The sequence below is a fragment of the Extibacter muris genome (assembly GCF_004345005.1).
Taxonomy (GTDB): domain Bacteria; phylum Bacillota; class Clostridia; order Lachnospirales; family Lachnospiraceae; genus Extibacter; species Extibacter muris.
The window spans coordinates 230,687-285,355 of sequence record NZ_SMMX01000004.1 but is presented as its reverse complement, the minus strand read 5'-3'; the positions used below and the strand labels follow the sequence as shown (position 1 = coordinate 285,355).

Sequence of the window (54,669 nt, the reverse complement as noted above, 5' to 3'; positions counted from 1 at the left end):
CCCCACCATATGACCGGTATGAGCCGGGAGGATAGATAGGATAAGGACAGGAGGTAAAAGGATGGATAAGACGGACGTAACCTTCCGGACTGCCGGGAGAGAAGATACGGGACTTATACTGGATTTCATAAAGAAGCTGGCAGATTATGAACATATGACGGAGGATGTAGTGGCCACGGAAGAGCTGCTCAGGGAATGGATATTTGACAAGAAGAAGGCAGAAGTCCTCTTTGCGGTGGCAGAAGGGCAGGAAGTCGGATTTGCCTTGTTTTTCCACAACTTCTCCACTTTTCTAGGCAGGGCGGGCATATATCTGGAGGACTTGTTCGTACTGGAAGACAAGAGGGGCAGGGGGTACGGCAGGGCGCTGCTTGCACAGCTGGCAAGAATTGCCACGATGCGGGGCTGCGGAAGGCTTGAATGGTCATGCCTGGACTGGAATGAGCCAAGCATAGAGTTCTACCTGTCGCTTGGAGCCGAACAGATGAAGGAATGGAGCGGCTACCGGCTCGCCGGAGATACGCTCCGGCGGGCGGCAGAGCTTTAATCCTCTCTGCATTTCCCGCCTTTCCAGATGATCAGCGTATCTAGCAGGCTTTCGTGGTGCACTGCGGTCACATCAAAGCGCAGGAGCTTGAACGTATACTAATGCCGCTGGCGTAATGTTCCATCTTGGGAACAAGATGGCCTCACTGGATCAGGTCCATAAATTTTCCTATAAGAAGGGCATTCAGTATGGTTCCGAAGCCAAGCTGCTCGTGCATCGCATAATCGACGATGAGGATGCCGGTGACGATTACGATATCGCCGAATGACAGGCCTGTGGCATGGGAAAGTCCCATGCTGAAAGCATCCCATGGCGCCAGGCCGATTTCTGCCTGGACGATGAAGCAGGTTCCAGGTGCGAAGAGAAATAATCCCGCCAGGAGGCGGATGAAACGTTTGACATATGAAAGTGCCATAGCATTCTCCTTTGTATGATATATATTCATTATAGAAAGAAATGTGCTTTGGCGCAACTAAAGAAATAGAAAGGGAGAAGGATGGAGTACAGGAAGGCGACGCCAGAGGACATTGATCTGATAATTGAGCTCAGGCGCATACAGCTCATCCATGAGCAGGCGCAGGAAGAGGTCGAGATCAAGCATTATATGAAAGCATTTTTTGAAAAGGTCTTTGCAGAAAACAGAATCATACAGATATTGGCAGAAGAGGACGGCGTAGCGGCTGCGACCGGAGCAGTCCTCTTCTATGAATATCCGCCCGGCTTTTCCAATCCCTCTGGCAAAGTGGCTTATATTGCGAATATGTTTACGAGCCCGGACTACCGCAGGCGGGGACTGGCATTTGAGATCATGGACATGCTTGTTGAGGAGGCCGGGAAAGCCGGGGCAGGAGAAGTGCGGCTCCTGGCCTCGGAGCCCGGCAGGCCGGTATATGAAAAGTACGGTTTTATTAAGGAAGAAGGATGGTACATCTTAAAGTAGGGACATCTGGCAGACGTACGATCAGGGATAGATGAGCTGCCGGTCCGTTATGCCATCCAGCACTTCTTCCACATATCTGGCGGCGAGATATTTTGCCATCGGAAGATTCATATCCAGATAATTTCCGCAGTCATCTGCGGAAGCACCCGGGACAGCGCCTTCAAAACCGGCGATGAAAGAGAACAGCTCCTTCATGAGTGGTACAATGTCACGGGATTCATAGTCTCCCGATAGAAGGAGATAGAAACCGGTGCGGCAGCCCATCGGCCCAAAGTAGACCGTACGGCTTCCGTATTCTGCATGGTTGCGCAGGAAAGTAGCCGCAAGGTGTTCGATCGTATGCATTTCTGCCGTGTTCATGACGGGTTCATAGTTCGGCCTTGTCAAACGAAGGTCAAAGGTCGTAATCGTCTGTCCGCCCGGCCGGTCCTTCCTTGATACATATACTCCGGGAACCAATCTCGTATGGTCAATGGTAAAGCTAGTAATCTTATCCATGGCAATGCTCCTTTTTGCGTGTACTTGCGCCGTCTTGCAGATGCGTCTGGCTGCAGAATCCGGCACTACGCGTATTATAGCACTTTTCTTCGTAATTTTCTATGAAAAACGGCAGGAGATGTGCTATACTATCAAAGTAGCCCCGGCGGACCGTATAAGCGGGTTCCGGAAGCCCGGGGGAAGGCAGGAGGCAGCAGAGATGAAGATATATTTTGTAAGACATGGGGAGACAGACTGGAATAAGGCAAGGCGCATCCAGGGGCAGGTAGATATTCCCCTGAACGGATTCGGCAGGCATCTGGCGGAAGAGACCGCTAAAGGCCTCGCGGATGTCCCCTTTGACATATGTTATACAAGCCCGCTCGGGAGGGCGGCAGAGACGGCACGGATCATACTTGGGGACAGAAAGGTTCCGGTCATTGAAGAGGAGCGTATCGAAGAGATGGCTTTCGGAGCGTATGAAGGCAAGTGCTGTTCTAAAAAGGGGTGGGAGCTTCCGGAAGAGTTCCAGCGTTTCTTTGATGATCCGGAGCATTATATAGTCCCGGCAGGGGGAGAAGGATTTGCGGATGTGAAGAGACGGACCGGCGAATTCCTGGCAGAGCTTTTCCAGAAGGATGAGCTTGAGGACAGCGTCGTTCTGGTGACGACACACGGCGCAGCGCTTGCTGGAATCCTGAACAATATAAAAGGCAGGCCCTTAGGAGACTACTGGGGCGTAGGGGTCCATAAGAACTGTGCGGTCACGGAAGTGGAAGTGTCCCGCGGCAGGGCACATATCATATCGGAGAATGTGGTGTATTATGAGGATGAAGTGGCACCATGGGAAGAATAGACAGGGAGGATTAGAGAGATGATCAATGACAAGAAAGTGTTATTCAGCGGCATGCAGGCGACGGGGAACCTGACGCTCGGCAATTACCTGGGGGCGCTGAAGAACTGGGTGGCTCTGAGTGATGAATATGAGTGCTTCTACAGCGTGGTAGACATGCATTCCATCACCGTGCGGCAGGAGCCGGCCACGCTCAGGAAGCGGGCGAGGGCACTGCTTACGCTTTATATCGCTGCGGGACTTGACCCGGAGAAGAACTGTATCTATTACCAGTCGCATGTATCCGGACATGCGGAGCTGACGTGGATATTGAACTGCTTTACGTATATGGGAGAGCTGAACCGTATGACGCAGTTCAAGGACAAGTCGGCGAAGCACGCAGACAATATCAATGCGGGGCTGTTTACCTACCCGGTACTGATGGCAGCGGATATCCTGCTCTATCAGGCGGATGTCGTACCTGTCGGCATTGACCAGATGCAGCATCTGGAACTCACAAGGGACATCGCGGAGCGGTTCAATAATATATACGGCGATGTGTTCACCGTGCCGGAGCCATATATCGGGAAGGTAGGGGCCAAGATCATGAGCCTGCAGGATCCGGCTAAAAAGATGTCCAAATCCGATGAGAATCCAAACGCCAGCATCTACCTGATGGACGACCCGGATACGGTAATGAGAAAGTGCAAACGGGCGGTGACAGATTCGGAAGCCCAGATCTTGTACCGGGATGAACAGCCCGGAGTCAAGAACCTTATCGACATATACAGTGCCTGTACCGGGAAATCACCGGAAGAAGTCGTTGCCGAATTTGACGGCAAAGGATACGGAGTCTTCAAGATGGCAGTCGGAGAAGCAGCGGTATCTGTCCTGAAGCCGCTGCAGGATGAAGTGGCCAGACTGGAAAAAGACAAATCCTATATCGACGGCGTGATAAAAGCAAATGCAGAAAAAGCACAGTATTTTGCCAATAAGACGTTAAGAAAAGTACAGAAAAAAGTCGGATTTCCAGACAAAATACGATAATTTTGAAAGGGATCGGCCCTCTGCCGCGGCAGGGGGCTGACCCCTTTGCAAATTCAAAGACTATTCAGATAACTTACAAGCGGCTGTAAATATTCTTTAGAAGTATTGTCATAAGAATGTGATATCCTTTTGTACATGTCGCTGTCTTCGCCGTTTGCTTTTTTGATGATCTTACGGAAGCCAGCCATCATTATCTTATCACCGATTCCCATTTTTTCATAACTTAGGCCTCCGGGCAGATAGAATACTTTGTATTTTTCGCCGTCGTTTTTAAAATTATTCTGAATGGCTGTATCAGTCTCAGCGAGACCGGGCGGATTGCTTCCTGTTACCATGACAATCCTGTTCTTGCCGTTCAGATTCATTTTTTTGAATGAACCTAGCTTTTGTATCATCCCTGCATGGAACCAGGAGGCGAAGATGACGGTGCCATACGGCGTGAGGTCCAAGGATACGGCCTTCTCAAATGGCATTACGGTACAGCCGGTCATTTCCCCGAGCCATTCGGCATATCTCTTGGTAAATCCTGTCTTTGAATTAAAAAGTACGATTGTTTTCATTAGGTTCCTCCTGTTTGCTGTCAGCTATTATGGAATGGGTAAATATATCCTTTGCCTGGGTGAGCAGATCCTGAACGTGTCCGATATCGGTATCGCTGCCAAGGACAGTAAGGATAAAAGATATGCCGGTATTGTAAATGAGCATATTCAGGTGAAGCTGCCGGGCCTTCTCTATAGATATGCCAAGCTGCCGGGCGATAAATTCTGCAATCTGAGGATTGGTTTCCTTCTTATATATATCTTCAAAAGAGTGGATATCATCCCTTTTGCGCAAAAAATACAGCCGGTACAGGTGGGGTTCCGCCTTGGCAAACTGTGCGTGGGCCATCCCCATGCTCTGGAACATGTCATTTACATCCAGCCGTTCGGTGATGAAGCTCCGGAGATAGCTGCCTGTATAATCGATGACATCCTGCTTCAGGCCGCTCATATTGCGGCAATAGCAATAGACAGGCTGCACAGAACAATCAAGCTTCTGGGAAATCCCTTTTACCGTCACGTTCTCAAGACCGCCTTCCCGAGCCAGGTCAAAAGCTGCTTTGACAACCATGTCTTTCGTAAGTCTTTGTCTTGGCATATGTATTATACCGCCTTTCGCAGATAAATGAGTTATATAAATTATTTATATAAACTAATTATATAATGCGCATATAAAATTTGCAAGCATATTTTTACGTAAAGGATATAAAAGAATAAATAGAAAAGTAAAGATTATTGTCAGATAATTCGATGAATTTGCAAAGGGGTCAGACCCCTGCCGCAGCAGGGGGCTGACCCCTTTCAAAATTTAGTCATCTTCTTCGCTCTGTATGGAATAGGTCTGTCTCTTTCTCGCCATCTCATCGCTCTCCAGGTATTCATCGTATGTCGTAATCTTATCGATGAGTTTTCCGCCCGGTACGATTTCCATGATACGGTTTGCCGTCGTCTGGACGATCTGGTGGTCGCGTGAACTGAACAACAGGACGCCTGGAAATTTGACAAGCCCGTTGTTGAGTGCCGTGATGGACTCCATATCCAGATGGTTGGTCGGCTCGTCCAGAAGGAGGACGTTGGCGCCGGATATCATCATCTTGGACAGCAGGCAGCGTACCTTTTCACCTCCCGAGAGGACCTTCACCTTCTTGACGCCGTCCTCGCCGGAGAAGAGCATACGTCCAAGGAATCCGCGCACGTAGGTGACGTCTTTTTCATCGGAATACTGGGTCAGCCATTCGACGATAGTATAGTCGTTGTCAAACTCGCTTCCGCTGTCCAGAGGGAAATAGGCCTGGGATGTAGTCACGCCCCATTTATACGTTCCCTCATCCGGCTCCATCTCGCCGGAGAGTATCTGGAACAGTGTCGTCTTGGCCAGTTCGTTTCCGCCGACGAAAGCTACCTTGTCATCGTGGTTCAGGGTAAATGATATGTCATCCAGTATCTTTTCTCCGTCGATCGTCTTGCTCAGGCCTTCGACAGTCAGCACCTCGTTGCCGATGTCACGGTTCGGGCGGAAGTCGATGTACGGGTACTTGCGGCTGGACGGCTGGATATCGTCCAGCTGTATCTTCTCCAGCGCCCGTTTTCTTGAGGTAGCCTGCTTGGATTTGGATGCATTGGCGCTGAACCGGGAGATGAATTCCTGCAGCTCTTTGATCTTCTCCTCCTTCTTCTTGTTCGCTTCTTTCATCTGCCGGATGAGCAGCTGGCTGGACTCGTACCAGAAGTCGTAGTTGCCGGCGTATAGCTTGATCTTGCCATAATCTATGTCTGCTATCTGTGTACATACCTTATTCAGGAAATAACGGTCATGGGACACGACGATAACCGTGTTGTCAAAATTGATGAGAAACTCCTCCAGCCATGCGATAGCATCCAGATCCAGATGGTTGGTGGGCTCGTCGAGCAGAAGGATGTCCGGGTTGCCGAATAATGCCTGGGCCAGGAGGACTTTTACCTTCTCCGGTCCATTCAGGTCCTTCATCATCTTGCCATGCATCTCTGCGTCGATGCCGAGGCCATTCAGCAAGGTTGCGGCGTCGGATTCCGCCTCCCAGCCGTTCATGGCCGCAAATTCACCTTCCAGTTCGCTGGCCTTGATCCCGTCCTCGTCTGTAAAGTCCTCCTTGGCGTAGATGGCTTCCTTTTCCTTCATGATTTCATACAGCCTGGCGTTCCCCATCATGACCGTATCCAGGACCATGTATTCATCGTATTGGAAATGGTCCTGCTGCAGGAAAGAAAGACGCTCCCCGGGAGTGATGATGACCTCCCCCTTGGAAGGCTCCAGCTGCCCGGAAAGGATTCTCAGGAAAGTGGATTTTCCGGCTCCGTTGGCGCCGATGAGGCCGTAGCAGTTGCCCTCTGTAAACTTGATGTTGACGTCTTCAAACAAAGCCTTCTTTCCAACCCGGAGTGTTATGTTGCTTGTGCTTATCATACTATCTATCTCCTTATATTTTATCTGATTTCAATGTGCACCTTCCGCGCCCGCAGGAAATTCAACACATAGACAACGCATATCATTTCTTCCGGGGAAGGCCAGGTGCTGTTGATTAAGCTGCACGTCGCCAGTATACACGGACGTTCCATTGCTTATATTATCAAATATGTAAGGAAATAGCAAGGCTTAAGCTATGGGTTGACATTTTAGGCAAAAACCTTGAAAATACAGATAGGAGGTGGAAGCCATCATGGACGGAACAAAAGCGACAGGGTATGGCAAGGCTGAAAATGTAGGGCTGAGCAGCGACGGGAAAAAAGTCGTCATCATAGACCAGACCGAACTTCCGGCAAGGAAGGTCCTGCTGGAGCTTGGAACACCCGGGGAGATGTATGATGCCATACGGAATCTGAAGGTGCGCGGCGCGCCGGCCATAGGAATATGCGCGGCCTGCTGCATGTACTGCCTGGCCCGGCAGATAGAGGCGGAGGATATGGATACCTTTATGAGAGAGCTTACGGCTTACGGGGACTACCTCGATTCCTCCAGGCCGACAGCAGTAAACCTAAGCTGGGCCATCCGAAGGATGCTTAAGACGGCCAGGGCACATATGCAGGAGGGCCGCGGCGGAGTTCTTGACGTGCTTGGCCGGGAGTGCCGGAACATACAGGAAGAAGACATCGCCATGTGCAGGGCCATCTCTGAATATGGCCTGAGCCTTATCCGGGAAGGCGACGGCATCCTTACCCACTGCAATGCGGGACCGCTTGCGACTTCCCGCTATGGAACGGCGCTCGGCCCGCTCATGCTCGGGGCGGAGCGCGGCATGAAGTTCAAAGTATATGCAGATGAGACGAGGCCGCTGCTCCAGGGGGCCAGGCTTACGTCCTATGAGCTGCTGCAGGCAGGGATCGATGTGACGCTCATCTGCGACAATATGGCTGCTACCGTCATGAAAAACGGATGGGTACAGGCCTGCTTCGTAGGCTGCGACCGTGTGGCTGCCAACGGAGATACGGCGAACAAGATCGGAACGAGCGGCGTCGCGGTCCTGGCGAAGTATTACGGCATCCCATTTTATGTGCTCGGACCTTCCTCCACGATAGATATGGACTGTACTACAGGTGACGGGATAGAAATCGAGCTGAGAGAGGAAGAAGAGATAAAGAAGAAGTATTATAAGCATCCGATGGCGCCGGACGGCGTAAAGTGCTATAATCCGGCATTTGATGTTACAGACCACAGCCTCATAACCGGTATCGTGACAGAAGAAGGCATACTGGAGGCACCGTATGAGGAAAGTATAAGAAGATTGTTTGATCAGAAGGAGATAAGAAGATGAAGAAAAGACCGGACTATGAATGCTACAGGAAAATCGCGGATCATATAAGAGAACGGATCGGGACGCCGCCAACCGTCGGTGTCGTCCTCGGTACCTGCCTCGGTGAGATTGAAAATGAGATTATGGATAAGACAGAGATATTCTATAAAGATATCCCGGGTTTTCTCGTCTCCACAGCACCGGGACATGCCGGCAAGCTTGTGTGCGGCACGCTCGGGAACAGGCGGGTACTTTGCATGGCAGGGAGGTTCCACCATTATGAAGGGTACAGCTTTGAAGAGCTCAGGATGCCGGTCTACGTATTCAAGCTTCTCGGCATCCGCACCTTGATTCTTACGAATGCGGCAGGTGCCGTCAATCTCAACTTTGAGACCGGCGATATCTGTGTCATCAAGGATCACATCAACCTGTGCGGGGTATCCCCGCAGCGTGGGGAAAACATCCCGGAATTCGGTGAGCGGTTCTTCAGCATGAACGACGTATATACGCCTTCGCTGCGCAAGCTGGCGAAAGAAACGGCGGTAGAGCTTGGATTCTCTCTTCAGGAGGGAACCTACTTTTTCGCACCCGGACCACAGTTTGAGACGCCGGCAGAAATCCGGGCCATGCGCCTTCTCGGTGCGGATATGGTAGGCATGTCCACCGTCCCGGAGGCGATTACGGCAGCCCACTGCAGGATGGACGTCCTCTGCCTGTCCCTGGCGACGAATCTGAGTGCGGACAGGGTACTTGACCACGATGTGACGGAAGACGTCAACCAGGTGGAAGATGTCGTGAGCGGACGGTTCCGCTCTCTGCTGACAGCCATAGTCAACAGGCTGGACGAGGGGGACATATCATGAATATAAGGCTTTACAATGCCAGAATCCTTTCTATGCAGGCGGGGTCCGGCATAGAGGAAGGGGAAGTATGGGTAAAGGGCAGCCATATCACCTATACAGGTCCCCGGAAAGATACAGAGACCGTGTGGGACAGGGAAATCGATGTAAAAGGCAATGTGGTGATGCCTGGCTTTAAGAATGCCCATACACATTCCGCCATGACGTTCCTCAGGTCGTACGCAGATGACCTGCCCCTTCTGGACTGGCTGGACAAACAGGTATTCCCGATGGAGGCAAAGCTTACACCGGACGATATGTACCATCTGTCCAGGCTGGCGGTCATGGAATATGTGACGAGCGGCATCACAGCCAATTTTGACATGTATATGGATCCCGCCAGCGTCGCGAAAGCATCTGCAGACTGCGGATTCAGGACCGTGCTCTGCGGCGCCATGAACAATTTCAGCCAGTCGCTGAAGGAGGAAGAACAGTGGTATAAGGAGCTGAATTCCTATCATGAGCTTATCAGCTTCTGCTTCGGGGCCCATGCGGAGTATACGACGTCGATGGAACTGCTTCAAGGGCTTGCGGGGCTGGCCCGCAAGTATAAGGCGCCGGTGTATCTGCACAATTCAGAGACCAGGGAGGAAGTGGAGCAGTGTATCGGCAGATACGGCAAGACGCCGACCGCGCTGCTTGACAGCCTTGGCATCTATGATTACGGCGGAGGCGGCTACCACTGCGTGCATATGACAGAGGAAGATCTGGATATCTTCACGGAAAAGGGCCTGTATGTGGTGACGAATCCCGGATCCAACACAAAGCTTGCCAGCGGCATCGCACCGATAAGGAAGATGATGGATAAAGGGATTCCGATTGCCATCGGGACAGACGGGCCGGCAAGCAATAACTGCCTTGACATGTTCCGGGAGATGTTCCTCGTAACAGGGCTTGCCAAGCTCAGGGAGCACGATGCGTCTGCCGTTGACGCGGCGGAGGTGCTCAGGATGGCGACGGTAAACGGGGCGCATGCCATGGGCCTTAAGGACTGTGATGTGCTGGCAGAAGGCAAATGCGCAGACCTGATCATAATCGATCTGCACCAGCCTAACATGCAGCCATTGAACAACATTACGAAAAATATCGTATACAGCGGCAGCAAGCAGAATATAGTGCTTACGATGGTTAATGGGAACGTGCTGTATGAGAACGGGACCTTCCATATAGGAGCAGAACCGGAGGAAGTGTATGCAAAGGCAAATGAAATCATCGGGCGTATGCGGTAACAGAAAGCGAGGAGTATAGATGAAGAAAGCGACGATCGTACTGGAAGGCGGTGCCACAAGGGGCGTATTCACGTCAGGCGCACTGGATTATCTCATGGAGAGGGACGTGTATCTGTCACATGTCATAGGAGTCTCAGCGGGAGCGTGCAACGGCGTGGATTACGTATCAAGGCAGCCCGGAAGGACGAGGGACTGTATGATACACAAAGAGAAGGAATATGACTACTACCATGGATTTGCAAAGTTCATAAAAGAAAAGAGCCTGCTCGATATGGACATGGTGTTTGACAAATATCCGAATGAGATTTTTCCATTTGACTTCGACACATACTTTGCCTCCGATATGGAGTGCGAGATCGTGACGACCAACTGTGTCACCGGACAGGCAGAATATATGAAAGAGGACAGAGACAGAGTGAGGCTCATGAAGCTGTGCCGGGCATCCAGCAGCATGCCCCTCGTCTCGCCTATCGTGAATATCGACGGCATTCCGTACCTGGACGGCGGACTGGCCGATTCCATACCTGTGAAGAGGGCGTCAGAACTCGGCAATGAGAAGATTGTCCTCATGCTGACAAGGAATCCGGGGTACCGCAAGAAGATGACTTCAAAGGCGCTGGCCAATGTATACCGCCGGGCCTACCGGAAGTATCCGAACCTCGTCAGGACGACGATACGGCGGAATTTTGAATACAACAAAGCGATGCGCCTCGTCGAACAGATGGAAGAGGAAGGGAGGATCTTCGTACTCCGCCCGCTTATTCCGACCGTATCGCGGCTGGAAAAGAACTACGACACGCTTATGGAATTCTATCAGCACGGCTATCATCTCATGAAAAGGGAATTTGGAAACCTGATGGAGTATCTCGACAGATAACAAGGAGGGAAAAAGATGTATCTATATGAACACAGCATTTCAACAAAAGGGGCACAGCAGATGTCCAAAGTGACGGACATGGTACGTGAAGATATCAGAAAAAGCGGGCTGGAACAGGGCATCGTGGTCGTGTACTCGCCACATACGACGGCAGGGTTCACGATCAATGAAAATGCCGACCCGGACGTCGTCCATGACATGCTCTGCGGCATGGAACGCGCGGTGCCGACGGATGCAGACTATTATAAGCATGTGGAAGGCAATTCCCATGCACATATCAAGACGAGCTTCATTGGCCCTTCCCAGACTCTGATTCTCCACGACGCAGATCTGCTGCTTGGCATCTGGCAGGACTTGTACTTCTGTGAATTTGACGGTCCAAGAAACCGGAGATTCTATGTAAAGATTATAGAGGGCTGATAGGATGGATAACAAGACGTTATTGGATTTCATGTCTGTGGCGGAGCGGCTTAAATGTACGGTCAGGCACTCCTTCACATCCGGCGGTCGGAGGGAGAGCGTGGCGGAACACGTGTACCGTCTCTGTGTCTTTGCATGGCTTGTGCAGGAGGAGTTTCCGGATCTGGATAAGGAGAAGGTGATGGAGATGTGCCTGTTCCATGACCTGGGAGAAGCTGTCACCGGAGATATCCCATGCTTCGAGAAGAAGGAAGAGGACCGCCAGACGGAGGAAAGCGCCGTACGGCGTGTAACGGAGATGCTTCCGGCGGACAGAAGAAAGAGGCTTGACGCCCTCTTTGATGAGCTGGAGGCGGGCAGGACAGGAGAGGCTAAGCTTGTCCATGCGCTTGACAAGATGGAAGCCCTCATACAGCATAATGAAGCTCCGATCGGCACATGGCTGCCACTGGAATATGACCTCCAGCTTACATACGGGCAGATGGAGGCAGAGGCATTCCCTTATACGAGGCAGCTCAGGAAGGCTGTAGAACAGGGCAGCATCGAGAAGATAGCGAAAGAGAGGGCGGAAAAGCACGGCGGAACAGAAACGTTCCATGTGAGCAGGGACAAGGAAAAGCTGGATTTTGGACGCATCGTACAGTTGATGCGCCAGTCGTACTGGGCCGGGACGCGTTCTGAAGAGATGATCAGGAAGGCGATGGAAGGTTCTGTCTGCTATGGCGTGTATGACAGAGAAGGATACATGGTCGGATATGCCCGTATTATTACCGACTTTGCCACTACCTTTTATCTGATGGATGTGATTATCGACGAGGACTACAGGGGGAAAGGACTTGGCACGCTCCTGATGGATGCTGTCATGGAGGATGTGGGCAGCCTGCACGGGGTGCTGCACACAGAAGACGCGGGAGCGTTCTACGAGAGATACGGCTTTACGCATGACGAAAGAAGGCAGGAAGTATTGATGGAAAAGGAGAGGAAAGACGGCTAGGAAGGGAGCAGGACGCTTCACTAGACAAGAAAACGTGCAGGATTGTGCTTACACATTATCCTGCACGTCTGAATATATCTACACAAAAAAGGAGATGACGTGTTTCAGCGTGCCGGCCTCGCCTACATTGCCCGGGAAGATGATATAGGGGATGCCCGGGTACCGGCTGTCGGGCCCCGTCTCCCAGGCGGGGATGCCGGGTGCCACCTGGCCGAGCACCACAGCATGCCTGATATGCAGCGCTTTCGTGGCAATGTCGCTGGAAGTGATGCCGCCTTTGGCGATGAGGAAGGAGGGTGCCGTATCTATCTGCACGGCAAAGGACTGCAGGGCATCTGATATGGATACAGAACGTTTTAAGACGGTTTCCTTCGTGTCACTGTCATATATCAGCTTCTTCCTCTTCGTATAGATGACCGCATGCCTGCCTTCACGGATGCAGGAGGAGGCCAGGGACAATATCCGTTGCCGTTCCGTTTCAAGGGCCTCCGGGTCGGTAATAAGGTCCGAGTTAAATTCCAGCAGCTCGATTCCGTCCAACCCTTCCAGCATGCCAAGCTGGGCTGTCGTCTTGCCGGTGTAGGATCCGATCAGGATGAGCGGTACAATGCCGTGCAGAACACCTTCAGATCGCAGTAGTCGGCTGCGTTCACGATAATCTTCCGGAAATCCGACGCTGAGAGCAGAAGTGATTCGACGCCGGTCGTATCCGCATTGCGGAGCAGGCGCAACGGAATGCATATGGCATCGCCGGCGGGGTACCGGCCCTCTGTCTTTTCCTCTACATACTGCCTCAGATCAGAAGAAGCATATCCGAAGGTGGTATCCCTGGCAAATTCTGTCTCGGCAGCAGGGATAAGCTCGTCCCCGGCCCTTACATAATGGATATTGTCTATGGTGAAGCGCCCCCCTTCTTTGAAGAACGGGCACAGCACCTCGCCGTCGATGGTATGGCCGGCATATGTCTCATATGTATCCTTCAGTACTTCCGTCTCAAGCGGATAGTGTCCGCGGAGCGTCGAGTCGCTCCTGCTTATGATGAGATAAGGGGTGCCTGCCTCCTCGGAGATCTGGTGGACCGTACGGGCAATCTCCTCATGTACCGCGGCACTTTCCGCAGAGGAGAGCGCTCTGGAGTTCGTCAGGACATAGAAGAGCTTTCCCTGTTCTTCAAAGCCTTCTCTTATGCTGCCGTAATCCCAGCGTGTGAACACGGAGACGCCGTGGACCGTCTGCGTCCCGGTCGGATCGTCGTCCAGCACGACGATCTTCCCCTGAAATGATGCTATCTCATCTGCCAGCAGCCTGTCGGCCGCTGATTCGTCGGGCCGTTGATATTCGTTCAGTACATCTGTATTCATGGCTGTTCATTCCTCTCTTCCTTTTCCCTTACAGTTCAGATATCCCGTTTCTGTACCTTGCAGTCGGCCAGATTTTCAAAATACTGTACAATCCCGCCGTGGTCTTCTCCCATATGCCCTTTTACCTTCATGACCTGCATGATTTCAAAGAGCTGGGAAGTGAGCGGTATCGGAGTGCCGATCAGGTGCGCTTCTTCTACTACATTCTTAATATCCTTGTGATTGATGTAGATGGGGCCGCCCGGTTTAAAATTGCGTTCCAGAATCATCGGCAGCTTGGCGATGCTTCCGCTACCCGTACCGCCGACAAGAAGAGCACTGGAGCCCATCATTTCCAGATAGGGGAGGACTTTGTGAAATGTCGCATCATCGCCGCCGACCATAAAGGACAGCGTACCGTCAACCGCTTTCGGCTCTCCTCCGCTTACAGGCGAATCCAGAAAAAAGCAGCCCTTTTCCTGAAGGAGACGGAAGCAGTAGTGGGAGTCCTCCGGCGCTACAGAGCTCATGTCGCAGACGACGGTTCCGGGGGCGATGGCCGTGCAGACACCACCTTCGGCAAATAAGGCCTCTTTTACGATGCCGCCGTTTGGGAGCATGAGAAATATGACATTACATGTACTTCCGATCCGCTCAGGAGTGGACTTGACAGCGCCCTCACAGACGAGACGGTCTGAGAGCGATTCCCTTACATCATATACATGTAGCTCTACGTGGTGCTTAAGTAAATTCAATGCCATTGGAGTCCCCATGATTCCAAGGCCGATAAAACCGATTTTGTCCATAGTTTATATTCCTTTCCGCTGCATATGCAACCTGCATCATAATAGCATGATAACAAATACCGGTATACCGATCAATGGAAAAATAGGAATTTCATAATATTTACTATATATCATCATCTATTATTGTGCATGTTTTAGGGAGAAGAAACTTGACCCGCTGACAGAAATTATTATATGCTTTACTATAGAACGAATATTGAGGGGGAAACCACGATGAAGCTACTGAAGCCACTGCAGATGCAGGCATATGAGTACATGAAAGAGAAGATCCTGAACAATGAATTTACACCTGGGGAAATCTATTCCGAGACAAAGATCGCTGCCGAGATAGGCATCAGCAGGACACCGTTCAGAGATGCTGTGCAGAGACTTGTGCAGGAGGGGTATATCGATATCATACCGAGCAAAGGGTTTATGCTGCATGAAATGGAAGTGAGGGATATCGTAGAGACGTTTCAAGTCCGCACCGCAATCGAAGGATACTGTGCGATGCTTGCGGCGAGAGAGGCAGATTCAGACAAAGCCGGAGAGCTGTTCACGGATCTGGAAGGGCTTATGGGGAAGCTCGTCAAATCGGCGGAGGATAATAATATGACCCGCTTTGTCGAGTGTGACAACCAGTTTCATCTGATGCTCGTGTCCTATGCAGGCAACTCTGCATTTGATGAGATGTTCGGCATGTATATCCATCGTATCAGGAACATGGCAATCTCATCATTGATGCATCCTGGCCGTGTAGCGGAGACGCTGAGGGAGCACGAAGATATCATAAGATCTATGAAATCAGGTGACATCGAAGCTGTCAACAATGCAATCGTGGCACATATGGAGAGGCCGAAAGAAATTATGCTCGGGGAACGCAGCTAAGAATATGTACATAATGCACAAAATGAGTCGTAGAAGATATAGATAATACACAAAAACGGTTGACAGAATGGCAATGATTTAATATGATTATCTCATGAATCAACCGGTATACCGGAATACAGATATAAAGAGGAACAGATTATGGAATATTTCAAGGCAGCCGTAGATGGGCTGGAGATTACAAGAGTAGGTCTCGGAACATGGGCAATGGGCGGCTCCGGCTGGGGCGGCATCGTCGACGAGCCTGCGGTAGAATGTGTAAGGGCAGCGATCGATATGGGGATTACGCTTGTAGATACAGCTCCTGCCTATGTAGCCGGACATTCAGAAGAGCGTGTACTTTATCGCAGACCCGGACGGATACTGGATAGAGATCGTTCCGGAAGAGGAGATGTAGAGCTTTATGTTAAAAGGAATACCTAAAATAATATCCCCTGAACTGCTGAAAGTATTAAGCGAGATGGGGCACGGAGACAGGCTGGTCATTGCCGACGGCAACTTTCCCGCACAGTCTGTCGGAAAGGACGGTATCGTCATAAGGTGCGACGGCCATACGGTCCCCGAGATTCTGGATGCCATACTGAAGCTGTTCCCGCTTGACCATTCCACGGACAAGCCGGTCATGCTTATGGAGGTACCGGATGGAGAAGATGTAAAGACGCCAATCTGGGACATCTTTAAGGTCATCATCGGAAAGCATGACGAGTGTGGAGGTGCTGTGGCAGGGACGATAGAAAAACCGGAATTTATAAAGATGGCGAAGGAATCATATGCCATCATCGCCACCGGCGAAGGGGCATTGTTTGCCAACATTATGCTGCAGAAAGGCGTCGTCTGAATGAGCCGGGCCTCAGCGAATGTGGCCGGACCGGGCCGCAGGCGGCTCCAGGCTTGACGGCCTGTATATAGCGGTATGCAAAAGGACGTGGATTACACGGGACAGAGACCGGGCAATAAGCCCTGCGTCTGATATGTCCGGATGTTCCACGTCCCTTTTGGTCTGTTTAATAGGAAACCTCCTGCAGGTACAGCCCCTTTGGATCGCAGGGGACGCTGACCGGCTTGGTTCCGGCAAAGATTTCCTCGATATCTTCTTTCTTACGTGTTCCAAAACCGATTTCCAGAAGCGTGCCGACGACGAGGCGGGCCATGTTGTGGAGGAAATCATCTGCATGTATGAGGATCTGCATCTCTTCCGTATCACCGTACACTTCGATCTCAAATATTTCCTTCACAGTAGTCTTGTTCTTCTTCACAGTGGAAAAGTTCTTGAAGTCATGCTTGCCGATGAACAGAAGGGCGGCCTGCTGCATGAGCTTCTTGTCCGGAATCTTAAAGCAGTGGTATGTATACTTGCGGTCAAATACGCTCGGCACATCGTCAATCGTCATTCGGTACACATAAGTCTTGGATGTGGCGTTAAGCTGCGCATGGAAACGGTCCGGCACATCTTCTACGTTGGTGATGGCAATGTCCATCGGAAGATACCGGTTCAGATAATGCTTGATTCCTAATATATCCATATCCGAACCTGTCTTGAAGTTGGCTACCTGTGCATATGCATGTACGCCTACCTCTGTCCGGCAGCCGCAGTTCAGCTCGATGATATACTCGTCCGTCATCTTGCGCAGCACTTCTATGATCTTATTCGACACCGTGTTGTTGGACTCCTCCTTGCCAAGGCGGCTCCAGCCCTGGTACCGGCTTCCGTCATATTCTATCGTCAGTCTGATGTTCCTCATATCTCTTCCGCTCCTTATCTTCTATATAAATGTGGCCTGGTAACCTATGCTGTTCATTCGTATGTAATCCAGTACATGAAAAATCAGTTTAAGTATACCAGATCTTATGATATAATGAAAGGGCTTGGCAAGAAATTGTAGAAAGTTGCAGAAGAAAGGGGAATGCATATGGTACGCTCCATGGCAAAAGAAGAACTCATGCGTCATGGCTGCCTCTGGGCAGGCAACGTACAAGAGGCATTTGAAACATTTGAGTCTGTCATCATATCTGCCGGCAGCAGAGAGAAGATGACGGCTTATTTTGACAGGATTCTGGCAGTAAATGAAGATGCCGCCTATGCGGACTTTTATTATCCGGTTCTGGAAGAGGACCAGAAACAGAAGTTCCTGTCAGGGCTTGACAGCCGCCAGATGGCTGTCCTGCGGAGGATGGAGACCGGCAGCAGGCAGGTATACTATCGTGCGGACAGGGAGATCATGGAGGTTCTTCTGGAAATTACGGTCACAGGCTGGCTGTTCTCCACTTTTTACTTTGCTCATAAAAAAGCCATAATCTGGGGAAATTATAATATGGAATTTCCGGTATTCTGTGAAAACAGGGAAACGCTTGCCTGTTACACAGGACTTGCCAAAGAATGCGGATTGGAGTGTCATGAATGAAAGCTGAGAGCAGAAAAGTATCAGAATCAGTGGTCGAGACCGTCCATATGGTCAGGCCGAACCATTTGAATGCAGCGGGCCGTCTGTTCGGCGGCATGCTCATGCAGTGGATAGATGAAGTGGCGGGGCTGGTAGGCAAACGCCATACAAGAATGAATGTTATCACCGCATCGGTCGATAACCTGCGCTTCCTTCGAGGTGCATACCAGAGGGACGTGATCATCATTATCGGCAAGGTGACCTACGTAGGCAAGACTTCCATGGAAGTAAAGGTAGACAGTTACGTGGAGTCGCTGAGCGGAGAACGCACGCCAATCAATCATGCGTTCTTTACCATGGTCGCGCTGGACGGCGAAGACCATCCGACGCCGGTTCCAAGGCTCATCCTGGAAAGCGGCGAGGAAAGGGAAGAGTGGGAGAAGGCCAAGAAAAGAAGAGAGATCAGGATGATGAGGAAGGAAGAAGGCTTCTGATGTAGACAGAAGCCTGGACATATACGCCGGAGGGGGAGGCGGATTTCTGCCATCCATCCCTTCCGGGCGTCAGTTTCATGTCATCCTATTTTTTGATATATCCCATGACCATCTTCAGCATCTGGTCAATCTGATCTTTTTCCTGTTTTGATTTTCCTTCTTTGAGTATTTCGAGTATCAGTGTAATCTCATCTGGAGAGAACTGGATTCCCTTCTTGTTCGCATTCGTAATGAGCGCCATAAGTACCGGGGCCAGGTTCTTGCCTGATTTTCCTTCCGTCTGTTTAGCTGCCGTCTTGATCAGTTCAAGCTTCAGCGGGTCAAGGTTCTTCATGGCCGGATTGTTCATCCATTCGTTCATATCTTTCTTCTCCTTCTTTCTTAGGGTTTTCGTTACTGTTATTATATGCCTGCGCCATGTCCGATTCGAACATATTGCTGTAGGTCTGGAACATTTCCTGCTGTTCCGGGTCCATCATGCCCATCATCATGTCCATGGGATTGAAGCCGCCGGACGCGCCGCTGCTGCCGTCCGCGGCCTGGGTACTCTGGACCATTTCCATCATATTCATCATCATTTCCATCTGATCCATCATTTCTTTTTCTTCCGGGGCCATGTAAGGCTTGAGGTCCTCGAACATTCCGAGAGGGGCGAAGCCTTTCCCGGAGCTCCTTGCGGCGCCCCGCTCCGGAAAGCCGTGGAAATAATCCATCGTATAGCGGAATTCCAGAAATTTGATATATATGGCGAGAAACCTCTGGTTAGAAGAAGGAGTGTATGGAAGCATCAGCTTTAGTGTATATAGATAAGGAGGAGTCACCATATTGTCAAACGGAGTCATGGGTTTTGGAGGTCTACGTTCCATAAGCACTCCTTTTTATAACGTTGTAAATATATATGTGGGTAAGAGTAGAAATATGAAAACGGGGAAAACTAATCTATATATTTTCCATATAATAACAATGAGCAGGAGAACAGGAGGGATATGGCATATGAACCGGAAACTGATCATTGACGGGAATGCAATCTATGAGATAGACGAGGACTGCATGTTGAAAAACAGGGTTAACGATGATAAGGATAAAAAAGAAGAGGAACACGCGGAAAACCGGGATGACAGCGGCAGCAGAAAGTAATCGGCCCGGATCCATTTGCACCTTCCGGCGATACGTGCTATATTTAGCCATATGACACGTAGCAAAAGCAGATGGGAGAATCTTATATGACACTCACACAATTGAAATATGCCATCACTGTGGCAAATGCAGGTTCCATCAACGAGGCGGCCAGAAGGCTGTTCATATCACAGCCGAGCCTGTCCTCGGCTGTCAGGGAACTGGAGGAGGAGATCGGCGTAGACATCTTCCGGAGGACGAACCGGGGGATATCCGTCACGCCGGAAGGCGAAGAATTTATAGGATACGCAAGGCAGGTCGTGGAACAATATGAGCTCGTAGAATCCAAATACATCGCGAAAGAAAAGACAAAAAAGAAATTCAGCGTATCGATGCAGCATTATACGTTCGCGGTGCATGCATTCGTAGAGATGGTAAAGCAGTTCGGGATGGACGAGTATGAATTTGCCGTCCATGAGACGAAGACGTACGAAGTCATAGAAGATGTGAAGAATTTCAGAAGCGAGATAGGCATCCTCTATGTCAATGACTTCAACCGCAATGTGCTGACGAAGCTGTTCCATGAATATAACCTGGAATTCCACGAGATACTCGTATGCGGCATCTATGTATTCATGTGGAAAGGGCATCCCCTGGCCGGCCGGAAGGAGATTGCACTGGAGGAGCTGGAAGAGTATCCGTGCCTTTCCTTTGAACAGGGGAATTATAATTCGTTTTACTTTGCAGAAGAAGTGCTGAGCACATATGAATATAAACGGCTCATCAAAGCCAATGACAGGGCTACGCTCCTGAACCTGATGGTGGGGCTGGACGGGTATACGCTCTGCTCCGGCATTATATGCGAGGAACTGTATGGCTCCGATTACTGCACCGTAAAGCTTAAGTCGGACGAGAAGATGTCCATAGGATACCTCGCCAGGAAAGGCGTGAACATCAGCCCTCTCGGGCAGAAATATCTGGAAGAAATTGCGAAGTTCAGGGATAAAGAGCTCAGGTAATGATAGAGCAGGACTTATAAGGGCAGCTGGCTATAGTTACAGACTATAGCCAGCTGTATTTTTTATGAATTAACACATTTTCCGGCAGGATGATATAGTATCAATATCTACAAATTCAACAAAAAAGGGTGATAAGATGTCAGAGATAATGATAGAAAACCTATGTAAAACATTCGGTTCCAAAGATGGCAGGGTGGACGCGCTTAAGGAGGTGAGCCTGACGATCGGAGATGGTGATATATATGGCATCATCGGAATGTCCGGGGCGGGAAAGAGCACGCTTGTAAGATGCATGAACTTCCTGGAGCGCCCGACAGGAGGAAGGGTTCTCATAGGAGGGCGGCCTCTTGGCAGCCTGTCCGAAAGAGAGCTCCGCAGGCAGAGGGAACGCATTGGAATGATATTCCAACACTTTAACCTGCTCATGCAGAAAACCGTCCTGGAGAATGTATGCTTTCCTCTATACATACAGGGAAAGAGAAAGAAAGAGGCCAGAAAGAGAGCGGCTGAGCTGCTCGAGCTGGTAGGGCTTGAAGAGCGGCGGAAAGCGTATCCTTCTCAGCTGTCGGGCGGGCAGAAGCAGAGGGTGGCTATCGCGAGGGCGCTTGCCTCCGACCCTGAAATCCTGCTGTGCGATGAGGCCACGAGCGCTCTGGATCCGCAGACGACCTCATCTATACTGGAGCTTCTGAAGGACATCAACAAAAGATTTGGAATCACTATCGTAGTCATTACGCACCAGATGGCTGTCGTGAGGGAGATATGTACGCATGTCGCTGTCATGAAAGGAGGACAGGTAGAGGAGGAGGGGAAGGTGGAAGATATCTTCGCGCATCCCAGGTCCGCGGCTGCCAGAGAGCTTATCCGCAGCGACAGAGGCGGGGATATGCAGGAAAGATACGGACGGCCGGAAGAGGAGATCCGTAGCGGCAGACGGATAAGGGTAGTCTTTTCGGAAAATTCAGCCTTTGAACCGGTCATTGCCAATATGATTCTGGCCTTCCGGGAGCCGGTCAACATACTGAGGGCAGATACGAAGAATATAGGTGGTGTGGCTAAAGGGGAGATGATACTGGAATTCGCTCCTGGCAGCATTAATATAGAAGCAATGAAAACATATATGTCTCATCGGGGGCTGGAGGCTGAGGAGGTGAAGGAAGATGTGGAGCAGTGACATCTTTATTATGATAACAGAAGGAGTGAAAGAAACCCTATATATGACGGTGCTGTCTGCCGGGGCAGGCTACCTGTTTGGCCTTCCTATGGGGGTGCTTATGGCGGTAACCGGCAGGGAAGGCATCAGGCCGAACCGGATACTGTACAAGGTGCTGGATGCAGCAGCCAACATCGTGAGGAGCATTCCGTTCCTGATTTTGCTGATTCTGCTCATCCCATTTACCCGCCTGGTCGTGGGGCAGAGCTATGGCTCTTCTGCGACCGTAGTGCCGCTTGTCGTCGCGGCGGTCCCGTTTATCGCCAGGATGGTGGAATCTTCCTTGAAGGAAGTAGATGCCGGGGTGATCGAGGCCGCCAGGGCCATGGGAGCAGGGAATATGCAGATTGTCAGGCGAGTGCTGCTCGTGGAGGCGAGGACGTCACTTATTACAGGCGCCACCATCGCCACAGGTACGATTCTCGGATATTCGGCGATGGCCGGGACGATCGGAGGGGGAGGACTGGGTGACATAGCCATACGGTACGGATATTACCGCTATCAGACAGATATCATGGTCGCAACCGTTGTCCTGCTCGTCCTATTAGTACAGCTGTTCCAAACGGCAGGCATGTCATTTGCTTCCCGTTTAGATAAAAGAAAGTAGAAATGGAGGAAATAATCATGAAAAAGATAGTAGCAATCTTATTGACAGGAGTATTGGCAGCAGGGGTGCTGGCAGGCTGCGGCAGATCGGGAGACAATGAAGCAGAGCCGAAGGGTTCTGAGGACAAGACGATCAAAGTGGCCGCCTCCGCGACGCCCCACGCCGAGATACTGGAAGAGGCGAAGGGGCTGCTCAAAGAGAAGGGATATGACCTTGAAGTGACCGTGTTTGACGATTATGTGCAGCCGAACGAAGTCGTCGAGAGCGGTGAATTTGACGCCAATTACTTTCAGCACGCGCCGTATCTTGAAAGCTTTAACAAAGAGAAGGGGACTCATCTTGCCGCGGCGGAAGAGATTCACTACGAGCCGTTCGGCATCTATGCGGGTACGAAGAAAAGCCTGGATGACATCAAGGATGGTGACAGCATAGCGGTACCCAACGACACGACAAATGGGGCAAGAGCGCTGCTGCTTCTGCAGGATAATGGAATTATTAAGCTCAAGGATGGTGCGGGGCTTGATGCGACGGTGAACGACATCACCGACAATCCACACAATGTGAAGATAGTCGAGCTGGAAGCGGCACAGATTGCCAGGGTCGTGGAAGAGACTGCTTACGTCGTGCTAAACGGAAACTATGCGCTGGAGGCAGGGTATTCAGTGGCAAAAGACGCGCTGGCATATGAGACATCGGATTCAGAGGCGGCCAGGACGTATGTCAATATCATCGCTGTCAAAAAGGGGGACGAGGAGAAGGAAGGGATAAAAGCGCTGGTAGAAGTTCTCAAATCCGATGACATCCGGAAATATATAGAAGAGACATATGACGGGGCGGTCATCCCGTATGAATAGGAAGTTAAGAAGCCTGCCATGGGCATAAAGAAAAGAGGGCTGCCACAACGAAGTGGCAGCCCTTTCCATATTCAATTAAATGTCAGATTAGCATCCACATCCGCAGTCGTTTCCGCAGCCGTTTCCGCAGCCATTGCCGCCGAAGCCGCCACAGCAGCAGAGTAACAGGATGATCCAGATACAGCTGTCATTGCCGCATCCGCCGCCACAGCCATTGCCACAGCCATTACCGCCGAAGCCGCCGCAGCAGCACAGTAACAGGATAATCCAGATACAGCTGTTGCCGCCAAATCCGCAGCCACAGTCTCCACCACATCTTGATTCACAACCACATCCGCAGTTTGTTGCACTTAAATCGCTCATAATTGAAAGCCTCCATATATGTTATTTACACTACATAATATGCGTGGGGTGCAGATGTGTGAAACAAAAGGTTATTTAATATTTTATTAGCTTTCTGACCGAATGCTGGAATCTGTGCGCCCGGCCCTGAAGCTTCAGCTTTTCTACCGGAGTGACGCTTTTCTTCACATATTCATCGTACATCGTAAGCAGATAGGCGACGGTGATGTTCCGGTTCTTATACCATGTGAACAAGAGCCAGTTCATGATGTCGGGATGCCAGTATTTTTCCGGTATGGCTGCATCTTTCAGGATAATGATATGCTTGAGCGCCTGCATGGACAGCTGGGCAAGCCGGCTCGTCTCTTCCTTCTGGCGGAACAGTTCATTGCTCTCCATTATAATCTCATACAAGGCACCGGCAGCCTTCCAGTATGTAACGAACGTATCTTCTTCCGTCTGTCCCCGGCCGGAAGCATCCGCTTTCAGGTCAAACGTCTGCATGTCCTGCCTGCGGCCGCCGATCCCCCTGTCATATTCCGCACGTCTGCCCGTATCGGACAATACCCCATATGCTTCCAGTATTTCCTGCATCTTGTCTGTCGTATCAATTCCGTTCTTGATGTTGGCGTCCGGATGGTATCGCTTGGCAAGCATATTCTTGGCGGCAGTGATCTCCTCTTGCGTCGCCTTTGTTGAAACCCCTAATATATCATAGTAATTCTGATCTTCCACAATATCCTCCCCTTAAGCCATATATGGATATAGAATCTATTATATCTTACGACAAAATATGGAAGAAATCAATTTTAATTTCCATATCAATGCTTTTTAAATTTGTTTCATAAGCCTATCAGGATGATTTGAATATCCTAATAGAAAAGGGTAAAAATAATCATGAAACATGTAAAGGATATGACAGATTATTGGTGTGAGGACACTGTTACAGGCAAGTATACAGGTAAGAATGTTGGAATAGCGGTTCTGGATACCGGTATAGTACCGCATCCGGACCTTAAAGATAGAATCAAAGGATTTAAAGACTGCGTGGGCGGACGTGGGCGGATGTATGACGACAATGGGCACGGGACGCATGTGACAGGCATACTTGGAGGAGACGGGAGGATGTCGCGTGGCGTCCATGCGGGGATGGCCCCGGATGCGGACCTTTATAGCATCAAAGTGCTGGATGCAAGAGGACAGGGGACGGTGGACGGCATATTGAGGGGCATGCAGTGGCTCCTTGAGAATTGGTATGCATACGGCATCCGAATCGTTAATATGTCCGTCGGTGCGAATCTGGAACTGGAAGATGAAAAGGGAAAAGAACTGGAGCAGGCGGCAGAGGCTTTGTGGGATGCAGGGCTTGTCGTGGTCGCGTCGGCGGGGAACTATGGCCCCGGGGAAGGAACCGTGTCCGTGCCGGGAACGAGCAGGAAGATAATAACCGTAGGTTCATCGGATATCATAGTATCAGCAGGCGGAAAGCATACCAGCTTCTATTCCGGCTGTGGCCCAACACATGAATGCGTCGTAAAACCAGACGTCGTGGCACCGGGAAACCAGATCATATCATGCAACAGCAGGTTCGGCATAAGAAGGCAGAGGCCTTATACGGTTAAAAGCGGGAGTTCCATGGCAACGCCGGTCGTGTCGGGAGCAATCGCGCTTCTTCTGTCGAAGTATGGTGACATGTCCAATGTAGAGGTGAAGCTTAAGCTGCGTGAGAGCTGTGAAAGGATGGAAGAGAAGCAGGGATGGGGAAGGGTCAGGATTTCGAAGCTTCTGGACAGCAGACGCCTGGAATAAATTATTGTTCTGTTATGCTGTCTCTGCCAGGAAGCCATATGCTATAATAAGCGTATAACTGGTGGGAACCATATAGGGAAGGCGTGTGATAACATGTATGAATATGTACAGAAAGAGAAAAAGGAATGCAGACCTCGCATCCAGAACTTCTATAGCCCGGTCATTCAGCGTCTTGTGATAGACAAAAAGGAATATAAAGATGAAAACAGTCTTTTTGCCGCGGCAATCGCCTGGCTTAAGTCTGTTGGCGTGCAAAAGCCAGATGCGAAAAAGCTCAGGGTGGCAGTCCGGAATATTTTCAACGGGGAGGATCTGGCTGACGAGACAGAGTTTCACAATCTGATTGCCAGGGGAATGGGACGGGAAGACCTGATCCACGTTACAGATGATACAGAAGAAGAGGAAGCGTCAGAAGAAGAGTCGACAGACGGAAGGATGACAGCAGAGGAAGAAGAGGAGACAGAAGAAGAGTCCGGTGAAGAGGTGCTGCAGTACGGGACTATACAGATTGGAAAAAAGATATACCCTTCTAATATGGTATTCCTGAGATATTCCGGCCCGGTCGTGACGCTGTACCGTTCCATGAGTGCTGAAGAATACATGGAATTGTGCGACGGATGTGCTAAGACGGGGCAGCCTCTCTTTTCGTTCGCGCCAGGGAGAAAGGGAGGGGAAAAGTATTTTGCACCGAATCTCGCCTATCTGCTCGGCGGCTCCAGAAAGGGGAACAGAAGCTAAGCTCTCTGAATGTGGGTTTTAAGTCCCCGCAATCGCTGGCGCTGCTCGCTCCTTATATCGTAAGCATCCATGTTGTTGATATGGAACAGCGTCTGCCGGCGAAAAAGCGTCCACCGGCGAAACGGCGTCCGCCGGCAGAAACGGTCAAGAGGCTTCCGATACTGCCTGAGAAGGACGCTGATGAGAGGATGGATATGCAGAATGGGAAGAAGAAAAAACAGCCTTTGGAGGACATGGATGAGACGGAGGATGCGCAGGAAGAGGAAGAAGGACTGTCTTTGATGGAAATGGCTGGCGACATATTTACGATAAGCGGCAGAAGCTATGATATAGGAAGCAACCAGGTTGAAAACGGACAGTGCCTCTGGAGGCTATTGTCAGATAAGGCCGGGATATCTGAGGAGATACTTGAAGCAGCTGCAGCAGAGCGTGATATCGGGTATATGGACTATGTCGATACGGAGGATCTGGAAGCACTTGTCACGGAAATCAATAGGCGGCTTCCCGCAGAGAAGCGTATTCGGATAGCGCTGGACGTCTTTTACTATGACGGGCGTTACGATACGGAAAGAAGCGGAACATATGGCAGCGGTGTTATAACGCTTCATATCGGAGGAGTCTTTGCACCGGACGGACAGGGACATTACGTGATGAAATCATAGATGGAGAGGGTGTCAAGAAAAAACACTTGACACCCTCTCCATTTTGTTATATGATATCACAGGTGAACAACATGAATGAAATATTAGAACAGGCTTTGCTTTATGATTTTTACGGTGAACTTCTGACGGAACATCAGAAAGAGATATACGAACAGTTCGTGCTGGAAGATCTGTCGCTTGGAGAGATTGCCGCTGAGGCGGGCATCAGCAGACAGGGAGTGCACGACCTCGTCAAGCGGTGCGGCAGAACGCTGAAGGGGTATGAAGACAAGCTGCATCTTGTCGGGAAGTTCGTCAGCATCAAAGAGAAAGTAAAGCAGATAGATGAATTGCTGGACGGATATGAGGAGCGAAAGCCGCGGGAACTTGTGGCAGACATCCGTAAGATATCCGATGAGATTATAGAGGAGCTGTAGCATGGCATTTGATAGTTTGACGGAAAAACTGCAGAACATATTCAAGATCTTAAGAAGCAAAGGGCGATTGACAGAAGATGATGTAAAGGAAGCGCTGAAAGAGATCAAGCGGGCGCTGCTGGCAGCAGACGTCAATTTCAAGGTAGTCAAAGGATTCGTTAAGAACGTCCAGGAAAGAGCCGTGGGGCAGGACGTCATGAACGGCCTGAATCCGGGACAGATGGTGATTAAAATCGTCAATGAAGAGCTGGTAAAGCTGATGGGCTCGGAGACGACAGAGATCAAGCTCCAGCCGGGAAGTGCCGTCACGGTCATCATGATGGCCGGCCTTCAGGGCGCGGGTAAGACGACGACAACTGCAAAGCTGGCAGGAAAGTATAAGCTAAAGGGAAAGAAGCCATTGCTCGCCGCCTGTGACGTATACCGTCCCGCAGCTATCAAGCAGCTGCAGGTAAACGGGGAAAAGCAGGGGGTGGACGTGTTCTCCATGGGAGACAGCCACAAGCCGGCGGATATCGCGAAAGCCGCCGTCCTGCACGCGCAGAAGAACGGCAACAATATCGTGATTCTCGATACCGCGGGCCGTCTGCATATCGACGAGGATATGATGGCGGAGCTTCAGGAGATCAAGGGAGCGGTTGATGTCCATCAGACGATTCTTGTCATCGATGCCATGACCGGTCAGGATGCGGTCAACGTGGCGGCTGATTTCAACGATAAGATAGGGATTGACGGTGTCATCGTCACCAAACTTGACGGTGATACACGAGGCGGAGCCGCGCTGTCTGTGAAGGCAGTTACCGGCAAGCCGATACTATATGCAGGCATGGGGGAGAAGCTGTCCGACCTGGAACAGTTCTATCCGGACAGGATGGCGTCCCGTATCCTCGGTATGGGAGATGTGCTCACCCTTATCGAAAAGGCAGAAGCCGAGATAGATGAAGCAAAAGCGATAGAGATGAGCAGAAAGCTCAAGAAAGCCCAGTTTGATTTTGAGGATTATCTGGAGAGTACGAAGCAGATGAAGAACATGGGCGGCCTGGGAAATATCATGAACATGATGCCGGGGCTCGGCGGCATGGGAAAGATGAAGGGGCTTGACGATGAACAGGCAGCCCAGGCGGAGAAGAATATGGCGCGCATGGAAGCTATGATATATTCCATGACCCTGGAAGAGCGCCGGAATCCTGACCTTCTGAATCCTTCTAGGAAGCATAGAATTGCAAAGGGGGCCGGCGTGGACATCAGTGATGTAAACCGTATGGTCAAGCAGTTCGGCGAGATGAAGAAGATGATGAAGATGATGGGAAAAGGTGGTAAGAAAGGCAAGTTCAGGCTTCCTTTTTAACCTATAGATCAAATGAAAGATAAATAAGTGGAGGTGAAACAGATGGCAGTAAAAATCAGATTAAAAAGAATGGGACAGAAGAAGGCTCCTTTCTATAGAATCGTTGTGGCAGATGCAAGATCCCCGAGGGATGGCAAGTTCATCGAGGAAATCGGCACATACAATCCGAACCAGGACCCAAGCGTATTCAAAGTTGATGAAGAAGCAGCTAAGAAGTGGTTAGGCACTGGGGCACAGCCGACAGAAGCTGTAAACAAGATCTTCAAAGCAGCCGGAATCGAAAAATAGGCTGAAGTCTGGAGGCGTATAGCATGAAAGAATTAGTGGAAGTAATTGCGAAGGCACTTGTCGACAATCCTGACAGCGTAGTGGTTACGGAGCGGGAGGACAAGAAGACGACGATTCTGGAAGTACATGTTGCGGATTCCGATATGGGAAAAGTGATTGGAAAACAGGGGCGTATCGCCAAAGCAATCCGTTCTGTCGTCAAGGCAGCCGCGGCAAAGGAAGATAAAAAAGTAATCGTAGATATTATGGATTAATTTTGGGGGCCGGCCCCCTGTTCACGCAGGGTACCGGTCCTTTTTTGGCATCCGTGAGGACAGGGGTGCCCCAGATAAGGAGAATACAGATGGAAAAGATGCTTAAGGTGGGAGTCATAACATCGACTCACGGAATCCAGGGCGAGGTTAAGGTATTACCGACAACTGATGACCCGGGACGTTTTAAATTGCTGGAGCACGTGATAGTAGATATGGGAAAGAGTACGACACAGCTTGAGATCGAGAGAGTCAAATTCTTCAAAAAGTTTGTCATTCTCAAGTTCAAAGGCATTGATCATATAAATGACGTGGAGAGGTATAGAAGACGTAACCTTCTCGTGGAGAGGGAGAACGCAGTACCTCTGGGGGAAGGAGAATACTTTATCGCAGATATGCTTGACATGGATGTCCAGACGGAAGACGGCGTGCCCTTTGGCAGGCTCAAAGATGTCATAGAGACCGGGGCCAACGATGTGTACGTCATCGCGAGCCCGGTCCATGGCCAGGTGCTTGTACCGGCTATCCGTGAATGTATACGGGACATAGACGTTGATCAGGGCATGATGACGATACATCTGATGGAGGGGCTCATATGATGCGGTTTTATATCATGACATTATTTCCCGACATGGTGATGAACGGGCTTGGTACAAGCATTACAGGGCGGGCGATGGAGAAGGACCTGCTCGGAGTGGAGGCTGTCAATATCAGGGACTATGCGTTCAACAAGCATAACAGCGTAGATGATTACCCATACGGCGGGGGCGCCGGCATGCTGATGCAGGCGGAGCCGGTGTATCAGGCTTACAATGCCGTTAAGGAAAAGGTGGGCAGAAGCCCAAGGGTCGTATATCTGTCTCCACAGGGCCGGACGTTTCATCAGGAGATGGCAGAAGAACTGGCCCGGGAAGAAGAACTCGTACTGCTGTGCGGGCATTATGAAGGAATTGACGAGCGGGTGCTGGAAGAGATCGTGACCGATTACGTGTCCATCGGAGATTATGTGCTGACCGGGGGCGAACTTCCGGCAATGGTCATAGTAGATGCCGTCTCCCGTCTCGTGCCGGGAGTGCTTCACAATGACGTGTCGGCAGAGTTCGACAGCTTTCAGGATAATCTGCTTGAGTATCCGCAGTATTCACGTCCCGAAGTCTGGCATGGGAAACAGGTTCCTCCGGTGCTGCTGTCCGGACACCATGCCAATGTGGAAAAATGGAGAAGGGAACAATCTGTCATACGCACGGCCAGGAACAGGCCGGACCTGCTGGAAAAAGCGGATCTGGATGAAACAGAAAAAGAACTTGTCAGGAAAGTGCTCGGGAGAGATATATATTAATCACAAATACAGGTATATTTAGATTGACGTCTGTCCCGCAGGCAGATACTATAAAAGAAGAGACAAATTCAAACGGTAAAGGAGAAGGTCAGGATGGGAATATTTGATGGAAAGGTAGCAATAATAACAGGTGGGGGAAAAGCAAAATCTATCGGCTACGGCATTGCTGTCGCTTATGCGAAAGAAGGCGCGAATCTGGCAATCACGGGCAGGAATGAGAAGAAGCTGCTGGACGCGAAAGAGGAGCTGGAACGCCTCTATGGTATCAAGGTACTGCCACTGCAGGCAGATGTGACTCCGGATGAAAAATCCGAAGAAGTGGTGAAGGAAACGGTGAAGAAGGTTGCAGATACGTTTGGGCGCATTGACGTGCTCATCAACAATGCGCAGGCATCCGCATCAGGGATACCGCTGTCCATGCACATGAAGGATCATTTCGATCTCGGCATCTATTCCGGCCTTTATGCCGTCTTCTATTATATGAGGGCATGCTATCCGTACCTCAAGGAGACGCAGGGATCTGTCATCAACTTTGCCTCTGGGGCAGGGCTGTTCGGCAATGCGGGACAGAGTTCCTATGCGGCGGCGAAGGAAGGCATCCGCGGGATATCCCGTGTGGCGGCGACGGAATGGGGCAAGGACAATATCAATGTCAATGTAGTGTGCCCGCTGGCAATGACCGCACAGCTTGAGAACTTCAAGGAGGCATACCCGGAGGCGTACGAGAAGAATCTGAAAGCGGTTCCGATGGGACGCTTCGGGGATCCGGAGAAAGATATCGGACGTGTGTGCGTGCATCTTGGATCGCCTGACTTCAAATATATGTCCGGTGAAACGCTTACGCTCGAAGGCGGTATGGGACAGCGCCCGTAATATAAATAAAATACTTGCAAAACATTGCATAATATGATAAACTATAGCATGTTGTGAAGAAAAGAGATGGTCCTCTGATACGAATGTATTAAGAACGTCCAAGCAAACGAGGAGGTCACACATAATGAACGATATTATCAAAAATATTGAAGCGGAACAGCTGAAAGAAAACGCGCCGGTATTCAACGTCGGTGATACGGTAAAGGTTTACGGTAAGATCAAAGAGGGCAACCGTGAGAGGATCCAGGTATTTGAAGGCACTGTTCTCAAGAAACAGGGCGGCGGAGCAAGGGCTACATTTACCGTAAGAAAGAATTCTAACGGCATAGGCGTAGAGAAGACATGGCCGCTGCACTCACCAAACGTAGAACGGGTAGAAGTAGTAAGAAGAGGTAAAGTAAGAAGAGCAAAACTGAACTACCTGAGAGACCGTGTCGGCAAGAAGGCAAAAGTAAAAGAGCTAGTAAAATAAGAACGTATACTTTTAGAACGGTTCATGTTCCAAGAAGTACGAAGAGAGGACAAGTACATAATGTATATTGTCCTCTTTCTGATATAAGGGACAGGAGGTGCCTAGAAAGGCTTCGGCCTTTCATACTGTATGAGAAGAAGAAGGAAAAGCCTTGGCTTTGCCAGGAAGAGAAGGAGAATCCACATCAACTGGGAATATCTCCCTGTAATCGGAAAGTGGTTTTTTAAAATTGCGGTCGTCTGCCTTCTGGCCTTCGTGTATGTGTGGTATTTCGGGCAGCGGGTCAGCACGATAGGAGATTCGATGAATCCGGTGCTTGAAAATGGTGATGTGGTGCTTATCAACCGGATCGTCTACAATGCCACAAGCCCAAAACGAGGGGATATCATAGCATTTAAGCCGAAAGGCAATGAAAATGCGCATTATTATATCAAACGTATCGTAGGCCTGCCGGGTGAGACGGTAGAGCTTATTGAAAACAGCATCTATATTAACGGCAAGAAGATAGAGGAAGATTACAAGACGACAGACATCGGTGACGTCGGGATAGCTTCCGAGAAGATTACGCTTGGCGGAGACGAGTATTTTGTGCTCGGAGACAACCGTGAAAACAGTGAGGACAGCCGTAACGCGGACGTAGGCAATGTGAAGAGGAGCTATATATATGGGGAAGTCTGGTTTACGGTATCCCCTAGAAAAAATATTGGATTTGTAAGATAAGGAGAGCAATTATGCATTTTCAATGGTACCCGGGCCATATGACGAAGGCGAAACGTATGATGCAGGAAAATATAAAGCTGATAGATCTGGTGATCGAGCTGGTAGATGCCAGGATTCCGCTCAGCAGCAGGAATCCTGACATAGACGAGCTTGGGAGGCACAAGGCGAGGCTGATTCTGCTGAATAAGGCAGACCTGGCAGAAGAGAGATGGAATGACGCATGGGCGGAATACTTCAGGGAAAAAGGATTCTCCGTCGTGAAAGTCAATTCTAAAAAAGGCGGCGGAATGAAATCCATCCACGGCGTGATCCAGGAAGCCTGCAGAGAAAAGATAGAGAGGGACAGAAAGCGCGGCATATTGAACCGGCCTGTGCGTGCCATGGTAGTCGGCATCCCAAATGTAGGAAAGTCTACATTCATCAACAGCCTGACAGGGAAATCATGTACCAAGACGGGGAATAAGCCCGGAGTTACGAAGGGGAAGCAGTGGATACGTCTGAACAGGCAGGTGGAGCTGCTTGATACGCCGGGAATTCTCTGGCCGAAGTTTGAGGATCAGCAGGTGGGGCTGAAACTGGCCTTCGTCGGCTCTATAAAAGACGACATACTGCAGACAGAGGAGCTGGGCGCAGAACTGCTCCGCTTTATGCTGGACAATTATCCGGGCGTGCTGGAAAGCAAGTATGCAGTAGAAGAGGACGACGATGCCTATACCACTTTAAGCCGGATTGCAGAAAGCAGGCACTGCCTCGTACGTGGCAATGAGCTGGATACGGAAAAAGCTGCGCTGCTCCTTCTGGACGACTTCCGGAATGGCAAGCTGGGACGCCTGACACTGGAATATCCGCCGGAAGTATGATAGAATGCTTAGGTAAGCATTGAGAAAGGGGCACACGACATATGTCAAGACGCAGAAAAAGAGATGTGGGGGGAAGTGTACTGAAGGAGCTGGGAGGCTGGCTTCTCTACATACTGATCATCGTAGGCCTGACGTACCTGATCATCACCTTCGTGGGGCAGCGTACCAGGGTAAGCGGCTATTCCATGGAACCGACCCTGAGCGACGGCGACAGCCTGATCGTAGATAAGATAAGCTATCGCTTCCGGGATCCGAAAAGGTTTGACATCATAGTATTTCCATATAAACATGAAAAGAACACTTACTATATTAAGAGGATTATCGGCCTGCCTGGCGAAACGGTGCAGGTGACAGACGGTTATGTATATATAGACGGGCAGAAGCTGGAAAGCGACACGTATGGAGCAGAACCTATACAGTCCCCACAGACGGCGGCTAGTCCAATCACGCTCAGCGAGGATGAGTATTTTGTGATGGGCGATAACAGGAACCACAGCTCTGACAGCAGGGACCCGAGCGTAGGCGTTATCAAACGGAAGGATCTGATGGGGAGGGCTTTCCTTCGTGTCTATCCGTTTGACCATATAGGAGTTATCAAGCATGAATAAGCGGGAAGAAGAAAAGCTTCGTAAGCAGGAAGAAAAGCTGCTGAAAGAGCTGGAACGCACTGAGAGCATGAGCGTATATGAAAAGGAATATGACATGTGCCGCTATATCTGCGGCATAGATGAAGTAGGCAGGGGACCGCTTGCCGGGCCGGTAGTGGCCGGTGCGGTAATCCTGCCTAAAGACAATCCGATACTGTATCTGAATGATTCCAAAAAGCTGTCGGCTAAGAAAAGGGAACTGCTGTATGATGAGATTATGGAGAAGGCCGTAGCGGCGGGCATCGGTATCGCAGGCCCGCAGCGGATTGATGAAATCAATATCCTGCAGGCTACATATGAGGCGATGCGTATGGCAATCGCGGACTTGAAGGTGCGGCCGGATATCCTGCTCAATGACGCCGTAACGATTCCCGAAGTGGACATTCCCCAGGTCCCCATCATCAAAGGAGATGCCAAAAGCGTATCCATAGCTGCGGCAAGCATAATCGCCAAGGTGACAAGGGACAGGCTTATGGTGGAATATGAACAGGTTCTGCCGGGATATGACTTTGCCAATAACAAAGGATATGGTACGAAGGCACATATTGCCGGACTGAAAGAACTGGGGCCTTCTCCTATACACAGAGCGACCTTCATCAGAAATTTCGTATGAGAGGGAATCCGCGATGCTAAGAGGTAGAGATGGGATACAATAAGAGAGCAGAGGGAGGCCGGTACGAGCAGATAGCCGGGAAGTATCTGGAAGAGCGTGGTTATGAGATTATCTGCTATAATTACCGGTGCCGTATCGGGGAGATTGATATCATTGCAAGAGACAGGGATTCTCTCGTATTCTGTGAAGTAAAATACAGAAGGAATACATCCAAAGGCCATCCTGCTGAGGCGGTGGATGCAAGGAAACAGCGCGTGATTGCAAGATGCGCCATGTACTATATCACCGCGAACAGGCTGCCCGAGATACCCTGCCGGTTTGATGTAGTGGCGATATTGGGCGAAGAGATAACCCATATCAAGAATGCATTTGAATATTGAGGAGAACATATGAAGCTGGATTTGAAATACAAGAACAAGGAACATATATTTGACATCAGAGAACAGGGAGGAGTGCCGTATCTCGCCTATCCGCTGCTGGAAGAGACAGGCATCGTAAAGCATGGGTTCTCTACAAGGCTTGGAGGCGTCAGCACGGGAAGCTGCGCTTCGATGAACATCAGCACGACGCGGGGGGACGCGCCGGAAGCCGTGGAGGAGAACCGCAGACGTATCGCCGCGGCTATCGGTGTGCAGCCGGAAGATATGACATATACGCACCAGACGCACACCACAAACGTAGCGGTAGTTGAAGAAGAGGACAGAGGCACCCGTTTTTTGGAGACAGACGGTATGGTAACAAACGTGCCAGGTATCTGCCTCGTCACATTCTATGCCGACTGTGTGCCGCTTTTTTTTGTGGATCCGGTGCGCAAGGCCATCGGTCTTGCCCATTCAGGGTGGCGGGGCACGGTCGGGCGTATCGGCAAGGCGGCTGTCGAGAAGATGGCCCACAATTATGGCACAGACCCGAAAGACGTGATTGCGGCCATCGGCCCGTCGATCTGCCAGGACTGTTATGAGGTGAGCGAGGATGTGATCTGCCGATTCAGGGAAAATTTTCCTGATGAATGCTGGCCGGATCTGTTCTATAATAAAGGGGATGGAAAGTACCAGCTGAACTTATGGAAAGCCAATGAACATGTGCTCACGGATGCTGGTATCACAAAGGGACATATAGCGACGACGAATGTCTGCACACATTGCAATCCGGACATACTTTTCTCTCACAGGGCGGCAGGAGAGAAAAGAGGGAACTTAAGTGCGTTTCTTGCGCTTAAGTAAGCACAGGAGGAGTATCAGATATGGGAACAAACGAAGTCACAGAAGTTACACAGGAGGCGGTGGAAAATGCCAATGAATTCGTACGGTATTTCCAAGACCATATTCCGGCTTTGATTGGATTTGGGATTAAAGTATTGGTTGCCCTCATTGCATTTTTTATCGGAAGGATCCTTATAAAATGGGCAAGGAAGATCGTGAGGGCATCTCTGGAACGTTCTGAGGCCGATAAAGGCGTGGAGCAGTTTGTAGATTCGGTCCTCAAAGTAGGGCTTTACATCTTGCTCATATTCTCCATTGCCGCCAAACTGGGCGTGGATACCACATCTGTGGCGGCGCTTGTGGCATCCGGAGGCGTTGCCATCGGCCTTGCGCTGCAGGGGAGCCTGTCAAATTTTGCGGGAGGCGTGCTCATCCTTCTTCTAAAGCCGTTCACGGTGGGGGATTATATCATTGAAGATTCCAACGGCAATGAAGGTACGGTGAAAGAGATCCAGATATTCTACACGAAGCTCAGCACGATTGACAACAAGACGATTGTCATACCTAACGGCATGCTCACGAACAACAGCCTGACCAATGCTACGGCCAAGGACGAGAGACGGCTCGACCTGAAGGTAGACATCTCTTATCATGCGGACTTGAGAAAGGCAAAAGATATCATTGAAAACCTGTTAAAAAAAGATGACTGCATATTAAAAGACGAAGAGATTACCGTATTCGTGGATGAACTGGCGGCGAGCGCGGTCATCATCGGAGCCCGGGCATGGGTGAAAAGCGAAGACTTCTGGCCCACAAGGTGGCGGCTGCTGGAAGAGATCAAGCTGACGCTGGATGCAAGGGGAATCGAGATTCCGTACCAGCAGGTAACGGTGCATATGTCACAGCAGGAACAACAGAGATAGCAGGACAATTAAAATCAGCGCAAACCCGGAAGGCTTGCGCTGATTTTATATAAGCTGGAAATCGGACTTGAACCGACGACCCCTTCATTACGAGTGAAGTGCTCTACCGACTGAGCTATTCCAGCCTGTCGACTGCTTGACCGCAGCCACAAATATTATTATAGCGTATTTGCCAGGTTTTGCAAGAACTTTTTGCAAAAATTTTCAAGATTATGTTAGAATGGGTTATACAATGTATAAAAATCGTATGTGATGAGGTTAGAGATATGAAACATAGAGTGATTTATCCTCGCCCGTTGAAAAAAGGAGACCAGGTATGCGTCATCGATCCGGCCAATGCGTTTACAGAGGAGGGCATCCGCAATGCGCGGGCTTTTTTGGAAGGGAACGGATTTCAAGTCGTCATCTCGGAGGACATGGCATTCAAACGGGGGACGGCCGAAGAGCGGGCAGATCGGCTGAACGGCGTGCTGCGCAATCGAGATAACAGGGCGGTGCTCTGTATGTGGGGCGGCTATGGCACGATACCGCTGCTTGACAAGATAGACTATGAGGCGTTAAGGACGAACCGGCCTGTGTTCTCAGGATTCAGCGATATAACGGCCATACATATGGCTATCCAGGATAAGACCGGGCTCGTATCCTTTCACGGGCCGGCACTCTACAGTCCCAAGCGTCCGGTCACACCGGATGCACAGCGGCAGTTTATAGACATGGTGACAGAGCCGTGGAAGAGGAAGGAACTGTCCAACCTGAACGGTGAACCGTTCCGCATCGTCAGAAGCGGTACCACGCAGGGACGGCTGGCCGGAGGCAATATGACTATCGTCAGCCGGCTCATGGGGACACCTTATGAGATTGACACAAAGGGCAGGATCTTATTCCTGGAAGAGGTGGGAGAGAAGCCGTACCGTCTCCACGGAATGCTTTATCAGCTCAAGCTTGCCGGTAAATTCGACGATGCCGCCGGCGTCATCATCGGCGGGCTGACCGGATGTGACGACGAAGGCCGTCCCGGAAGCGGAGAGGAAGCTGTCCGTACCATTCTGGAAGATACAGATATCCCTGTTATCTGCAATGTGCGCGCAGGCCATCTGAGCGACCCGCTGACGCTGCCTCTTGGGGCGGAAGCAAGGCTGGAAGGAGACAGGGTAATCATTATCGGAGCATGAATGCAGAAGCGGGAGCTTTGACTGGCAGATAATGTAATAGTATTGCCTGTCCACGTCATATTCGCACCCGCTCTTGTATTTTTTGCAAAATAATGTTATAGTATGAATAATACTATTAACATAATGAAAGACTTTTTTCGTACAAGCAGGGAGGGGTTCCGATGGAGTGCATGCTGACGACTGATCTGGCGTCAAAGAAGCTCGGCGAACGGATATGGCCGGATTACATAAAGCATTTTAAAAGCAGCACGACTGCGGCGTCATACCGGGCGGACGTACAGGAGTTCATGGAATTCTGCGCAAAGGATTTTCTTGGGATGGACCGGAAGGATGCAGAACGATATTATCTGTATCTGAAAGAAAGGCAGAAACAAAATATTCTGGGCGCACAGACGGTTGCCAAGAAGATAAGAGAACTTCATTCCTTTGCCGGCTTTATAGAAGCAAACAAGGCTACATACGAGGTAGATGAGGCATTTCAAGACCACTACAGTCATCTCTTGGACGGGCTTGAAAGGCAGGAAAGGCTGGCAGGGTCAATACCTGTAGAACATGTGGATGCGCTGTTCAAAGCTGCAGAAGAAGATCTGATGGCCTATACCATCTTCACCCTGCTGTACAGAGTATCTCTGTCCTCGACAGAGATTGCCGGGCTTCGCATAGAAGACTTCGCGGCTTACGACGATGGGGTGTATGTAGCGGCAGGGGACCGGACGGAACCATGCTTTGTACCGGCTGACGCGGCAGAAGTGCTGGAGCGGTATCTTGAAAAAGAATCCGCGGAAGGGTACCTGTTCCGCAACAGCCGCGGCAAGAAGCTGAACGTGATGTACATAAGCCGCCTTATGAAGAAGTATACGTTACAGGCAGGGATTCCAGGATACAGCGCACAGGAGCTTAAGAATTCCTGTGCGTTCACCCTGTTCGCTTACGGGGCCGGCCCAGAAGAGACAGCCAGGCAGCTCGGAATTACAGTGACGCAGATCAAGCGCTACTGTGGCAGGAGCTACCGGGAGAATATGATGAGGAAAGCCAACGATCTTGTGAAGCTCAAAGTAGAGCCGCCCGGGAGCGGTGCCGGAAATCCTACGCCTCGTCGGCGATTTTCAGGATAAGCCGGCGTGTGTCCTCCCATCCAAGACACGGGTCGGTGATAGACTTTCCATATACCCGGCTGTCGTCGATCGGCTGGCAGCCTTCTTCGAGATAGCTTTCGATCATCACCCCTTTGATAAGGCTTTTCAGCCCGGAATCGTATCTGCGGCTGTGAAGCACTTCGCTGACAATCCGTATCTGCTCTTTGAACTGCTTGTCGGAATTAGAATGGTTCGTGTCGATTACCGCCGCAGGGTTCTTCAGCTCCCGTTCCTGATACAAAGCAAGCAGCCGCATCAGATCCTCATAGTGGTAGTTGGGGATGCATGTGCCATACTTGTCCACGCCACCCCTGAGTATTACATGTGCGAGCGGATTGCCGTCTGTCGTCACATCCTGCCCGCGGTAGATGAAGCTGTGGGAGCTCTGGGCCGCGGTAACTGAGTTGAGCATGACGGAGAGATCCCCGCTCGTAGGGTTCTTCATACCGACGGGAATATCCATGCCGCTGGCAGTCAGCCGGTGCTGCTGGTTTTCGACAGAGCGTGCGCCGATGGCTTCGTAGGAAAGTATATCGTCCAGATAGCTGCGGTTTTCCGGATACAGCATTTCGTCCGCGGCTGTGAGCCCGCTCTCCTTTATGGCGCGTATGTGCATCTTGCGGATGGCGATGATGCCTCCCAGAAGGTCGGGGGCCTTATCCGGCACGGGCTGGTGGAGCATGCCTTTGTACCCCGCGCCTGTAGTGCGGGGCTTATTCGTATAGATTCTTGGGATAAGCACAAGCCGGCTGCATACTTCGTCATTCAGCCCAGCCAGCCGGCTGACATATTCGCATACGGAGTCCTCATTGTCAGCGGAACATGGACCCACGATTACCGCAAATTTGTCAGATAATCCTGTGAAGATGTCACGGATTTCCTTATCCCGTTTCTGTTTTAATGCAATCATATCATCTGCAAGCGGATACTCCGATTTTAAGTCCGCCGGCAGAGGAAGCTCTTTATTTACTGTCATTCCCATAACATCACCTGCTTTCTCTATTATACGGAGTTGATTGTACCACAGTTCGCGCATTTTGTAAAAATATGTAGATACTTGCGATATTTTTTACTATGTTTTGACATTTGGATAAGCTATAATAGAGGAAAAACAATCAGTATAAGGGGTACAGAGAGTATGGAGGAAAGAGAATTAAAGATTTGTACGTGGATTCACCATGCAGCCACATTCACGGGACTGTCCGCGGGTATCTGGGCACTGGACAGAAGAACGCGGAACACGAGGCGGAAACAGAGCGTGCTGAAAGAGACCGCGCTCGTACTGTACATAATCAGCCAGATATGGGCGGCAGTCAAGATAGTGGCATCCCTTTTGTCCGGCAGGGAGCGGATGGAAGACAGCTATGACAATATACACAGCCTGTGCAATGATAAGCGGAAGGAGAGGGGGATCACCTGGATGCTTACCATCGTATCAGCCTGCGTCAAAGCAGGCACGCCGGTCATGCTCAGATAGCAGCATCTGCCAGAAAAGCAGTGTGTACATGTGACAGGATAAGCGGTATAATATAGGCACAAAGGAGGAGTCACATGGAAGCATACAGATGGAGGACAGCGATAGTCACTCTGAGCGATAAAGGGTATCATGGAGAGAGAGAGGACAAGAGCGGGCCTCTGATTCAGGAGATTATGTCAGAAGAAGGTTATGATATTGTCGAAAATGTCCTTCTGCCGGATGAACAGGATATGATTGAGCGGGAACTCATCCGGCTAAGCGACGAAGAACATATGGATTTGATATTCACAACAGGAGGAACCGGATTTGCAGAGCGCGACCGTACGCCGGAAGCTACGCTTCATGTCGGGGACAGGAACGCGCCGGGGATTGCAGACGCTATCCGTCTTTATTCTCTTCAGGTTACGCCAAGGGCAATGCTCGGGCGCGGCGTGTCCGTGATACGTGGAAAGACGTTGATCGTGAATCTTCCCGGGAGCCCTAAGGCGGTCAGGGAAAGCCTTGGGTTCATCCTGCCGTCCCTCGGACACGGGCTCGCGATACTGACCGGAAGAGAAGCGGAATGTGGCGGTCCGGCTCCGCGGCACAGGCAGGTGCAGTGATGCGAATCCCATACCTCCCCATCAGCGTCTGGTTTATGTAACTCCTAATTGGGAATAATCACTTCATTTTCCATCCATACTAAATGAAAGATTATTACCAGGAGGAGTGGAAGCTTATGAATATGAACGAGATTGAATTGAAGCGTATTGACGGTACGGTGGAAAGCATGGAGAAGTACAAGGGGAAGATCCTCCTTGTCGTCAATACTGCAAGCAAGTGCGGGTTCACCCCGCAGTATGAGGAACTGGAGGCGCTCTACCGCAAATACCGTGACAAAGGATTAGAAATCCTTGCGTTTCCGTGCAACCAGTTTAAGGAGCAGGAACCGGGTGATGACAAGGAAGTGGAGGCATTCTGCAGAAAGAATTACGGAGTGACTTTTCCCGTATTTTCAAAGACGGAGGTTAAAGGGGAACATGCACATCCACTCTACCGCATGCTGACAGAGAAGCAGGAATTCAGAGGATTCGATTCCGGACACCCGCTGAGCGGCAAGCTGCACGAGATTCTGTCTGCGGAGGATCCGCATTATGAGGAAAATAACGATATCAAGTGGAATTTTACAAAGTTCCTGATCAACAGGGACGGCACCGTCGTAGACCGGTATGAGCCTACCGCCGGCATGGATAAAGTAGAGCAGGCGGTAGAGCAGCTGTGCAGATGATCATTTGATGAAGTCAAGAAAATTATTGGAATAGATATCATCCAGTACCGGACGGGGCAGGCCGAGCCCATGCATCGTAACAGGGGGCCTCTCTACGACATAGTGCCCGTCTGATTCCAGGAGATAGTCGCCATCTGTCTCGAGATAGCCTCGGATCAGCTTGATGCGGGACCGGCATTCTTCCAGATCGAGCGGTACGTTTTCAGATCTGATGAGTGCGCGTGCTCCGATGTCTGTGCCATAGAGGATACGGTCCCTGTACGTCAGGAAGAAATCCTTTGCCCTGCCGGCCTGGGACGACAGATTGTAGTAGAGCTCGATGCCGGGCGTGATATCAATCCTTATCTCAGGGAAGGCATCCAGTATTTTCGACAGCCGTTCCAGCTGTTTTGAGAGAAAGAAAAAATGTGGAAATAGAATCTTAAGCCGGGGATGGCGTTCTAAGACATGCAGTATCTGGGCATACTGGTCTTCATTGCCTACGAAAGTACTGTCATAGAACCACCCGGCTTTTTTTACATAGTCGGCTACATTTTCTGCATCCCAGAATTCTTCCGGGTCATTTAAATGCATATATACAGGAATCTGCTCCTCTTCCAGCCTTGCCCAGTATGTCTCCCAAACAGGGCTGTCAAAGTCTGGAACATGGAAGCGCTTTCTCACGTCAGGCTTTCCCTCCAGCATCTTGATACCGGTGCAGCCCATATCGAGAAGTCTTGTCACCTCTTTGTCGAGACGTCCGGGCAGCGGAGAGGCCCCTTGCGTTAAAAGGTCCGCCGTATCGTAGGCCAGACGGCTGATGCCGCCGAAGACATATACCGGTACTGCGCACTGTTCTTTGAATGCGAATGCATCTTCTTCCACCGGCAGGATACCTCCCTTTGGAATGCACTGCAGTGCGGCAGCCTCAAGCCCGGCCTCGTGTATTATCTTGTTCAGGCGTTCCATGCCGACGGATGCGGCGTAGTGGATATGCGCGTCAATCATAAGAACTCCTCCTGTATGAATTGTTCTGTCTGCTGTATAAACCTGGCAGGGTCAAGCTCGCCGTTGCCAAGCTTCTGGTGGATGAAGAGTCCGTCGGACAGGAGCAGAAGCAGCCAGGCAAAATAGTCGGGGGGAACCCTGTCCGTGCGTTCGCCGATCTTTTCTGATATGACACCGGCGAATTCCCGGTAGCGGTCCAGAAGCTTTTCCCGGATCGTTTCATTGCCAAGCATGGCGTCGTAGAAAAGATGCAGCCGCATCCCCGCTGTAGAAATATCCCGTTCCAGAATATACTTTACAAGCCTGTGTACGGAAGTATCTTTGGAGGCATCCCCGGTCCATTCGACGAGGTCATGATACTGCCTGTCCAGATACTTGTCCGTGATGTCAAACAGAATGTCGGTCTTCGTCTTATAGTGGTAATACAGTGTCCCTTTAGAGATGCCGGCAGAGCGTGCAATCTCAGAGAGGGAGATATCGGAAAGCTTCTTCGACCTCAGCAGATCTTCCGTCGTCTCTATTATCAGTTCTTTTACATTGTCTTTTCTTGGCGCAGCCATATCAGATCCCCTTATACCTTTTATATATCCAGTTTACAGCCCGTGACCCGGAAAGTCAATTTCAGAATTCTTCCGTTGGAAACTGCTTTCTGATTGACAATTAAAAACCGCTTTGCTACTATGAGAATAAGAAGTCGGTCGTGCGGACGACTATCGGGAAAGAAGTGATTGGATGTATGGAGATAATCTGGAGAAGAAGCTGAATAGGAAGCTGAACAAGCACTACGGGCCGACGGTAAGGGCCAGGATAGATGAAGATGCCATCCGTGTGTCAGGGACACTGTCAAGATGGACGGATATCGTTGCTGCGTGCAGCATGTGCGTGCAGAAAGGAACACCTATGCATGTCGTCAATGATATCGTTCTGGATGGCGTCACGATGCCTCAGATGCGCATGCCATCCTGGAGTGATGAGGAGCTGGAGGGGAGGCGGCCGGATGTCCTTGTCATAGGCGGGGGGATATCCGGCGCCAGCATCGCCAGGGAGCTTGCCAAATGGAAGCTGGATATCCTGCTTGTGGAGAAAGAGGCGGACCTTGCCGTTCAGGCATCAGGCAGGAATGACGGAGAAGTGCATCCGGGCGTGGACTTGAACAAGGGAACGCTGAAGCAGCACTACGTCCTTGCCGGAAATAAGATGTTTGATAAGATATGCCGGGAGCTGGATGTGCCCTTCCATCGGTGCGGGCAGTATGTGGGATTCACCCGGTGGTGGATGTATCCTGCTGTGCTGGCCTATGTCTGGCACAGGAAATACATATGCAAAGTTACGGATACGGTGATTCTGGGCCGGAAGGAACTTCGCAGGAAAGAAGCAGAGCTGAATCCCGATATCTGCTTTGCCATGTATAATCCGAGCGCCGGTTGTGTCTGCCCTTACGGCCTCACGATAGCCTATGGTGAGAATGCGGTGGAAAACGGGGCACAGATAAGCCTCAATACGGCGGTCCTCGGGATGGAGACGAAGGAGGGGCGGATAGAGTGCGTACAGACGAACAGAGGCCGTATCTATCCGTCTATCGTCATCAACGCGGCAGGTACGTTTGCGGAGGATATCGCAGCCATGGCAGGAGACAGGTTCTATTCTATCCATCCACGGAAAGGGACGAATTCTATACTGGATAAAAAGGCAGGACACATCGTAAAAGGCATCGCATCCGTCAAGACGTTGAAGCAGAATCCGGCCCACACGAAAGGGGGAGGCATCCTTCATACGGTACACGGCAATCTGCTTGTAGGTCCCGATGCAGAAGAGACATATGAGAAGGAGAACTTTGCGACAAGGCAGGAGAGCATCGATGCCGTGTTTGCCAAGCAGAAGATGACGGCAGGAAGGCTTGGAAAGAAGGACATTATTACGTATTTCACCGGAGTCCGCCCTGCTACGTATGAGGAAGATTTCATAATAGAGAAAGGCCGCAGGACAAAAAATCTGATCCACTGCGCAGGCATACAGTCTCCGGGCCTTACGACCGCTCCTGCGGTGGCGCTGGATATAGAGCGGATGGCATTGGAAGAGCTCCGTAAGATTAAGGCGGTAGAGCAGAAGGATACATTTGATCCCAACCGCAGGGGGGGACCGGTACTGAAAGATATGTCAAAAGAAGAAAGGGACAGGATGATTCGGAAGAATCCTGATTACGGAATCATCGTCTGCCGGTGTGAAGAGATCAGCAAAGGAGAGATTCTGGACGCGTTGAAATCCCCCCTCACCGTTCCTACGGTAGACGGAATCAAGAAGAGGCTGCGGCCCGGCATGGGGCGCTGCCAGGGAGGGTTCTGCATGCCCTTGGTCATGGATATCATAGGCGAGTACATGCAGCTTCGGCCTGAGGAGGTAACAAAGGCAGGAGACGGTTCTGCCATAACGTATGGCCGGACGAAAGGAGCGGTGCAAAGGAGGCGGTACGATGAAGAGACCATATGACGTGACGGTAATCGGTGGCGGTCCCGCGGGACTGGCAGCCGCACTCAAAGCGGATGAAGCCGGGGCGCGTGTTCTGCTTATCGAGCGGGAGGCCCGGATGGGCGGGGTACTGAAGCAGTGCATCCATGATGGCTTTGGCCTGATACGGTACGGCGAAAGGCTCACCGGACCGGAATATGTGGAGCGCTTTACGGAATCCTTGCGTCAGCGGAACATCACATGCCTGGTCCAGACGTTTGTCACTGCCGTTGATAAGCGTAAGGAGGGGTTCCTCCTTACCGTGGTGAATGTGAACGGTGTCGCCGCATATAGGACGAAGACGATCGTGCTTGCCACCGGCTGCCGGGAACGGACGGCGAGGCAGGTGGCTATCCATGGCACAAGGCCCGCCGGAATATTTACGGCAGGTACGGCACAGCATCTTGTCAACCTGTCGGGGCAGATGCCCACGAAGAGATGCGTCATACTGGGAAGCGGCGATATCGGCCTCATCATGGCACGGCGTCTTACGCTGGAAGGGGCGGAAGTTGCCGGGGTGTATGAAGCCAAGGCAGAGCCGTCGGGACTGACGAGGAATATAGCCCAGTGCCTGAAAGACTATGATATTCCGCTTCATCTCTCCCACACGGTGACAAGAGCATTTGGCGAAAGACGGCTGGATGCAGTGGAGGTCGCCCGCGTGGACGGCGCGATGCGTCCTGTGCCGGGGACGGAGAAGAGAATCAGCTGTGATGCGCTCATACTGTCCGTGGGGCTTATCCCGGAGAATGAGATTGCAGAATCCCTCGGGGTGCCTATGGACCAGGGGACACGGGGGCCGGTCTGCAATTCGGACTTCATGACCGGCGTACCCGGGGTATTTTCGTGTGGAAATGCGCTCCACGTCAGCGACCTGGTCGACTATGTGTCGGAAAGCGGAGAACTGGCAGGGGCTGCCGCTGCCGGTTATCAGCAGGAGGCTGTCAGGAAACGTGATGTGCCGGTCCGGCCGGACGATTCGCTGCAGTATATCGTGCCCCAGAAGATAAATGTACATGACGGGATAGAGACGGTTCTGTATTTCAGAAGCCGGCATACGGTAAGGGACGGTACATTTGCCATTGAAGCGGACGGAAAGGAGCTGTTCGAGAAGCATTACCGGAACTTAAGGCCCCCGGAGATGGAACGGATCGAGCTGGATTTCAGCAGTTTCGGGCTTAAAGAGGACGCCAGGATCACAGCACGTATCCGGCAGAAGGAGGGGATAAGATGAAAGAGCTGACTTGTATCGTATGCCCGAACGGCTGCACGCTTCATGTGGAAGAGTCAAATGGAAGATACCGGGTGACGGGGAACCTGTGCAAAAGGGGTGAGGAATTTGCTGTGGCAGAGCTGACCAATCCGGTGAGGACGGTATGTTCTACCGTCGCAACGGCATTTCCGAAGGTACCGGTCATACCGGTCAGAGTGTCCAGGGAGATTCCCATGGAACGGATATTTGACGTTATGGAAAAGATTAATAAGATTGTCGTGTCAGAAAGAGTGGAAAAAGGAACTGTCCTGATAGAAGATGTGCTTGGGCTGGGAGCGAACATCATCGTGACGAGCAGTATACTTTCAGAACAGGAGTAAAGGAGAGGATGCATATGAGCAGGCCATACAAAGGATTTGAACCAAAATGGGTGAAGGAGGCCGCACCGGAAGACAGCTACCGCTCTATCTTCCGGTGGGGAGATCCGGATTTTGTAAAGTATCCGAAGGAATCACTTTACAAGATGATGAAGGAAAAGTTCAACATGACAGATGACGACTTCAGACAGTACGACGGGGATATCGGGATGGACCGCGTAGTACTGGGCGCACCCTGCGGACTCGCAGAAGTCCATCTGGAGGCGCTGCGGGATATTGTCGGGAAAGAATATGTGACGACGGAGGATTATCCCCGGCTGGCCGTAGCTTACGGCAAGACCGGGTACGACGCCCTGCGGCTTCGCGGCAGGCGGGTGGACTGCCTGCCGGATGTAGTCGTATATCCGAGCACGACGAAACAGGTGGAAGAGATCGTAGCCTATTGCTCCGCCCACAAGATTCCCCTCTATGTCTATGGCGGAGGGAGCAGCGTTACCCGAGGAGTGGAGCCGGTGAAGGGAGGGGTGTCCCTCGATATGAGAAAGCGGTTCCAGAAAGTCATCTCCTTCAATGAGAAGGATCAGACGATTACCGTGCAGAGCGGCATGTCTGGCCCGAAGCTTGAGAAGGCGCTGAACCGTGCTCCGGAATTGTTTGGTGCCAGACGCCGTTATACGTGCGGGCATTTCCCGCAGTCATTTGAATACAGCAGCGTCGGAGGATGGGTCGTGACGAGGGGTGCAGGACAGAACAGCACCTATTACGGCTGTATTACCGATATCGTCATGGGGCAGAAGTATGCGACACCTGTCGGAACGGTACAGACAAGCTGCTATCCGAGGGAGGCGACGGGCCCGAACCTGAACCAGATTATGATGGGAAGCGAAGGGGCGTTCGGCGTCTTGACGGAAGTGACGCTCAAGGTATTCCGCTATATGCCCGAGAACAGGGAACGCTTCTCCTATATTTTTAAAAACTGGAAGACAGCGCGGGAAGCGGCCCGTGAGATGATGCAGTGCGAGGCAGGCTTTTCTTCCGTATTCCGTCTGTCGGACCCGGAGGAGACGAACCTGATGCTGCGCCTTTATAATGTGGATGACACGCCGCTGTGGAGCCTCCTAAATGTGCGTGGATACGATGACATGAAACGATGCCTGTTCCTTGGATTCACAGACGGAGAGAAAGGATTCTCGAAGAATGTGGCTGACAATATCAGACGCATCGCCAGAAAATACGGAGGAATGAGCCTGACGTCGTATGTGACGAAGAGCTGGGAGAAAGGCCGGTTCAATGACCCCTATCTCAGAGATACGCTTCTGGATTTTGGAATAATGACCGATACGCTTGAATGTACCGTCAACTGGTCGAACATGGCAAAGGTCCACAGGGAAGTGAGGAAGGTCTGCCATGCGCTTCCGAATACGATAGTGACGACACATATGTCACACTGCTACCCGCAAGGGGCCAACCTATACTTTATCTTTATCACGAGGATGGATGATGCAGACAGATTCAAGGCGTACCACAGCACGATACTGGATGCCATCCAGAAGTCAGGGGCAGCCATGAGCCACCATCACGGCATAGGGAAGATGTTCGCGCCGTGGCTGGAAGGACAGCTCGGGAGAACGGAGTACGGGGCAGTGAAAGCGCTGAAAGAATATTTTGACCCGGATAATGTCATGAATCCCGGCGGCACGCTTGGCCTTGATCTGCCGGAGGAGGAAAAGCGGTTTTTGCGGGATGATATCCGCTGAGGCAGGAGGGGGGATCTTGATGAAGCAGGAACATATCGTACTTACCTTTGATGTGGGCACCCAGAGTTCCAGGGCCATGCTGATTGACAGCAGTGGGGACATTCTGGCAAAGGCGCAGGAGAAGCATGAGCCTCCGTATTATTCTGATGAGCCGGGATTTGCCGAGCAGCGGGCGGATTTCTATTATGAGCAGATATGCAGGGCATCGCTCCGGCTAAAAGAGCGCTGCAGAGAACTGTGGGAGCGCATCGAGGCTGTGACAATAACGACCATCCGGGACACGACGGTCTGCGTGGACGAGGATGGAACTCCGCTCCGCCCTGCGATCGTATGGCTGGATAAGCGCAGGGCCGGGGGACGGCCTGCCATGTCGCAGGTTACCCGGATCATGCTGAAAGCAGTAGGCATGGAAGAGACGGCCAATCTGCAGTATACGAAATCACACTGTAACTGGATCATGCAGAACGAGCCGGATATATGGAGCCGCACGTACAAGTACCTGCTTCTTGGCGGCTATCTCACATTCAAGCTGACCGGGAACATGGCTGACGCGGCGGCCAGCCTCGTCGGGCATCTTCCTGTGGACGCGCAGAGCCGTTCCTGGCAGAAGAAGGGGGCACTGACGCGGCCGGTCTTTGATATTCCACAGAGCAAGCTCTGCGATGTCGTCGAGAGCGGCCGGGAACTCGGCAGAATTACAAGGCGTGCGGCGGAGGATACAGGGCTTGAGGAGGGGATACCGGTGCTGGCGACCGGTTCCGACAAGGCATGCGAGATACTTGGACTTGGATGCGTGACAAAAGAGAAGGCTGCGGTCGGGTTCGGGACCACGGCAACCATAACGTATACGATGGACCGCTATCTGGAGCCGGAGCGCTTCATCCCTCCTTATATCTCGATTCTTCCGGGCTGCTATACACCTGAGATAGAGATCTACAGAGGGTACTGGCTCATATCGTGGTTCAAAAAAGAATTTGCCGAAAAGGAAGTGAAACAGGCAGCCGAACTCGGTATATCTGCGGAAGAGCTGCTGAACGAGCGGCTCCAGGACATACCCGCAGGCTGCGACGGTCTGCTGTTACAGCCATATTTTACGCCGAATGTAACGATGCCCGCAGCAAGAGGGGCAATCATAGGCTTCTCCGACCAGCACACGAGAATACATATCTACCGTGCAATTATCGAGGGAATCAACTTTGCACTGATGGAGGGGATGCGGCTGATGGAGAGGCGCTCGGGACATAGGTTCCAGGAAGTGCGGCTTGGAGGCGGCGGTTCCAGAAGCAGTGAAATCTGCCAGATTACCGCAGACATGTTCGGCATTCCGGTCATCCGCACGCAGACATACGAGGTGACCGGAATCGGAAGTGCCATGGCCGCATTCGTAGGAATGGGAGTGTTCAAAAGCTATGAACAGGCAGTTCAGAGCATGGTGCACGTAAAAGACGTGTTTGAGCCGGATATGGGGCAGCATGAGATGTATGAAGAGCTGTACGCGGACATATTCCGGAATATCTACGGAAAGCTGTCCCCCCTTTACACGAAGCTGAATGAGATATACGGCAGGAAACATACAGACAGGTAATTTCATAAAGGGGTGCATATGCCCGGGACTAAGTGCTTTGCCCCGGATATATGCACCCCTTCTGGTTCCGGCTATGCGGATACAGGATCCCCTCCTGTCCGGCTATCTTAATTGGAATTGGTTAAACCAGATACCAACAAAAGTAACGAAAAAATAATGACCAATAATGAAGTTTAAATTAGTGTATAATGCACGAAAAAATCGCTTTAAATTGACATATATTGTTTAAAATAATATAATCAAATTACAATGATAGAAAAATAACGATAACTGGTATAACCAAATGGAGATGAGGAAGATGGAAAAATTCAGGGTGCTTGAGATTAAGCAGAGTGTTTTTGCAGACAATGACAAACGTGCAGACGAGCTGAGAAAGGAGCTGAAGGAAAAGAAGGTATTTCTCCTGAATCTCATGTCTTCTCCCGGCGCAGGAAAGACGACGACACTGGCAAGGACGGTGGAACGGCTTAAGGATGAGATGCGTATCGGCGTGATGGAGGCAGATATAGATTCAGATGTGGATGCGAGAGCCATGGCAGAGCTTGGCGTCAAGACCATTCAGCTCCACACGGGCGGCATGTGCCATCTCGATGCCGGTATGACGGCCCAGGGATTAGAGGGGCTTCGGACGGGCGATATAGACCTGGCGATACTTGAAAACGTAGGGAATCTTGTCTGTCCGGCGGAATTTGACACCGGCGCGGTAAAAAATGTCATGATATTGAGTGTGCCGGAAGGGGACGACAAGCCGCTGAAGTATCCCCTCATGTTCTCTGTCTGTGACGTGGTTCTGATCAATAAGATTGACGTGCTGCCTTATTTTGACTTTGACATGGATACATGCAGACAGAACATTCTTATGCGTAATCCGAATGCCCGGATCATTCCGGTCTGTGCGCGTACCGGCGAAGGGATAGACGCCTGGACGGACTGGCTTCGTGTGCAGGTGGAGGAATGGAGAAGATAAGAGCATGACGGTAGAGAAAGGAGAGAGGGAATGGCAGAACAGAGAGAACTGATTTTACAACTTGGTCAGAAGATCACAGACCGGATCGGCCATAAGGTGACGGTGGAAGATCCGGAATACTGGGGGCTGGCCTGTGTCGTAACCGATGAGATGGCGGAAGTGGCATTGAAGATGAAGGTGCGTAAGCCTATGACTTTTGATCAGCTTCTTGCCGCAACAGGAAAAGAGGAGCAGGCGCTCCGGGAGCTGCTGGATGAGATGAGCCGGGTCGGAATCCTGGAATACAACTGGGAGAACCCGGAGCGGAAGAAGCAGTATGTGCTGCCCATGTTCGTACCCGGAAGCGCCGAATTTACCAACATGAACAAAGAACAGCTGGAGGCCCACCCGGAACTTGGCAGATTCTTCGAGCGCATGTCCAGGCTTCCGCTGGAGAAGGTCACGCCCATGGTGCCTCAGGGCGGCGCGGGGATAGGCATGCACGTCATACCTGTGGAGAAAGCCATTGAGATGGAAAATGAATCCGTGGATATCGAGCACATATCCCACTGGCTGCGAAAGTATGACGGAAAATACGCTGCAAGCCCATGTTCGTGCAGAATGTCCAGAAAGACATATGACGAAGGCTGTGCGGACGATCCCCAGGACTGGTGTATCGCGGTAGGCGATATGGCGGACTATGTGGTGGAGACGAACAAGGGTGGAAGGTACGTTACATATGAAGAAGTTCTGGATATCCTGCAGCGCGCCGAGGACAATGGGTTTGTCCATCAGATAACAAACATAGACGGCAGGAACAAGATATTTGCCATCTGCAACTGCAATGTCAATGTCTGCTACGCGCTTCGGACCTCCCAGCTGTTCAACACTCCGAACATGTCCCGTTCTGCGTACGTGGCTAGGGTAACGGCAGAAGACTGTGTCGCCTGCGGGCGGTGCGTGGAATACTGTCCGGCGGGAGCGGTAAAGCTCGGGCAGAAGCTGTGTACGAAGGAAGGCCCTGTCACCTATCCGAAACAGGAACTGCCGGACCGTACGAGCTGGGGACCGGATAAATGGGATGAAGATTACCGGGATAACAACCGGATCAACTGTTACGACACGGGTACCGCGCCGTGCAAGACGGCATGCCCGGCACACATCGCCGTTCAGGGGTATCTTAAGAAGGCGGCACAGGGGAAATACACGGAGGCGCTTGCGTTGATCAAGAAGGAGAACCCGTTCCCGGCAGTGTGCGGACACGTCTGCAACCGCAGGTGCGAGGATGCATGTACCCGGGGGACGGTGGACCAGGCCGTGGCGATTGATGAAGTGAAAAAATTCATCGCCCGTCAGGATCTGGACGCAGATGTCCGCTATATCCCGCCGGTGATACCACCTACGACCGGACGGCTTTTTGATGAGAAGATCGCGGTCATCGGCGCGGGACCTGCGGGCCTGAGCTGTGCCTTTTATCTGGCCGAAAAGGGGTACCTGCCGGTGGTGTTTGAGAAAAATGAAAAGCCCGGGGGCATGCTGGTATATGGAATTCCGTCCTTCAAGCTTGAAAAAGACGTGGTAGACGCGGAGATAGACGTCATCCGCCAGATGGGCGTGGAGATCCGCTGCGGTGTGGAGGTAGGAAAAGATGTCACCTTGGATGAACTGCGTTCCGAAGGCTATCGGGCATTCTATATCGCCATCGGCTGCCAGGGAGGCAGGATGGCAGGTATACCAGGAGAGAAGGCGGACGGCGTGACGACAGCGGTAGATTTTCTGCGCACGGCAGGGAGAGACGAGGCATATGAGATGGAAGGCCGGACAGTCGTGGTCGGAGGCGGCAACGTGGCTGTCGATGTGGCGCGGACGGCGGTAAGATGCGGCTCGTCTGAAGTATCGATGTTTTGTCTGGAAGGGCGTGATATTATGCCGGCTTCCGCGGAAGAGGTGGAAGAGGCCGAGGAAGAGGATATATCCATCCACTGTGGATGGGGACCGAAGGAGATTCTCACGGAGGACGGAAAGGTCAGAGGCATCGTATTTAAGAAATGCCTGTCCGTATTCGATGAAAAGAACAGGTTTGCGCCTGTGTATGATGAGGAAGAGACGGTCACGGTCCCGTGTGAGCACGTCTGCCTGAGCATCGGCCAGAGCATACTGTGGGGGAACCTGCTGGACGGCTCCGGCGTAGAGCTTGGCAGAGGAAACGGTGCTGTGGCGGATACGCTTACATATCAGACATCAGAGCCGGATATATTTGTCGGCGGAGATGTATATACGGGGCCGAAATTTGCAATCGACGCCATCGCAGCGGGCAAGGAAGGGGCGGTATCCATCCACCGGTACGTACAGCCTCACAGCAGCCTTACGATAGGGCGGAACCGCCGCCAGTTTATTGAGCTGGACAAAGAGAACATAGAACTTGAGGCTTATGACAATTCTTCCCGGCAGATTCCGGGAACGGATGGCAGCATAGACCGGCGCAGGTCGTTCCGTGACAACAGGAAGACATTTACGGAAGAGCAGGTCAGGATCGAGACGGCCCGCTGTCTTGGATGCGGGGCTTCTATAGTGGATGAGAACAAATGCATCGGATGCGGGGTGTGCACCACGAAGTGCGGATTTGACGCGATCCATCTGTTCAGAGAACACCCAGGCTGCAGCAACATGTACCGTTCCGAGGATAAGTTCAAGGCAATCCTGCCTTATGCGTTGAAGCGGGGGCTTAAGATCAAGTTCGGCAGAAAGGAATAGTCTGGCATGCATGAGCTTGGAATCGTATTTCATATCATTGACAGTCTGGAAGCAGTAGGAAAAGAGAACCGGCTTATGAAAGTCGGCAGCGTGACGCTGGAACTCGGCGAAGTCTCTGGGGTAGTGGATTCTTATCTGAAAGACTGCTGGAAATGGGCGGCTGATAAGTCCGACCTTCTGCGGGGGGCGAAACTGATTACGCTTGAGATACCGGCGGAGACCTTCTGTGAGGATTGTGGAAAGACCTACGGCACGGTGATGCATGGAAAGACCTGCCCGTACTGTGCGGGAGGAAATACATATCTCGTGGCGGGGAATGAATGTAACATCAAGGAAATAGAAGCTTGTTAGAAATGAGGGAGGTTACTTATGTTATTTCAGATATATGGTGATAACGCGGGCTGGCAGCTGCTCGGCTGGCTTCTCGTATTTGCGGGGCTGGTGCTTGTAAATGAGCTTGCAAGACGGACGAAGAAAGGCGGGATCTTCTGCCTGATGGTGATACCGGCGGCCCTTACGGTCTACTTTATCGCAATCTATGCTGGTGCGGCAAACGGAGCGGAATGGGCGCTCAATAATCCCACCTACGTACATATGAACAGCTGGTTCCACTATGCGAAGCTCTATGCGGCTACGGCCGGCTGTATCGGATTCATGATGATCAAATACAAATGGAAATTTGGCAAAGCAGATTGGTTCAAGGTATTTCCATTCATCATTGTAGC

Annotated in this window: 67 protein-coding genes, 1 tRNA gene and 1 pseudogene (2 of these 69 only partly in view); 53 read left to right on the top strand and 16 right to left on the bottom strand. The window is 51.2% G+C overall.

What is annotated here, in order from left to right; all coding sequences use genetic code 11:
- A protein-coding gene (locus E1963_RS06995; protein WP_243117615.1) for a GNAT family N-acetyltransferase crosses the window boundary here: on the top strand, window positions 1-39 show its final stretch. It extends 327 nt beyond the left edge of the window; only the last 39 of its 366 coding nucleotides appear in the window; the start codon falls outside the window, past its left edge; it ends in the stop codon at window positions 37-39.
- A 22-nt stretch (window positions 40-61) separates the two neighbouring features.
- Window positions 62-547 carry a GNAT family N-acetyltransferase gene (locus E1963_RS06990; RefSeq protein ID WP_132276603.1) on the top strand — a complete coding sequence of 162 codons (486 nt, stop codon included), beginning with the start codon at window positions 62-64 and terminating at the stop codon, window positions 545-547.
- Window positions 548-689: 142 nt separating this feature from the next.
- Here E1963_RS06990 and E1963_RS06985 read toward each other — a convergent pair whose 3' ends face one another.
- On the bottom strand, window positions 690-962 hold the full coding sequence (locus E1963_RS06985) for a DUF6198 family protein (protein WP_132276601.1): 273 nt from the start codon (window positions 960-962) through the stop codon (window positions 690-692).
- An 81-nt stretch (window positions 963-1,043) separates the two neighbouring features.
- Between E1963_RS06985 and E1963_RS06980 the strand changes: the two genes are divergently transcribed.
- The gene (locus E1963_RS06980; protein WP_132276599.1) at window positions 1,044-1,487 is read left to right on the top strand and encodes a GNAT family N-acetyltransferase; all 444 of its coding nucleotides are present in this window, start codon (window positions 1,044-1,046) and stop codon (window positions 1,485-1,487) included.
- Window positions 1,488-1,508: 21 nt separating this feature from the next.
- Here the strand turns inward: E1963_RS06980 and E1963_RS06975 are convergent, their stop codons facing one another.
- Window positions 1,509-1,985: an S-ribosylhomocysteine lyase gene (locus E1963_RS06975; protein ID WP_132276597.1), complete on the bottom strand. Its 477-nt coding sequence runs from the start codon at window positions 1,983-1,985 to the stop codon at window positions 1,509-1,511.
- Between E1963_RS06975 and E1963_RS06970 the strand changes: the two genes are divergently transcribed.
- A complete protein-coding gene (locus tag E1963_RS06970; RefSeq protein ID WP_330570731.1) occupies window positions 1,960-2,820 on the top strand; it encodes a histidine phosphatase family protein in 861 nt (286 codons plus the stop codon). The genes E1963_RS06975 and E1963_RS06970 overlap by 26 nt on opposite strands.
- 18 nt (window positions 2,821-2,838) lie before the next feature.
- Complete coding sequence (trpS, locus tag E1963_RS06965; RefSeq protein WP_132276593.1) at window positions 2,839-3,843, top strand: tryptophan--tRNA ligase; 1,005 nt, start codon at window positions 2,839-2,841, stop codon at window positions 3,841-3,843.
- A gap of 53 nt (window positions 3,844-3,896) precedes the next feature.
- Here the strand turns inward: trpS and E1963_RS06960 are convergent, their stop codons facing one another.
- The 3 genes from E1963_RS06960 to E1963_RS06950 form a co-directional block, all read right to left on the bottom strand.
- Window positions 3,897-4,403: a flavodoxin domain-containing protein gene (locus tag E1963_RS06960; protein ID WP_132276591.1), complete on the bottom strand. Its 507-nt coding sequence runs from the start codon at window positions 4,401-4,403 to the stop codon at window positions 3,897-3,899.
- Entirely contained in the window at window positions 4,381-4,980 is a 600-nt protein-coding gene (locus E1963_RS06955) for a TetR/AcrR family transcriptional regulator (protein WP_132276589.1), read from the bottom strand. Before E1963_RS06955 ends, E1963_RS06960 begins: the two co-directional genes overlap by 23 nt.
- Window positions 4,981-5,190: 210 nt before the next feature.
- Window positions 5,191-6,825 (bottom strand): ABC-F family ATP-binding cassette domain-containing protein, encoded by a 1,635-nt coding sequence (locus E1963_RS06950; protein ID WP_132276587.1) that lies wholly within the window; start codon window positions 6,823-6,825, stop codon window positions 5,191-5,193.
- 253 nt (window positions 6,826-7,078) lie between these two features.
- Between E1963_RS06950 and mtnA the strand changes: the two genes are divergently transcribed.
- Genes mtnA through E1963_RS06920 form a run of 6 tightly spaced genes read left to right on the top strand, consistent with a single transcriptional unit; the run spans window position 7,079 to window position 12,568 of the window.
- A complete protein-coding gene (gene mtnA / locus E1963_RS06945; protein WP_132276585.1) occupies window positions 7,079-8,170 on the top strand; it encodes an S-methyl-5-thioribose-1-phosphate isomerase in 1,092 nt (363 codons plus the stop codon).
- Complete coding sequence (locus E1963_RS06940; RefSeq protein ID WP_132276583.1) at window positions 8,167-9,012, top strand: purine-nucleoside phosphorylase; 846 nt, start codon at window positions 8,167-8,169, stop codon at window positions 9,010-9,012. Before mtnA ends, E1963_RS06940 begins: the two co-directional genes overlap by 4 nt.
- A complete protein-coding gene (locus E1963_RS06935) occupies window positions 9,009-10,277 on the top strand; it encodes an amidohydrolase (protein WP_132276581.1) in 1,269 nt (422 codons plus the stop codon). The genes E1963_RS06940 and E1963_RS06935 overlap by 4 nt, the downstream gene beginning before the upstream one ends.
- 19 nt (window positions 10,278-10,296) lie before the next feature.
- The gene (locus E1963_RS06930) at window positions 10,297-11,154 is read left to right on the top strand and encodes a patatin-like phospholipase family protein (protein WP_132276579.1); all 858 of its coding nucleotides are present in this window, start codon (window positions 10,297-10,299) and stop codon (window positions 11,152-11,154) included.
- Window positions 11,155-11,169: 15 nt separating this feature from the next.
- A complete protein-coding gene (locus E1963_RS06925) occupies window positions 11,170-11,574 on the top strand; it encodes a secondary thiamine-phosphate synthase enzyme YjbQ (protein WP_132276577.1) in 405 nt (134 codons plus the stop codon).
- A gap of 4 nt (window positions 11,575-11,578) precedes the next feature.
- Entirely contained in the window at window positions 11,579-12,568 is a 990-nt protein-coding gene (locus tag E1963_RS06920) for a bifunctional HD family hydrolase/N-acetyltransferase (protein WP_132276575.1), read from the top strand.
- A 78-nt stretch (window positions 12,569-12,646) separates the two neighbouring features.
- On the opposite strand, the pseudogene E1963_RS22570 reads toward E1963_RS06920, so the two are convergent.
- Together E1963_RS22570 and E1963_RS06910 are read right to left on the bottom strand one after the other, a co-directional pair.
- Window positions 12,647-13,929: pseudogene (locus tag E1963_RS22570) on the bottom strand (four-carbon acid sugar kinase family protein).
- A 35-nt stretch (window positions 13,930-13,964) separates the two neighbouring features.
- Window positions 13,965-14,714, bottom strand: coding sequence for an NAD(P)-binding domain-containing protein (locus E1963_RS06910; protein ID WP_132276573.1), 750 nt, complete (start codon window positions 14,712-14,714; stop codon window positions 13,965-13,967).
- A gap of 213 nt (window positions 14,715-14,927) precedes the next feature.
- Between E1963_RS06910 and E1963_RS06905 the strand changes: the two genes are divergently transcribed.
- The 3 genes from E1963_RS06905 (at window position 14,928) to E1963_RS06895 (ending at window position 16,419) form a co-directional block, all read left to right on the top strand.
- Complete coding sequence (locus tag E1963_RS06905) at window positions 14,928-15,581, top strand: GntR family transcriptional regulator (protein WP_167482137.1); 654 nt, start codon at window positions 14,928-14,930, stop codon at window positions 15,579-15,581.
- 141 nt (window positions 15,582-15,722) lie between these two features.
- The gene (locus E1963_RS06900; protein ID WP_132276569.1) at window positions 15,723-16,004 is read left to right on the top strand and encodes an aldo/keto reductase; all 282 of its coding nucleotides are present in this window, start codon (window positions 15,723-15,725) and stop codon (window positions 16,002-16,004) included.
- Window positions 15,985-16,419 (top strand): RbsD/FucU family protein, encoded by a 435-nt coding sequence (locus tag E1963_RS06895; protein WP_132276567.1) that lies wholly within the window; start codon window positions 15,985-15,987, stop codon window positions 16,417-16,419. The genes E1963_RS06900 and E1963_RS06895 overlap by 20 nt, the downstream gene beginning before the upstream one ends.
- A 166-nt stretch (window positions 16,420-16,585) precedes the next feature.
- On the opposite strand, the gene truA is transcribed toward E1963_RS06895, so the two are convergent.
- Entirely contained in the window at window positions 16,586-17,323 is a 738-nt protein-coding gene (truA, locus tag E1963_RS06890; protein ID WP_132276565.1) for a tRNA pseudouridine(38-40) synthase TruA, read from the bottom strand.
- A 180-nt stretch (window positions 17,324-17,503) separates the two neighbouring features.
- Here truA and E1963_RS06885 point away from each other — a divergent pair, with 180 nt between their 5' ends.
- Window positions 17,504-17,983, top strand: a complete 480-nt coding sequence (locus E1963_RS06885; protein ID WP_145964169.1) for a hypothetical protein — start codon at window positions 17,504-17,506, stop codon at window positions 17,981-17,983.
- Window positions 17,980-18,456, top strand: coding sequence for an acyl-CoA thioesterase (locus E1963_RS06880; protein WP_132276561.1), 477 nt, complete (start codon window positions 17,980-17,982; stop codon window positions 18,454-18,456). The genes E1963_RS06885 and E1963_RS06880 overlap by 4 nt, the downstream gene beginning before the upstream one ends.
- An 85-nt stretch (window positions 18,457-18,541) precedes the next feature.
- Here E1963_RS06880 and E1963_RS06875 read toward each other — a convergent pair whose 3' ends face one another.
- The gene (locus E1963_RS06875) at window positions 18,542-18,817 is read right to left on the bottom strand and encodes a hypothetical protein (RefSeq protein ID WP_132276559.1); all 276 of its coding nucleotides are present in this window, start codon (window positions 18,815-18,817) and stop codon (window positions 18,542-18,544) included.
- A complete protein-coding gene (locus E1963_RS06870) occupies window positions 18,777-19,322 on the bottom strand; it encodes a hypothetical protein (RefSeq protein ID WP_243117614.1) in 546 nt (181 codons plus the stop codon). The genes E1963_RS06875 and E1963_RS06870 overlap by 41 nt, the downstream gene beginning before the upstream one ends.
- 127 nt (window positions 19,323-19,449) lie before the next feature.
- Here E1963_RS06870 and E1963_RS19630 point away from each other — a divergent pair, with 127 nt between their 5' ends.
- From E1963_RS19630 to E1963_RS06850, 5 genes are all read left to right on the top strand, one after another.
- Complete coding sequence (locus E1963_RS19630) at window positions 19,450-19,593, top strand: hypothetical protein (RefSeq protein ID WP_167482136.1); 144 nt, start codon at window positions 19,450-19,452, stop codon at window positions 19,591-19,593.
- Window positions 19,594-19,679: 86 nt separating this feature from the next.
- Entirely contained in the window at window positions 19,680-20,591 is a 912-nt protein-coding gene (locus tag E1963_RS06865; protein ID WP_132276557.1) for a LysR family transcriptional regulator, read from the top strand.
- Between the two features lie 136 nt (window positions 20,592-20,727).
- A complete protein-coding gene (locus E1963_RS06860; RefSeq protein ID WP_132276555.1) occupies window positions 20,728-21,765 on the top strand; it encodes a methionine ABC transporter ATP-binding protein in 1,038 nt (345 codons plus the stop codon).
- Window positions 21,752-22,411 carry a methionine ABC transporter permease gene (locus tag E1963_RS06855; RefSeq protein ID WP_132276553.1) on the top strand — a complete coding sequence of 220 codons (660 nt, stop codon included), beginning with the start codon at window positions 21,752-21,754 and terminating at the stop codon, window positions 22,409-22,411. The genes E1963_RS06860 and E1963_RS06855 overlap by 14 nt, the downstream gene beginning before the upstream one ends.
- A gap of 17 nt (window positions 22,412-22,428) precedes the next feature.
- Complete coding sequence (locus E1963_RS06850; protein ID WP_132276551.1) at window positions 22,429-23,265, top strand: MetQ/NlpA family ABC transporter substrate-binding protein; 837 nt, start codon at window positions 22,429-22,431, stop codon at window positions 23,263-23,265.
- 87 nt (window positions 23,266-23,352) lie between these two features.
- Here E1963_RS06850 and E1963_RS06845 read toward each other — a convergent pair whose 3' ends face one another.
- Together E1963_RS06845 and E1963_RS06840 are read right to left on the bottom strand one after the other, a co-directional pair.
- Window positions 23,353-23,628, bottom strand: coding sequence for a chorion class high-cysteine HCB protein 13 (locus E1963_RS06845; RefSeq protein WP_132276549.1), 276 nt, complete (start codon window positions 23,626-23,628; stop codon window positions 23,353-23,355).
- Between the two features lie 75 nt (window positions 23,629-23,703).
- A complete protein-coding gene (locus E1963_RS06840) occupies window positions 23,704-24,342 on the bottom strand; it encodes a DnaJ domain-containing protein (protein WP_132276547.1) in 639 nt (212 codons plus the stop codon).
- 162 nt (window positions 24,343-24,504) lie between these two features.
- Between E1963_RS06840 and E1963_RS06835 the strand changes: the two genes are divergently transcribed.
- From E1963_RS06835 to E1963_RS06750, 18 genes are all read left to right on the top strand, one after another.
- Window positions 24,505-25,416, top strand: a complete 912-nt coding sequence (locus E1963_RS06835; protein WP_132276545.1) for a S8 family peptidase — start codon at window positions 24,505-24,507, stop codon at window positions 25,414-25,416.
- Between the two features lie 93 nt (window positions 25,417-25,509).
- On the top strand, window positions 25,510-26,154 hold the full coding sequence (locus E1963_RS06830; RefSeq protein ID WP_132276543.1) for a hypothetical protein: 645 nt from the start codon (window positions 25,510-25,512) through the stop codon (window positions 26,152-26,154).
- Window positions 26,155-26,165: 11 nt separating this feature from the next.
- Window positions 26,166-26,816: a hypothetical protein gene (locus E1963_RS06825; RefSeq protein ID WP_132276541.1), complete on the top strand. Its 651-nt coding sequence runs from the start codon at window positions 26,166-26,168 to the stop codon at window positions 26,814-26,816.
- Window positions 26,817-26,887: 71 nt separating this feature from the next.
- Complete coding sequence (ylxM, locus tag E1963_RS06820; protein WP_181992914.1) at window positions 26,888-27,232, top strand: YlxM family DNA-binding protein; 345 nt, start codon at window positions 26,888-26,890, stop codon at window positions 27,230-27,232.
- A 1-nt stretch (window position 27,233) separates the two neighbouring features.
- Complete coding sequence (ffh, locus tag E1963_RS06815) at window positions 27,234-28,580, top strand: signal recognition particle protein (RefSeq protein WP_132276539.1); 1,347 nt, start codon at window positions 27,234-27,236, stop codon at window positions 28,578-28,580.
- 42 nt (window positions 28,581-28,622) lie between these two features.
- Entirely contained in the window at window positions 28,623-28,868 is a 246-nt protein-coding gene (rpsP, locus tag E1963_RS06810; RefSeq protein WP_132276537.1) for a 30S ribosomal protein S16, read from the top strand.
- A 23-nt stretch (window positions 28,869-28,891) separates the two neighbouring features.
- Window positions 28,892-29,122, top strand: coding sequence for a KH domain-containing protein (locus tag E1963_RS06805; protein WP_066576767.1), 231 nt, complete (start codon window positions 28,892-28,894; stop codon window positions 29,120-29,122).
- 89 nt (window positions 29,123-29,211) lie between these two features.
- A complete protein-coding gene (gene rimM / locus E1963_RS06800; protein WP_132276535.1) occupies window positions 29,212-29,718 on the top strand; it encodes a ribosome maturation factor RimM in 507 nt (168 codons plus the stop codon).
- A complete protein-coding gene (trmD, locus tag E1963_RS06795) occupies window positions 29,718-30,458 on the top strand; it encodes a tRNA (guanosine(37)-N1)-methyltransferase TrmD (protein WP_132276671.1) in 741 nt (246 codons plus the stop codon). Before rimM ends, trmD begins: the two co-directional genes overlap by 1 nt.
- A 93-nt stretch (window positions 30,459-30,551) precedes the next feature.
- Window positions 30,552-31,331, top strand: a complete 780-nt coding sequence (locus tag E1963_RS06790) for an SDR family NAD(P)-dependent oxidoreductase (protein ID WP_132276533.1) — start codon at window positions 30,552-30,554, stop codon at window positions 31,329-31,331.
- 124 nt (window positions 31,332-31,455) lie between these two features.
- Window positions 31,456-31,803 (top strand): 50S ribosomal protein L19, encoded by a 348-nt coding sequence (gene rplS / locus E1963_RS06785; protein WP_132276531.1) that lies wholly within the window; start codon window positions 31,456-31,458, stop codon window positions 31,801-31,803.
- Between the two features lie 129 nt (window positions 31,804-31,932).
- Window positions 31,933-32,523, top strand: coding sequence for a signal peptidase I (lepB, locus tag E1963_RS06780; protein ID WP_132276529.1), 591 nt, complete (start codon window positions 31,933-31,935; stop codon window positions 32,521-32,523).
- An 11-nt stretch (window positions 32,524-32,534) separates the two neighbouring features.
- On the top strand, window positions 32,535-33,383 hold the full coding sequence (gene ylqF / locus E1963_RS06775) for a ribosome biogenesis GTPase YlqF (protein ID WP_132276527.1): 849 nt from the start codon (window positions 32,535-32,537) through the stop codon (window positions 33,381-33,383).
- 41 nt (window positions 33,384-33,424) lie between these two features.
- Window positions 33,425-33,991, top strand: coding sequence for a signal peptidase I (lepB, locus tag E1963_RS06770; protein ID WP_132276525.1), 567 nt, complete (start codon window positions 33,425-33,427; stop codon window positions 33,989-33,991).
- Window positions 33,984-34,643 (top strand): ribonuclease HII, encoded by a 660-nt coding sequence (locus E1963_RS06765; RefSeq protein WP_132276523.1) that lies wholly within the window; start codon window positions 33,984-33,986, stop codon window positions 34,641-34,643. Before lepB (E1963_RS06770) ends, E1963_RS06765 begins: the two co-directional genes overlap by 8 nt.
- A 29-nt stretch (window positions 34,644-34,672) precedes the next feature.
- The gene (locus tag E1963_RS06760) at window positions 34,673-35,023 is read left to right on the top strand and encodes a YraN family protein (protein ID WP_132276521.1); all 351 of its coding nucleotides are present in this window, start codon (window positions 34,673-34,675) and stop codon (window positions 35,021-35,023) included.
- Window positions 35,024-35,032: 9 nt separating this feature from the next.
- Window positions 35,033-35,866, top strand: a complete 834-nt coding sequence (pgeF, locus tag E1963_RS06755; protein WP_132276519.1) for a peptidoglycan editing factor PgeF — start codon at window positions 35,033-35,035, stop codon at window positions 35,864-35,866.
- 20 nt (window positions 35,867-35,886) lie between these two features.
- On the top strand, window positions 35,887-36,768 hold the full coding sequence (locus tag E1963_RS06750; protein ID WP_132276517.1) for a mechanosensitive ion channel family protein: 882 nt from the start codon (window positions 35,887-35,889) through the stop codon (window positions 36,766-36,768).
- 52 nt (window positions 36,769-36,820) lie between these two features.
- On the opposite strand, the gene E1963_RS06745 is transcribed toward E1963_RS06750, so the two are convergent.
- Window positions 36,821-36,893 (bottom strand) — tRNA-Thr (locus E1963_RS06745).
- Window positions 36,894-37,034: 141 nt separating this feature from the next.
- On the opposite strand from E1963_RS06745, the gene E1963_RS06740 reads away from it, so the two are divergent.
- Entirely contained in the window at window positions 37,035-37,940 is a 906-nt protein-coding gene (locus E1963_RS06740) for a S66 peptidase family protein (protein WP_132276515.1), read from the top strand.
- 161 nt (window positions 37,941-38,101) lie between these two features.
- On the top strand, window positions 38,102-39,055 hold the full coding sequence (locus E1963_RS06735; RefSeq protein ID WP_243117613.1) for a tyrosine-type recombinase/integrase: 954 nt from the start codon (window positions 38,102-38,104) through the stop codon (window positions 39,053-39,055).
- On the opposite strand, the gene E1963_RS06730 is transcribed toward E1963_RS06735, so the two are convergent.
- Window positions 39,027-40,058 (bottom strand): 3-deoxy-7-phosphoheptulonate synthase, encoded by a 1,032-nt coding sequence (locus tag E1963_RS06730; protein WP_132276513.1) that lies wholly within the window; start codon window positions 40,056-40,058, stop codon window positions 39,027-39,029. The genes E1963_RS06735 and E1963_RS06730 overlap by 29 nt on opposite strands.
- A 156-nt stretch (window positions 40,059-40,214) precedes the next feature.
- Between E1963_RS06730 and E1963_RS06725 the strand changes: the two genes are divergently transcribed.
- The 3 genes from E1963_RS06725 to E1963_RS06715 all read left to right on the top strand — a co-directional run bounded on the left by E1963_RS06725 (window position 40,215) and on the right by E1963_RS06715 (window position 41,820).
- Window positions 40,215-40,553, top strand: coding sequence for a hypothetical protein (locus E1963_RS06725; protein WP_132276511.1), 339 nt, complete (start codon window positions 40,215-40,217; stop codon window positions 40,551-40,553).
- A 74-nt stretch (window positions 40,554-40,627) separates the two neighbouring features.
- The gene (locus E1963_RS06720; protein WP_132276509.1) at window positions 40,628-41,155 is read left to right on the top strand and encodes a MogA/MoaB family molybdenum cofactor biosynthesis protein; all 528 of its coding nucleotides are present in this window, start codon (window positions 40,628-40,630) and stop codon (window positions 41,153-41,155) included.
- A 116-nt stretch (window positions 41,156-41,271) separates the two neighbouring features.
- Window positions 41,272-41,820, top strand: a complete 549-nt coding sequence (locus E1963_RS06715; protein WP_167482135.1) for a glutathione peroxidase — start codon at window positions 41,272-41,274, stop codon at window positions 41,818-41,820.
- Here the strand turns inward: E1963_RS06715 and E1963_RS06710 are convergent, their stop codons facing one another.
- The gene (locus E1963_RS06710; RefSeq protein WP_132276505.1) at window positions 41,821-42,807 is read right to left on the bottom strand and encodes an amidohydrolase family protein; all 987 of its coding nucleotides are present in this window, start codon (window positions 42,805-42,807) and stop codon (window positions 41,821-41,823) included.
- Window positions 42,804-43,367: a TetR/AcrR family transcriptional regulator gene (locus tag E1963_RS06705; RefSeq protein WP_132276503.1), complete on the bottom strand. Its 564-nt coding sequence runs from the start codon at window positions 43,365-43,367 to the stop codon at window positions 42,804-42,806. Before E1963_RS06705 ends, E1963_RS06710 begins: the two co-directional genes overlap by 4 nt.
- A 172-nt stretch (window positions 43,368-43,539) precedes the next feature.
- Here E1963_RS06705 and E1963_RS06700 point away from each other — a divergent pair, with 172 nt between their 5' ends.
- The 9 genes from E1963_RS06700 to E1963_RS06660 all read left to right on the top strand — a co-directional run.
- Window positions 43,540-45,294, top strand: coding sequence for an NAD(P)/FAD-dependent oxidoreductase (locus E1963_RS06700; protein ID WP_132276501.1), 1,755 nt, complete (start codon window positions 43,540-43,542; stop codon window positions 45,292-45,294).
- A complete protein-coding gene (locus E1963_RS06695) occupies window positions 45,278-46,546 on the top strand; it encodes an NAD(P)/FAD-dependent oxidoreductase (protein ID WP_132276499.1) in 1,269 nt (422 codons plus the stop codon). The genes E1963_RS06700 and E1963_RS06695 overlap by 17 nt, the downstream gene beginning before the upstream one ends.
- Complete coding sequence (locus E1963_RS06690; RefSeq protein ID WP_132276497.1) at window positions 46,543-46,905, top strand: DUF1667 domain-containing protein; 363 nt, start codon at window positions 46,543-46,545, stop codon at window positions 46,903-46,905. The genes E1963_RS06695 and E1963_RS06690 overlap by 4 nt, the downstream gene beginning before the upstream one ends.
- Window positions 46,906-46,919: 14 nt before the next feature.
- Window positions 46,920-48,659 (top strand): FAD-binding oxidoreductase, encoded by a 1,740-nt coding sequence (locus E1963_RS06685; protein WP_132276495.1) that lies wholly within the window; start codon window positions 46,920-46,922, stop codon window positions 48,657-48,659.
- A gap of 19 nt (window positions 48,660-48,678) precedes the next feature.
- Entirely contained in the window at window positions 48,679-50,244 is a 1,566-nt protein-coding gene (locus E1963_RS06680) for an FGGY-family carbohydrate kinase (RefSeq protein ID WP_132276493.1), read from the top strand.
- Window positions 50,245-50,542: 298 nt separating this feature from the next.
- Entirely contained in the window at window positions 50,543-51,211 is a 669-nt protein-coding gene (gene hypB / locus E1963_RS06675; RefSeq protein WP_132276491.1) for a hydrogenase nickel incorporation protein HypB, read from the top strand.
- 30 nt (window positions 51,212-51,241) lie between these two features.
- Window positions 51,242-53,944, top strand: a complete 2,703-nt coding sequence (locus E1963_RS06670; RefSeq protein WP_132276489.1) for an FAD-dependent oxidoreductase — start codon at window positions 51,242-51,244, stop codon at window positions 53,942-53,944.
- Window positions 53,945-53,950: 6 nt separating this feature from the next.
- Complete coding sequence (locus E1963_RS06665; protein ID WP_132276487.1) at window positions 53,951-54,295, top strand: hydrogenase maturation nickel metallochaperone HypA; 345 nt, start codon at window positions 53,951-53,953, stop codon at window positions 54,293-54,295.
- An 18-nt stretch (window positions 54,296-54,313) separates the two neighbouring features.
- A protein-coding gene (locus tag E1963_RS06660) for a DUF5692 family protein (protein WP_132276485.1) crosses the window boundary here: on the top strand, window positions 54,314-54,669 show its 5' portion. 685 nt of this gene lie beyond the right edge of the window; the window shows 356 of its 1,041 coding nt (coding positions 1-356); its start codon is at window positions 54,314-54,316; its stop codon lies beyond the right edge, outside the window.

Bases quoted from the DNA above. Each gene is read 5' to 3' on its own strand.
- rpsP (WP_132276537.1), top strand. From the start codon at position 28,623: ATGGCAGTAAAAATCAGATTAAAAAGAATGGGACAGAAGAAGGCTCCT.
- E1963_RS06895 (WP_132276567.1), top strand. From the start codon at position 15,985: ATGTTAAAAGGAATACCTAAAATAATATCCCCTGAACTGCTGAAAGTA.
- E1963_RS06750 (WP_132276517.1), top strand. From the start codon at position 35,887: ATGGGAACAAACGAAGTCACAGAAGTTACACAGGAGGCGGTGGAAAAT.
- E1963_RS06790 (WP_132276533.1), top strand. From the start codon at position 30,552: ATGGGAATATTTGATGGAAAGGTAGCAATAATAACAGGTGGGGGAAAA.
- E1963_RS06715 (WP_167482135.1), top strand. From the start codon at position 41,272: ATGAATATGAACGAGATTGAATTGAAGCGTATTGACGGTACGGTGGAA.
- E1963_RS06980 (WP_132276599.1), top strand. From the start codon at position 1,044: ATGGAGTACAGGAAGGCGACGCCAGAGGACATTGATCTGATAATTGAG.
- lepB (WP_132276525.1), top strand. From the start codon at position 33,425: ATGTCAAGACGCAGAAAAAGAGATGTGGGGGGAAGTGTACTGAAGGAG.
- E1963_RS06900 (WP_132276569.1), top strand. From the start codon at position 15,723: ATGGAATATTTCAAGGCAGCCGTAGATGGGCTGGAGATTACAAGAGTA.
- E1963_RS06870 (WP_243117614.1), bottom strand. From the start codon at position 19,322: ATGGAACGTAGACCTCCAAAACCCATGACTCCGTTTGACAATATGGTG.
- E1963_RS06860 (WP_132276555.1), top strand. From the start codon at position 20,728: ATGTCAGAGATAATGATAGAAAACCTATGTAAAACATTCGGTTCCAAA.
- E1963_RS06920 (WP_132276575.1), top strand. From the start codon at position 11,579: ATGGATAACAAGACGTTATTGGATTTCATGTCTGTGGCGGAGCGGCTT.
- trpS (WP_132276593.1), top strand. From the start codon at position 2,839: ATGATCAATGACAAGAAAGTGTTATTCAGCGGCATGCAGGCGACGGGG.
- E1963_RS06975 (WP_132276597.1), bottom strand. From the start codon at position 1,985: ATGGATAAGATTACTAGCTTTACCATTGACCATACGAGATTGGTTCCC.
- E1963_RS06735 (WP_243117613.1), top strand. From the start codon at position 38,102: ATGGAGTGCATGCTGACGACTGATCTGGCGTCAAAGAAGCTCGGCGAA.
- hypB (WP_132276491.1), top strand. From the start codon at position 50,543: ATGGAAAAATTCAGGGTGCTTGAGATTAAGCAGAGTGTTTTTGCAGAC.
- E1963_RS06695 (WP_132276499.1), top strand. From the start codon at position 45,278: ATGAAGAGACCATATGACGTGACGGTAATCGGTGGCGGTCCCGCGGGA.
- E1963_RS06765 (WP_132276523.1), top strand. From the start codon at position 33,984: ATGAATAAGCGGGAAGAAGAAAAGCTTCGTAAGCAGGAAGAAAAGCTG.
- E1963_RS06930 (WP_132276579.1), top strand. From the start codon at position 10,297: ATGAAGAAAGCGACGATCGTACTGGAAGGCGGTGCCACAAGGGGCGTA.
- rplS (WP_132276531.1), top strand. From the start codon at position 31,456: ATGAACGATATTATCAAAAATATTGAAGCGGAACAGCTGAAAGAAAAC.
- E1963_RS06710 (WP_132276505.1), bottom strand. From the start codon at position 42,807: ATGATTGACGCGCATATCCACTACGCCGCATCCGTCGGCATGGAACGC.
- E1963_RS06730 (WP_132276513.1), bottom strand. From the start codon at position 40,058: ATGGGAATGACAGTAAATAAAGAGCTTCCTCTGCCGGCGGACTTAAAA.
- E1963_RS06845 (WP_132276549.1), bottom strand. From the start codon at position 23,628: ATGAGCGATTTAAGTGCAACAAACTGCGGATGTGGTTGTGAATCAAGA.
- E1963_RS06700 (WP_132276501.1), top strand. From the start codon at position 43,540: ATGTATGGAGATAATCTGGAGAAGAAGCTGAATAGGAAGCTGAACAAG.
- mtnA (WP_132276585.1), top strand. From the start codon at position 7,079: ATGGACGGAACAAAAGCGACAGGGTATGGCAAGGCTGAAAATGTAGGG.
- E1963_RS06830 (WP_132276543.1), top strand. From the start codon at position 25,510: ATGTATGAATATGTACAGAAAGAGAAAAAGGAATGCAGACCTCGCATC.
- E1963_RS06960 (WP_132276591.1), bottom strand. From the start codon at position 4,403: ATGAAAACAATCGTACTTTTTAATTCAAAGACAGGATTTACCAAGAGA.
- lepB (WP_132276529.1), top strand. From the start codon at position 31,933: ATGAGAAGAAGAAGGAAAAGCCTTGGCTTTGCCAGGAAGAGAAGGAGA.
- E1963_RS06685 (WP_132276495.1), top strand. From the start codon at position 46,920: ATGAGCAGGCCATACAAAGGATTTGAACCAAAATGGGTGAAGGAGGCC.
- E1963_RS06670 (WP_132276489.1), top strand. From the start codon at position 51,242: ATGGCAGAACAGAGAGAACTGATTTTACAACTTGGTCAGAAGATCACA.
- E1963_RS06740 (WP_132276515.1), top strand. From the start codon at position 37,035: ATGAAACATAGAGTGATTTATCCTCGCCCGTTGAAAAAAGGAGACCAG.
- E1963_RS06855 (WP_132276553.1), top strand. From the start codon at position 21,752: ATGTGGAGCAGTGACATCTTTATTATGATAACAGAAGGAGTGAAAGAA.
- E1963_RS06805 (WP_066576767.1), top strand. From the start codon at position 28,892: ATGAAAGAATTAGTGGAAGTAATTGCGAAGGCACTTGTCGACAATCCT.
- E1963_RS06690 (WP_132276497.1), top strand. From the start codon at position 46,543: ATGAAAGAGCTGACTTGTATCGTATGCCCGAACGGCTGCACGCTTCAT.
- E1963_RS06725 (WP_132276511.1), top strand. From the start codon at position 40,215: ATGGAGGAAAGAGAATTAAAGATTTGTACGTGGATTCACCATGCAGCC.
- E1963_RS19630 (WP_167482136.1), top strand. From the start codon at position 19,450: ATGAACCGGAAACTGATCATTGACGGGAATGCAATCTATGAGATAGAC.
- E1963_RS06990 (WP_132276603.1), top strand. From the start codon at position 62: ATGGATAAGACGGACGTAACCTTCCGGACTGCCGGGAGAGAAGATACG.
- E1963_RS06705 (WP_132276503.1), bottom strand. From the start codon at position 43,367: ATGGCTGCGCCAAGAAAAGACAATGTAAAAGAACTGATAATAGAGACG.
- E1963_RS06880 (WP_132276561.1), top strand. From the start codon at position 17,980: ATGAAAGCTGAGAGCAGAAAAGTATCAGAATCAGTGGTCGAGACCGTC.
- E1963_RS06665 (WP_132276487.1), top strand. From the start codon at position 53,951: ATGCATGAGCTTGGAATCGTATTTCATATCATTGACAGTCTGGAAGCA.
- E1963_RS06720 (WP_132276509.1), top strand. From the start codon at position 40,628: ATGGAAGCATACAGATGGAGGACAGCGATAGTCACTCTGAGCGATAAA.
- E1963_RS06935 (WP_132276581.1), top strand. From the start codon at position 9,009: ATGAATATAAGGCTTTACAATGCCAGAATCCTTTCTATGCAGGCGGGG.
- E1963_RS06905 (WP_167482137.1), top strand. From the start codon at position 14,928: ATGAAGCTACTGAAGCCACTGCAGATGCAGGCATATGAGTACATGAAA.
- ylxM (WP_181992914.1), top strand. From the start codon at position 26,888: ATGAATGAAATATTAGAACAGGCTTTGCTTTATGATTTTTACGGTGAA.
- E1963_RS06950 (WP_132276587.1), bottom strand. From the start codon at position 6,825: ATGATAAGCACAAGCAACATAACACTCCGGGTTGGAAAGAAGGCTTTG.
- trmD (WP_132276671.1), top strand. From the start codon at position 29,718: ATGCGGTTTTATATCATGACATTATTTCCCGACATGGTGATGAACGGG.
- E1963_RS06760 (WP_132276521.1), top strand. From the start codon at position 34,673: ATGGGATACAATAAGAGAGCAGAGGGAGGCCGGTACGAGCAGATAGCC.
- rimM (WP_132276535.1), top strand. From the start codon at position 29,212: ATGGAAAAGATGCTTAAGGTGGGAGTCATAACATCGACTCACGGAATC.
- E1963_RS06835 (WP_132276545.1), top strand. From the start codon at position 24,505: ATGAAACATGTAAAGGATATGACAGATTATTGGTGTGAGGACACTGTT.
- pgeF (WP_132276519.1), top strand. From the start codon at position 35,033: ATGAAGCTGGATTTGAAATACAAGAACAAGGAACATATATTTGACATC.
- E1963_RS06875 (WP_132276559.1), bottom strand. From the start codon at position 18,817: ATGAACGAATGGATGAACAATCCGGCCATGAAGAACCTTGACCCGCTG.
- E1963_RS06680 (WP_132276493.1), top strand. From the start codon at position 48,679: ATGAAGCAGGAACATATCGTACTTACCTTTGATGTGGGCACCCAGAGT.
- E1963_RS06940 (WP_132276583.1), top strand. From the start codon at position 8,167: ATGAAGAAAAGACCGGACTATGAATGCTACAGGAAAATCGCGGATCAT.
- E1963_RS06865 (WP_132276557.1), top strand. From the start codon at position 19,680: ATGACACTCACACAATTGAAATATGCCATCACTGTGGCAAATGCAGGT.
- E1963_RS06925 (WP_132276577.1), top strand. From the start codon at position 11,170: ATGTATCTATATGAACACAGCATTTCAACAAAAGGGGCACAGCAGATG.
- E1963_RS06885 (WP_145964169.1), top strand. From the start codon at position 17,504: ATGGCAAAAGAAGAACTCATGCGTCATGGCTGCCTCTGGGCAGGCAAC.
- E1963_RS06985 (WP_132276601.1), bottom strand. From the start codon at position 962: ATGGCACTTTCATATGTCAAACGTTTCATCCGCCTCCTGGCGGGATTA.
- ffh (WP_132276539.1), top strand. From the start codon at position 27,234: ATGGCATTTGATAGTTTGACGGAAAAACTGCAGAACATATTCAAGATC.
- ylqF (WP_132276527.1), top strand. From the start codon at position 32,535: ATGCATTTTCAATGGTACCCGGGCCATATGACGAAGGCGAAACGTATG.
- truA (WP_132276565.1), bottom strand. From the start codon at position 17,323: ATGAGGAACATCAGACTGACGATAGAATATGACGGAAGCCGGTACCAG.
- E1963_RS06910 (WP_132276573.1), bottom strand. From the start codon at position 14,714: ATGGACAAAATCGGTTTTATCGGCCTTGGAATCATGGGGACTCCAATG.
- E1963_RS06955 (WP_132276589.1), bottom strand. From the start codon at position 4,980: ATGCCAAGACAAAGACTTACGAAAGACATGGTTGTCAAAGCAGCTTTT.
- E1963_RS06850 (WP_132276551.1), top strand. From the start codon at position 22,429: ATGAAAAAGATAGTAGCAATCTTATTGACAGGAGTATTGGCAGCAGGG.
- E1963_RS06970 (WP_330570731.1), top strand. From the start codon at position 1,960: ATGGTAAAGCTAGTAATCTTATCCATGGCAATGCTCCTTTTTGCGTGT.